This is a genomic window from Diaphorobacter nitroreducens (assembly GCF_002214645.1).
Lineage (GTDB): Bacteria > Pseudomonadota > Gammaproteobacteria > Burkholderiales > Burkholderiaceae_C > Diaphorobacter > Diaphorobacter nitroreducens.
Genome location: NZ_CP016278.1, coordinates 2824388 through 2879248 on the forward strand (window position 1 = coordinate 2824388; position 54861 = coordinate 2879248).

The 54861-nt window shown below is 66.7% G+C and carries 59 protein-coding genes and 1 tRNA gene (2 of these 60 only partly in view); 16 read left to right on the top strand and 44 right to left on the bottom strand.

Annotation, left to right across the window (positions count from 1 at the left end; genetic code table 11):
* Positions 1 to 620, bottom strand: partial view of a YggS family pyridoxal phosphate-dependent enzyme gene (locus BA022_RS13170; protein ID WP_088887771.1) — the 5' portion only. The gene continues 97 nt to the left of window position 1, outside the view; the window shows 620 of its 717 coding nt (coding positions 1-620); its start codon is at positions 618 to 620; its stop codon lies beyond the left edge, outside the window.
* A 39-nt stretch (positions 621 to 659) separates the two neighbouring features.
* Here BA022_RS13170 and BA022_RS13175 point away from each other — a divergent pair, with 39 nt between their 5' ends.
* The 4 genes from BA022_RS13175 (at position 660) to BA022_RS13190 (ending at position 4586) form a co-directional block, all read left to right on the top strand.
* Positions 660 to 1703, top strand: coding sequence for a type IV pilus twitching motility protein PilT (locus BA022_RS13175; protein ID WP_011803881.1), 1044 nt, complete (start codon positions 660 to 662; stop codon positions 1701 to 1703).
* A 76-nt stretch (positions 1704 to 1779) separates the two neighbouring features.
* Positions 1780 to 2409: a Crp/Fnr family transcriptional regulator gene (locus BA022_RS13180; protein ID WP_088887772.1), complete on the top strand. Its 630-nt coding sequence runs from the start codon at positions 1780 to 1782 to the stop codon at positions 2407 to 2409.
* A gap of 46 nt (positions 2410 to 2455) precedes the next feature.
* Positions 2456 to 3592, top strand: coding sequence for a PilT/PilU family type 4a pilus ATPase (locus tag BA022_RS13185; protein ID WP_012655455.1), 1137 nt, complete (start codon positions 2456 to 2458; stop codon positions 3590 to 3592).
* Between the two features lie 64 nt (positions 3593 to 3656).
* Complete coding sequence (locus BA022_RS13190; RefSeq protein WP_012655454.1) at positions 3657 to 4586, top strand: NAD(P)-dependent oxidoreductase; 930 nt, start codon at positions 3657 to 3659, stop codon at positions 4584 to 4586.
* A 97-nt stretch (positions 4587 to 4683) separates the two neighbouring features.
* Here the strand turns inward: BA022_RS13190 and BA022_RS13195 are convergent, their stop codons facing one another.
* Genes BA022_RS13195 through BA022_RS13205 form a run of 3 tightly spaced genes read right to left on the bottom strand, consistent with a single transcriptional unit; the run spans position 4684 to position 6405 of the window.
* Entirely contained in the window at positions 4684 to 5358 is a 675-nt protein-coding gene (locus BA022_RS13195) for a BON domain-containing protein (RefSeq protein WP_012655453.1), read from the bottom strand.
* Positions 5355 to 5948 (bottom strand): SIS domain-containing protein, encoded by a 594-nt coding sequence (locus BA022_RS13200; RefSeq protein WP_088887773.1) that lies wholly within the window; start codon positions 5946 to 5948, stop codon positions 5355 to 5357. The genes BA022_RS13195 and BA022_RS13200 overlap by 4 nt, the downstream gene beginning before the upstream one ends.
* A 58-nt stretch (positions 5949 to 6006) precedes the next feature.
* Complete coding sequence (locus BA022_RS13205; protein WP_088887774.1) at positions 6007 to 6405, bottom strand: YraN family protein; 399 nt, start codon at positions 6403 to 6405, stop codon at positions 6007 to 6009.
* Here BA022_RS13205 and rsmI point away from each other — a divergent pair.
* Entirely contained in the window at positions 6405 to 7343 is a 939-nt protein-coding gene (rsmI, locus tag BA022_RS13210) for a 16S rRNA (cytidine(1402)-2'-O)-methyltransferase (RefSeq protein WP_162844514.1), read from the top strand. The two genes, BA022_RS13205 and rsmI, sit on opposite strands and share 1 nt — an antisense overlap.
* Positions 7344 to 7548: 205 nt before the next feature.
* Here the strand turns inward: rsmI and BA022_RS13215 are convergent, their stop codons facing one another.
* Together BA022_RS13215 and BA022_RS13220 are read right to left on the bottom strand one after the other, a co-directional pair.
* Positions 7549 to 8478 carry a lysylphosphatidylglycerol synthase transmembrane domain-containing protein gene (locus BA022_RS13215; protein WP_088887776.1) on the bottom strand — a complete coding sequence of 310 codons (930 nt, stop codon included), beginning with the start codon at positions 8476 to 8478 and terminating at the stop codon, positions 7549 to 7551.
* Complete coding sequence (locus tag BA022_RS13220) at positions 8475 to 9506, bottom strand: glycosyltransferase family 2 protein (protein WP_088887777.1); 1032 nt, start codon at positions 9504 to 9506, stop codon at positions 8475 to 8477. The genes BA022_RS13215 and BA022_RS13220 overlap by 4 nt, the downstream gene beginning before the upstream one ends.
* A 103-nt stretch (positions 9507 to 9609) precedes the next feature.
* Between BA022_RS13220 and BA022_RS13225 the strand changes: the two genes are divergently transcribed.
* Genes BA022_RS13225 through BA022_RS13235 form a run of 3 tightly spaced genes read left to right on the top strand, consistent with a single transcriptional unit; the run spans position 9610 to position 13471 of the window.
* A complete protein-coding gene (locus BA022_RS13225) occupies positions 9610 to 11127 on the top strand; it encodes an ArnT family glycosyltransferase (RefSeq protein ID WP_088887778.1) in 1518 nt (505 codons plus the stop codon).
* On the top strand, positions 11124 to 12134 hold the full coding sequence (locus BA022_RS13230) for an NAD-dependent epimerase (RefSeq protein ID WP_088887779.1): 1011 nt from the start codon (positions 11124 to 11126) through the stop codon (positions 12132 to 12134). The genes BA022_RS13225 and BA022_RS13230 overlap by 4 nt, the downstream gene beginning before the upstream one ends.
* Entirely contained in the window at positions 12131 to 13471 is a 1341-nt protein-coding gene (locus tag BA022_RS13235) for a UDP-glucose dehydrogenase family protein (RefSeq protein WP_088887780.1), read from the top strand. The genes BA022_RS13230 and BA022_RS13235 overlap by 4 nt, the downstream gene beginning before the upstream one ends.
* A 149-nt stretch (positions 13472 to 13620) precedes the next feature.
* On the opposite strand, the gene BA022_RS13240 is transcribed toward BA022_RS13235, so the two are convergent.
* The 25 genes from BA022_RS13240 to BA022_RS13360 form a co-directional block, all read right to left on the bottom strand.
* Positions 13621 to 13697, bottom strand: a tRNA-Met gene (locus tag BA022_RS13240).
* A 24-nt stretch (positions 13698 to 13721) separates the two neighbouring features.
* Positions 13722 to 14111: a 50S ribosomal protein L17 gene (gene rplQ / locus BA022_RS13245; RefSeq protein ID WP_011803868.1), complete on the bottom strand. Its 390-nt coding sequence runs from the start codon at positions 14109 to 14111 to the stop codon at positions 13722 to 13724.
* Positions 14112 to 14200: 89 nt separating this feature from the next.
* Entirely contained in the window at positions 14201 to 15193 is a 993-nt protein-coding gene (locus tag BA022_RS13250) for a DNA-directed RNA polymerase subunit alpha (protein ID WP_011803867.1), read from the bottom strand.
* 111 nt (positions 15194 to 15304) lie between these two features.
* Positions 15305 to 15928 carry a 30S ribosomal protein S4 gene (gene rpsD, locus BA022_RS13255; protein ID WP_012655444.1) on the bottom strand — a complete coding sequence of 208 codons (624 nt, stop codon included), beginning with the start codon at positions 15926 to 15928 and terminating at the stop codon, positions 15305 to 15307.
* 88 nt (positions 15929 to 16016) lie between these two features.
* Positions 16017 to 16421 (bottom strand): 30S ribosomal protein S11, encoded by a 405-nt coding sequence (gene rpsK, locus BA022_RS13260; RefSeq protein ID WP_011803865.1) that lies wholly within the window; start codon positions 16419 to 16421, stop codon positions 16017 to 16019.
* 17 nt (positions 16422 to 16438) lie between these two features.
* Positions 16439 to 16804 carry a 30S ribosomal protein S13 gene (gene rpsM / locus BA022_RS13265; RefSeq protein ID WP_011803864.1) on the bottom strand — a complete coding sequence of 122 codons (366 nt, stop codon included), beginning with the start codon at positions 16802 to 16804 and terminating at the stop codon, positions 16439 to 16441.
* A gap of 23 nt (positions 16805 to 16827) precedes the next feature.
* On the bottom strand, positions 16828 to 16941 hold the full coding sequence (gene rpmJ / locus BA022_RS13270) for a 50S ribosomal protein L36 (protein WP_003050535.1): 114 nt from the start codon (positions 16939 to 16941) through the stop codon (positions 16828 to 16830).
* 144 nt (positions 16942 to 17085) lie between these two features.
* On the bottom strand, positions 17086 to 18405 hold the full coding sequence (gene secY, locus BA022_RS13275) for a preprotein translocase subunit SecY (RefSeq protein WP_011803863.1): 1320 nt from the start codon (positions 18403 to 18405) through the stop codon (positions 17086 to 17088).
* Positions 18406 to 18428: 23 nt separating this feature from the next.
* On the bottom strand, positions 18429 to 18860 hold the full coding sequence (gene rplO, locus BA022_RS13280; RefSeq protein ID WP_011803862.1) for a 50S ribosomal protein L15: 432 nt from the start codon (positions 18858 to 18860) through the stop codon (positions 18429 to 18431).
* A gap of 10 nt (positions 18861 to 18870) precedes the next feature.
* Positions 18871 to 19053: a 50S ribosomal protein L30 gene (gene rpmD, locus BA022_RS13285; RefSeq protein WP_012655443.1), complete on the bottom strand. Its 183-nt coding sequence runs from the start codon at positions 19051 to 19053 to the stop codon at positions 18871 to 18873.
* Between the two features lie 14 nt (positions 19054 to 19067).
* Positions 19068 to 19589, bottom strand: coding sequence for a 30S ribosomal protein S5 (rpsE, locus tag BA022_RS13290; RefSeq protein ID WP_011803860.1), 522 nt, complete (start codon positions 19587 to 19589; stop codon positions 19068 to 19070).
* Positions 19590 to 19606: 17 nt separating this feature from the next.
* Positions 19607 to 19972: a 50S ribosomal protein L18 gene (gene rplR / locus BA022_RS13295; RefSeq protein WP_011803859.1), complete on the bottom strand. Its 366-nt coding sequence runs from the start codon at positions 19970 to 19972 to the stop codon at positions 19607 to 19609.
* 11 nt (positions 19973 to 19983) lie between these two features.
* The gene (gene rplF, locus BA022_RS13300) at positions 19984 to 20517 is read right to left on the bottom strand and encodes a 50S ribosomal protein L6 (protein WP_011803858.1); all 534 of its coding nucleotides are present in this window, start codon (positions 20515 to 20517) and stop codon (positions 19984 to 19986) included.
* Between the two features lie 24 nt (positions 20518 to 20541).
* The gene (gene rpsH / locus BA022_RS13305) at positions 20542 to 20937 is read right to left on the bottom strand and encodes a 30S ribosomal protein S8 (protein ID WP_011803857.1); all 396 of its coding nucleotides are present in this window, start codon (positions 20935 to 20937) and stop codon (positions 20542 to 20544) included.
* A gap of 20 nt (positions 20938 to 20957) precedes the next feature.
* Entirely contained in the window at positions 20958 to 21263 is a 306-nt protein-coding gene (rpsN, locus tag BA022_RS13310) for a 30S ribosomal protein S14 (RefSeq protein ID WP_011803856.1), read from the bottom strand.
* Positions 21264 to 21272: 9 nt separating this feature from the next.
* Complete coding sequence (gene rplE / locus BA022_RS13315; protein WP_011803855.1) at positions 21273 to 21812, bottom strand: 50S ribosomal protein L5; 540 nt, start codon at positions 21810 to 21812, stop codon at positions 21273 to 21275.
* Between the two features lie 9 nt (positions 21813 to 21821).
* Complete coding sequence (gene rplX / locus BA022_RS13320) at positions 21822 to 22142, bottom strand: 50S ribosomal protein L24 (protein WP_011803854.1); 321 nt, start codon at positions 22140 to 22142, stop codon at positions 21822 to 21824.
* Between the two features lie 10 nt (positions 22143 to 22152).
* On the bottom strand, positions 22153 to 22521 hold the full coding sequence (gene rplN, locus BA022_RS13325) for a 50S ribosomal protein L14 (RefSeq protein ID WP_011803853.1): 369 nt from the start codon (positions 22519 to 22521) through the stop codon (positions 22153 to 22155).
* Positions 22522 to 22712: 191 nt separating this feature from the next.
* Entirely contained in the window at positions 22713 to 24311 is a 1599-nt protein-coding gene (locus tag BA022_RS13330; RefSeq protein WP_088887781.1) for a glycerol-3-phosphate dehydrogenase/oxidase, read from the bottom strand.
* Positions 24312 to 24412: 101 nt separating this feature from the next.
* Complete coding sequence (locus BA022_RS13335; protein ID WP_088887782.1) at positions 24413 to 26146, bottom strand: ABC transporter substrate-binding protein; 1734 nt, start codon at positions 26144 to 26146, stop codon at positions 24413 to 24415.
* A gap of 174 nt (positions 26147 to 26320) precedes the next feature.
* Positions 26321 to 26629: a DUF2160 domain-containing protein gene (locus BA022_RS13340; RefSeq protein WP_011803850.1), complete on the bottom strand. Its 309-nt coding sequence runs from the start codon at positions 26627 to 26629 to the stop codon at positions 26321 to 26323.
* Positions 26630 to 26641: 12 nt separating this feature from the next.
* Positions 26642 to 27454: a carbohydrate ABC transporter permease gene (locus tag BA022_RS13345; RefSeq protein WP_012655440.1), complete on the bottom strand. Its 813-nt coding sequence runs from the start codon at positions 27452 to 27454 to the stop codon at positions 26642 to 26644.
* On the bottom strand, positions 27447 to 28343 hold the full coding sequence (locus tag BA022_RS13350) for a carbohydrate ABC transporter permease (RefSeq protein WP_012655439.1): 897 nt from the start codon (positions 28341 to 28343) through the stop codon (positions 27447 to 27449). Before BA022_RS13350 ends, BA022_RS13345 begins: the two co-directional genes overlap by 8 nt.
* A 147-nt stretch (positions 28344 to 28490) precedes the next feature.
* The gene (locus BA022_RS13355) at positions 28491 to 29561 is read right to left on the bottom strand and encodes an ABC transporter ATP-binding protein (RefSeq protein ID WP_088888620.1); all 1071 of its coding nucleotides are present in this window, start codon (positions 29559 to 29561) and stop codon (positions 28491 to 28493) included.
* 1 nt (position 29562) lies between these two features.
* Positions 29563 to 30657 (bottom strand): ABC transporter ATP-binding protein, encoded by a 1095-nt coding sequence (locus tag BA022_RS13360; protein WP_088887783.1) that lies wholly within the window; start codon positions 30655 to 30657, stop codon positions 29563 to 29565.
* Between the two features lie 194 nt (positions 30658 to 30851).
* Between BA022_RS13360 and BA022_RS13365 the strand changes: the two genes are divergently transcribed.
* From BA022_RS13365 to proC, 3 genes are all read left to right on the top strand, one after another.
* The gene (locus BA022_RS13365; RefSeq protein WP_041838933.1) at positions 30852 to 31619 is read left to right on the top strand and encodes a DeoR/GlpR family DNA-binding transcription regulator; all 768 of its coding nucleotides are present in this window, start codon (positions 30852 to 30854) and stop codon (positions 31617 to 31619) included.
* Positions 31620 to 31668: 49 nt separating this feature from the next.
* Complete coding sequence (gene glpK / locus BA022_RS13370) at positions 31669 to 33165, top strand: glycerol kinase GlpK (protein WP_088887784.1); 1497 nt, start codon at positions 31669 to 31671, stop codon at positions 33163 to 33165.
* A 165-nt stretch (positions 33166 to 33330) separates the two neighbouring features.
* Positions 33331 to 34161: a pyrroline-5-carboxylate reductase gene (proC, locus tag BA022_RS13375; protein ID WP_041836159.1), complete on the top strand. Its 831-nt coding sequence runs from the start codon at positions 33331 to 33333 to the stop codon at positions 34159 to 34161.
* Positions 34162 to 34216: 55 nt separating this feature from the next.
* Here the strand turns inward: proC and ubiA are convergent, their stop codons facing one another.
* The 5 genes from ubiA to recG form a co-directional block, all read right to left on the bottom strand.
* The gene (gene ubiA, locus BA022_RS13380; RefSeq protein WP_047350289.1) at positions 34217 to 35089 is read right to left on the bottom strand and encodes a 4-hydroxybenzoate octaprenyltransferase; all 873 of its coding nucleotides are present in this window, start codon (positions 35087 to 35089) and stop codon (positions 34217 to 34219) included.
* A 194-nt stretch (positions 35090 to 35283) separates the two neighbouring features.
* Positions 35284 to 36822, bottom strand: a complete 1539-nt coding sequence (locus BA022_RS13385; protein WP_088887786.1) for a CYTH and CHAD domain-containing protein — start codon at positions 36820 to 36822, stop codon at positions 35284 to 35286.
* Positions 36823 to 36848: 26 nt separating this feature from the next.
* Entirely contained in the window at positions 36849 to 37367 is a 519-nt protein-coding gene (locus tag BA022_RS13390) for a Dps family protein (RefSeq protein ID WP_011803840.1), read from the bottom strand.
* A gap of 77 nt (positions 37368 to 37444) precedes the next feature.
* Positions 37445 to 38410 (bottom strand): LysR substrate-binding domain-containing protein, encoded by a 966-nt coding sequence (locus BA022_RS13395; protein ID WP_012655431.1) that lies wholly within the window; start codon positions 38408 to 38410, stop codon positions 37445 to 37447.
* A gap of 68 nt (positions 38411 to 38478) precedes the next feature.
* Positions 38479 to 40650, bottom strand: a complete 2172-nt coding sequence (recG, locus tag BA022_RS13400) for an ATP-dependent DNA helicase RecG (protein ID WP_088887787.1) — start codon at positions 40648 to 40650, stop codon at positions 38479 to 38481.
* Between the two features lie 58 nt (positions 40651 to 40708).
* On the opposite strand from recG, the gene BA022_RS13405 reads away from it, so the two are divergent.
* From BA022_RS13405 to BA022_RS13415, 3 genes are all read left to right on the top strand, one after another.
* Positions 40709 to 41968: an HD-GYP domain-containing protein gene (locus BA022_RS13405; protein ID WP_088887788.1), complete on the top strand. Its 1260-nt coding sequence runs from the start codon at positions 40709 to 40711 to the stop codon at positions 41966 to 41968.
* Between the two features lie 103 nt (positions 41969 to 42071).
* Entirely contained in the window at positions 42072 to 43172 is a 1101-nt protein-coding gene (gene queA / locus BA022_RS13410; protein WP_088887789.1) for a tRNA preQ1(34) S-adenosylmethionine ribosyltransferase-isomerase QueA, read from the top strand.
* Entirely contained in the window at positions 43169 to 44056 is an 888-nt protein-coding gene (locus tag BA022_RS13415; protein ID WP_088887790.1) for a DMT family transporter, read from the top strand. Before queA ends, BA022_RS13415 begins: the two co-directional genes overlap by 4 nt.
* Here BA022_RS13415 and BA022_RS13420 read toward each other — a convergent pair whose 3' ends face one another.
* The 8 genes from BA022_RS13420 to trpE form a co-directional block, all read right to left on the bottom strand.
* Positions 44057 to 44770: a uracil-DNA glycosylase gene (locus BA022_RS13420; RefSeq protein WP_088887791.1), complete on the bottom strand. Its 714-nt coding sequence runs from the start codon at positions 44768 to 44770 to the stop codon at positions 44057 to 44059.
* 54 nt (positions 44771 to 44824) lie between these two features.
* Complete coding sequence (locus BA022_RS13425; protein ID WP_088887792.1) at positions 44825 to 47497, bottom strand: diguanylate cyclase; 2673 nt, start codon at positions 47495 to 47497, stop codon at positions 44825 to 44827.
* Positions 47498 to 47635: 138 nt separating this feature from the next.
* The gene (gene trpC / locus BA022_RS13430; RefSeq protein WP_088887793.1) at positions 47636 to 48436 is read right to left on the bottom strand and encodes an indole-3-glycerol phosphate synthase TrpC; all 801 of its coding nucleotides are present in this window, start codon (positions 48434 to 48436) and stop codon (positions 47636 to 47638) included.
* A 70-nt stretch (positions 48437 to 48506) separates the two neighbouring features.
* Positions 48507 to 48680 carry a hypothetical protein gene (locus BA022_RS19335; RefSeq protein WP_172205614.1) on the bottom strand — a complete coding sequence of 58 codons (174 nt, stop codon included), beginning with the start codon at positions 48678 to 48680 and terminating at the stop codon, positions 48507 to 48509.
* A 10-nt stretch (positions 48681 to 48690) separates the two neighbouring features.
* Positions 48691 to 49725: an anthranilate phosphoribosyltransferase gene (trpD, locus tag BA022_RS13435; protein WP_088887794.1), complete on the bottom strand. Its 1035-nt coding sequence runs from the start codon at positions 49723 to 49725 to the stop codon at positions 48691 to 48693.
* A gap of 98 nt (positions 49726 to 49823) precedes the next feature.
* Positions 49824 to 50396: an aminodeoxychorismate/anthranilate synthase component II gene (locus tag BA022_RS13440; protein ID WP_088887795.1), complete on the bottom strand. Its 573-nt coding sequence runs from the start codon at positions 50394 to 50396 to the stop codon at positions 49824 to 49826.
* Positions 50393 to 50737: a chorismate mutase gene (locus BA022_RS13445; RefSeq protein ID WP_088887796.1), complete on the bottom strand. Its 345-nt coding sequence runs from the start codon at positions 50735 to 50737 to the stop codon at positions 50393 to 50395. The genes BA022_RS13440 and BA022_RS13445 overlap by 4 nt, the downstream gene beginning before the upstream one ends.
* Complete coding sequence (trpE, locus tag BA022_RS13450; protein WP_012655421.1) at positions 50734 to 52233, bottom strand: anthranilate synthase component I; 1500 nt, start codon at positions 52231 to 52233, stop codon at positions 50734 to 50736. Before trpE ends, BA022_RS13445 begins: the two co-directional genes overlap by 4 nt.
* Before the next feature lie 356 nt (positions 52234 to 52589).
* Between trpE and BA022_RS13455 the strand changes: the two genes are divergently transcribed.
* On the top strand, positions 52590 to 53192 hold the full coding sequence (locus BA022_RS13455; protein WP_011803828.1) for a chalcone isomerase family protein: 603 nt from the start codon (positions 52590 to 52592) through the stop codon (positions 53190 to 53192).
* Between the two features lie 121 nt (positions 53193 to 53313).
* On the top strand, positions 53314 to 54861 hold the 5' portion of the coding sequence (locus tag BA022_RS13460; protein WP_088887797.1) for a methyl-accepting chemotaxis protein. Its footprint extends 189 nt past the window's final position; only the first 1548 of its 1737 coding nucleotides appear in the window; it begins with the start codon at positions 53314 to 53316; the stop codon falls past the right edge of the window.

Genomic DNA, 54861 nt, shown 5'->3' on the forward strand with positions numbered 1-54861 from the left:
AGCGACAGGGTATCGACCGCCTCGAACCCCGGGCCGCCCTGCGCGCGCAGGGTGTCGAACACCTGGCGCACGCGCAGCAGCACGGCCAGTTGCGCGGCCTCGTCGGGCGCCGGGTCGGGGATGCTCATGACGCCGCGCAGCGTGAGCCGCGGCAGCGCTGCCACCGCCTGGGCCAGCGCCAATGCCTCCTCGGCCGGCACACCGGCCTTGGTGGCGCCACCATCCACGTTCACCTGGATACAGACCTGCAGCGCGGGCAGGTTGTCGGGACGTTGGTCGGACAGACGCTGCGCCGTCTTGGGGCGGTCCACCGTGTGCACCCAGTCGAAGTGCTGGGCCACCAGGCGGGTCTTGTTGCTCTGCACCGGGCCGATGCAGTGCCACTCCAGCGGCTGCGGCAGCCCGAGCGCCGCCACCAGAGCCATCTTTTCCACGGCTTCCTGAATGTAGTTTTCGCCAAACCGCCGCTGGCCCGCCAATGCCGCGTCACGCACGGCCTCGGGGCCGAAGGTCTTGGAAACCGCCAGCAGCGCCACGGCATCGGGTGGCCTGCCGGCAGCCGCGCAGGCGCACGCGATGCGCTCCCGCACATTCTGGAGGTTGCTGGCAATCGTCGTCATAATGTTCGCCCAAGCGTATCAAACGATAAGAGGGAATCCGTGGACATCACCCAATTGCTCGCCTTCAGCGTGAAGAACAAGGCGTCCGACCTGCACCTTTCCGCCGGCCTGCCGCCCATGATCCGGGTCCACGGGGACGTACGCCGCATCAACGTCGATGCACTGGACCACAAGACCGTCCACGCCATGGTGTACGACATCATGAGCGACGCCCAGCGCAAGACCTACGAAGAGTTCCTGGAAGTGGACTTTTCCTTCGAGATCGACGGCCTGGCGCGCTTTCGCGTCAACGCGTTCAACCAGAACCGCGGCGCGGCTGCGGTGTTCCGTACCATTCCGAGCAAGATCCTGACGCTGGAGCAGCTCAACGCGCCCAAGATCTTTGCCGACCTGGCGCTCAAGCCGCGCGGCCTGGTGCTGGTGACGGGCCCCACAGGTTCGGGCAAGTCCACCACCCTGGCGGCCATGGTCAACTACCTCAACGAAAGCGAGTACGGCCACATCCTCACGGTGGAAGACCCGATCGAGTTCGTGCACGAGTCCAAGAAGTGCCTGATCAACCAGCGTGAAGTCGGCCCGATGACGCTGTCGTTCGCGGCCGCGCTGAAGTCCGCCCTGCGCGAAGACCCGGACGCCATCCTGGTGGGCGAAATGCGCGACCTGGAAACCATCCGCCTGGCCATGACCGCCGCGGAAACGGGCCACCTGGTGTTCGGCACGCTGCACACGTCCAGCGCCGCCAAGACCATCGACCGGATCATCGACGTCTTCCCCGCCGAGGAAAAGGAAATGGTGCGCGCGATGTTGTCGGAGTCGCTGCAGGCCGTGATCTCGCAGACGCTGTGCAAGACCAAGGACGGTTCTGGCCGCGTGGCGGCGCACGAGATCATGCTGGGCACCAGCGCCATCCGCAACCTGATCCGCGAGGCCAAGGTGGCGCAGATGTACTCCACCATCCAGACCAGCAACAGCGTGGGCATGCAGACGCTGGACCAGAACCTCTCTGACCTGGTGCGCCGCAACATCATCAGCCCGGCCGAGGCGCGCAGCAAGGCCAAGATTCCCGAGAACTTCCCCGGCTGACCCCCCTCCAAGGCGGGCCCGCATACTTTTTCACTACCAGGCTCGTTGGTACACGAGCCCGCATCGGAGCCCCATCATGAAAGGCATTCTCGGCCTGCTCAAGTCCAAAAACCGCAAGTCCGGCGAGGAGAGCACCGACTCTGTGTTCTTCACCACCGCATTTGCCGGCCAGGGCGTGGAGCAATCACAACTGGTCCCCTGGGAGGCGCGCGCCATCGAAGTCGATGCCAAGCGCCTGCCCCAAAGCCGTGGTGGCAGGCTGCTGCAATCGCTGTGGAGCAAGGACAAGTACATGGCGCACCTGGACCACGACGCCGTGGAACGCATGGAGCGCTTCTTCGAGTTCGCCTCCGTTGCGCCCAACCGCGACCTGATCCGCCAGGACGAATACGGCAACTTCATGGTCGTGCTGCTCACGGGCACCATCGCCGTGGACCGTGTCCAGCCCTGGGGAGAGCAACTGCGCCTGGCCGAGACGCGGCCCGGCGATATCCTGGGCGAGATGTCGCTGCTGGACAGCGGCATCCGTTTTTCGGCGTGCACCACGCTCACGGAATGCGAGATCGCGGTGCTCAGCGCCGAGGCGCTGGATGAGATGATGGCCCACGACCCGCAACTGGCCGCCAGCCTGGTGGCCCTGCTGGCGCGCAAGCTGTCGCAGCGCCTGCGCGTGGTGAGCGCGCGTCTGAGTGAAAATCAACGCTGAACAGCCCGGCACAACAACACAAGGCTGACGACCAAGGGGGTATGGGATGGAACGGGATCAGGCGAGTAAATTCATCAACGATCTGCTCAAGCTGATGGTCAGCCGCGGGGGGAGCGACCTTTTCATCACGGCGGAGTTTCCGCCGGCGATCAAGGTCGACGGCAAGGTCACCAAGGTCTCTCCCCAGCCTCTGACGCCCAACCACACGCTCACGCTGGCGCGCGCCATCATGAGCGACAAGCAGGTGGCCGACTTCGAGCGCACCAAGGAGTGCAACTTTGCCATCTCGCCTGCGGGCGTGGGCCGGTTCCGCGTGAACGCCTTCGTACAGCAGGGCCGCGTGGGCATGGTGCTGCGGACGATTCCGCTCACGCTGCCCACCATCGACGGCCTGGGCGTTCCGCAGGTGCTCAAGGAAGTCACCATGACCAAGCGCGGACTGTGCATCCTGGTCGGCGCGACGGGCTCGGGCAAGTCCACCACGCTGGCCGCCATGCTGGACTGGCGCAACGAGAACTCCTTCGGCCACATCATCACGGTGGAAGACCCAGTGGAATTCGTGCATCCGCACAAGAACTGCGTGATCACGCAGCGCGAGGTGGGCCTGGACACCGACAGTTGGGAGGCAGCCCTCAAGAACACCCTGCGCCAGGCGCCGGACGTGATCCTGATGGGCGAAATCCGCGACCGCGAGACCATGGAGCACGCCGTGGCGTTTGCCGAAACCGGCCACCTGTGCCTGGCCACGCTGCACGCCAACAGCGCCAACCAGGCACTGGACCGGATCATCAACTTCTTCCCCGAGGAGCGGCGCGCCCAGTTGCTGATGGACCTGTCGCTGAACCTCAAGGCACTGATCTCGCAGCGCCTGATTCCCAAACAGGACGGCAAGGGGCGCGCGGCCGCCGTCGAGGTGATGCTGAACACGCCGCTGATCGCCGACCTCATCTTCAAGGGCGAGGTGGCCGAGATCAAGGAAATCATGAAGAAGAGCCGCAACCTGGGCATGCAGACCTTCGACCAGGCACTGTTCGACCTGTTCGAGGCCAACGTGATCAGCTATGAGGATGCCCTGCGCAACGCCGACTCGGTGAACGATCTGCGCCTGCAGATCAAGCTCAGCAGCCAGCGTGCCAAGACGACGGACCTAGCCTCGGGCACAGAGCATTTTGCCATCGTCTGATACCCACACACTCGCCCCACCCGGCCCGCCCCTGCGGGCCTCTCTTTTTGACGGAGCCCAACCCATGAGCAGCAGCATCAATCCCCGCACCTACGATCCGGTCCCCGCACGCCGCGTGGCCTTCCTGGGCTTGGGCGTCATGGGCTACCCGATGGCGGGGCACTTGGCATCGGCGGGCCATACCGTGACGGTGTACAACCGTACCGCTACGAAATCAGAAGCATGGTGCGCTGAATTCAAGGGCGTTGCAACCGTAAAACATGCCAAGACGCCGCGCGAGGCCGCACAAGGCGCGGACATCGTGTTTTGCTGCGTGGGCAATGACGACGACCTGCGCTCCGTGGTGCTCGGGGCCGACGGCGCGTTCGCCGGCATGCAGCAGGGTGCGGTCTTCGTGGACCACACCACGGCATCCGCGGCGGTGGCGCGCGAACTCTATGGCGCCGCCCGCACGCTGGGCCTGCAGTTCATCGACGCGCCGGTCTCCGGCGGGCAGGCCGGCGCGCAAAACGGGCAACTGACCGTGATGTGCGGCGGCGACGCTGCGGCCTTCGATGCCGTACGCCCCACGGCGATGGCCTTCTCGCGCGCGTTCACCCGCATTGGCGACAGCGGCGCCGGCCAACTGGCCAAGATGGTCAACCAGATCTGCATTGCCGGCCTGGTGCAAGGTCTGTCCGAGGCGATTGCCTTCGGCCAGCACGCGGGCCTGGACATGCCGCTGGTGCTCGACGTGATCGGCAAGGGCGCTGCCCAGAGCTGGCAGATGGACAACCGCGGCAAGACCATGGTGGAGGGCCGTTTTGACTTCGGCTTTGCCGTGGACTGGATGCGCAAGGACCTGGGCCTGGTGCTCGACGAAGCCAAGCGCAACGGTGCGCGCCTGCCGGTCACGGCGCTGGTGGACCAGTTCTATGCCGACGTGCAGCGCGCCGGCGGCAACCGCTGGGACACGTCCAGCCTGATCACCCGCCTGGCGCCCAAAAAAGACTGAGGCCCCAGGCGCACTGCCCGCGCAGGGCGGGCAGTGGTTCAATCACCTGTCACAAGGCGCGGATGGTGCCGACTTGTTCGGCGCGAGCAGCCCGTGCTCAGGGCTTGACTGGCTGCGCCGCCGCGGCGGGGTCCTGCGAGACGGGCGCGGGCTGCTGCGCCGCGCCACCGCGGATCAGCTCCTCTTCGGAGATCACCTCGAACACGCGCACGACCTTGCGTACGCCATCCACGCCGCGCGCGATCTCCGCGGAGCGCTTGGCTTCGCGCTGCGTGACACGGCCCATCAGGTACACCACGTCGCGCTCGGTGACGACCTTGAACGCATTGGCAGACAGGTCCTTGGCGTCCACGAGGCTCGCGCGCACCTTGGTCGAGATGAAGGCGTCGCGCGAGCGCTGCGTCAGCGAGGACGCGGGCATCACGCCCAGGTCGTTGACCACCGAGCGCACGTTGTCCACGCCTTGCGCGATCTGCTCCACCTTCTGGCCGTCGGCGGCCGTGGGCACTTCGCCCGTCAGCAGCACCTGGCGGTTGTAGCTGGTCACGTTCACGTGCACGCGGTCGCCCAGGGTCTCACGGATGCGGCTGGCGGTGCGCATCTCGATGCCTTCGTCCTCCACCTGGGTGCCGGTGGTGCGCCGGTCGGTCGCCATCAGGGTGCCGACCACGGCACCGCCGCCGATGACCAGCGGCGCGCAGCCGGCGAGGCTGCCGGCCAGGGCCGCGGCCGCGAGCGCCGCGCTAGAAATTCGCAGCAGGGGAAATGTCATAGAGGAATCTCCTGTTCTCCAAGTAACTGGGCGTCCACGCCGTCGCACAGGCAGTGCAGCACCAGCGCATGCACCTCGCGCACACGGGCGGCTCGGTCGTGCGGCACGCAGATCTGGACATCGGTCTCGTGCAGCAACGCGCCCAACGCCCCGCCGTCGCGGCCACACAGGGCGACCACGGTCATGTCCCGCTCATGGGCGGCCTGCACGGCCTGCAGCAGGGCTGGCTCGTTGCCGCCGATGGTGATGACCAGCAGCAGATCTCCTGCCTGCCCCAGGGCGCGCACCTGGCGCGCCAGCACGGCGCTGTCCGCTACGGTGCTGGTGCCGGTGGCCAGGGTATCGGGCAGCAGGGCCAGCGCCGCCAGTTCGGGCCGGTCGCGCTCGAAACCGGCCACGCAAAAGGCCGCGAACTGCAGGGCCTGCGCGGACGAAGGGCCGCTACCGCAGGCCAGCACCTTGGCGCCGTTGGTCACACAGGCCCAAATGGCCTGCACGGCTGCGCTGATGGGATGGCTGAGCGCCTGGGCCGACTGGTATTTCAGGTCGGCGCTGTCGATGAAATGCTGTTGGATGCGTTGCTCAAGCATGGGCCGTGAATGATACCTGCGGGTATCGCGGCGCCTGTAGCAAACGGTAGGCCGCGCGCTACGCGGCGTCGAATGCGCCGCGCAGCCACTGCAGCCGGTCGCCCTCGATGAGCACCGCATCGAAGCGGCACGGCGGCGGTGCGGGCCAGCGCAGCAGGTAGTGCTGCGCAGCAAAGACGATGCGCCGCTGCTTGGCCACGCCGATGCTGCCGCCCGCGCCGCCGTAGCCGCTGGCGCCGCGGCTGCGCACCTCCACGAACACCAGCGTGCCGTCACGCTCGCGCAGGATCAGGTCGATCTCTCCGCCGCCGCGCCCCGGCGTCCGATAATTGCGCTCCACCAGCGCCAGGCCCGCCGCCGTGAGATGGGCCAGCGCGCGGTCTTCCCCCGCCTGCCCCGCGGCGCGCGTGGTGCGCGCGGGCGCACTGCCATTCACCTTCTTGCCGAGGAATCCCATTGAGCGCCTCTTTTGCCTCTGCCTTGAGCGCCGCGCGCGATGCGGCGGCCGCGCAGCATTATCCGCAGGGCGCCCTGTACGTGGTCGCCACGCCCATCGGCAACCTGGCCGACATCACACTGCGTGCGCTGCACGTGCTGCAACTGGCCGACACGCTGGCGTGCGAGGACACGCGCCACACCCAGTCGCTGCTGCGCGCCTACGGCATCGACAAGCCCTCCGACCGCCTGCTGGCGCTGCACCAGCACAACGAGGCGCAGGCCGCGCAGATGGTGGTGCAGCAACTGCAGGCCGGCCAGCGCGTGGCATACGTGAGCGACGCCGGCACGCCCGGGGTGAGTGATCCCGGCGCGCGCCTGGTGGCGGCCGTGCAGGCCGCGGGGCTGCGCTGCATTCCCTTGCCAGGGGCCAGCAGCGTGACGAGCGCGCTGAGCGTCGCGGGCGCGGTGGCCCCCACCGCCGACAGCGGCGGCTTCCTGTTCGCGGGCTTTCTGCCGCCCAAGGGCGCCGAACGCGCGGCCGCGGTGCAGCGCCTGGCAGCCGAGCCGCGCTGCGTGGTACTGCTGGAGGCGCCGCACCGCATCGCTGCGCTGGCCGACACACTGGCGGACCTGGGCGAGCGGCCGGTGACGCTCGCACGCGAACTCACCAAGCAGTTCGAGGAAGTCTCCACGCATCCCGCGCGGGAGCTGGCCGCGTGGCTGGCCGGCGCTCCCCAGCGGGTCAAGGGCGAGTTCGTGGTGCTGCTGCACCCGTTGGCGGCCACGCAGGGCGACGGCGCGGAGGCCGAGCGCGTGCTGCGCCTGCTGCTGGACGAGCTGCCGACCAAGACCGCGGTGAAACTGGCGGCCGACATCGCGCACGCCTCGCGCAACACGCTGTACGAGCGCGCGCTGCAGATCAAGCGGGACGCAGAGACTGCGGGCGAACACGGCTGAATCGCGCCGGCGCCCCGGTGCCGGCAGCGCCAGCGCCCCATCCGACCGGCATGCACGGGCACGGCGCCGCTGCATGGTCGGCGCGGGCACGCCCTTCATTTCAAGCCCAATTGACCTCCAGCGCTTATCCATCAAGCGCAAGGTGCTATCAATTTGATAAAAGTACACCAATGATGGCCAGGCCATCGCGGGCCAGCGCCCGGGCCTACCGCCCCGCGCTGCGCGGCAGGCCGAACGCCAGCGCCCCCAGCGCGCCCTGCGCCAGGCCGTAGACGCCATAGACCACGCCCACGCCCACGGCGGCGGACGCGGCCACGCCGAAGGGGGCCAGCGCGGCCACGGCGGCCGCCTCGCGCGTGCCCCAGCCGCCCACGCTCACCGGCAGCGCCGCCATCAGGAACACGGGCGCGATCGCCCAGGCCCACACGCTGGCCGGCAGCGCCACACCCAGTGCCAGCCCGCCCCCCGCCAGCGCCGCGGCCGACAGCAGCTGCACCGCCGCCGATGCCCCGGCCTGCCAGACCAGTTGACGCGGGAAGTCGGGGCGCGTTGCGGCTTCACGCAGCGGTGCGAGCCAGCCGCCCGCAAACCGGCGGCTGCGCAGCAGCGCAGGCAGGCACCAGGGCAGCGCCAGCCACAGCAGCGTGCCTGCGAGCATCAGCGCGATGAAAAGCCCCGGCGGCAACCGCAGCCAGGGCGCCAGCACGTCGGCACAGGCGGCAGCGCCCAGGCCGCCGATGGCGCACAGCATCCACAGGCCGCTCAGCCGGTCCAGCACCACCGACCAACTGGAGGCCGCCGTGTCCTGACCGCTACCACGCAGTACCACGGCGCGGTACACGTCGCCCCCCACCACGGCCCCCGGCAGCAACGCATTCAGGCCGATGGCCTGGAAGTACCAGCGGCAGGCATCGCGCGCGCTCGCGTTGGCGCCCAGCCACCGCGCCAATGCCCGCCAGCGCAGCGCCGAGACGAGGTTGGAAGCGATGCCCGCCAGCAGCCCCGCCAGCAGCCACACTGGCTGGGCCTGGCGCAGTTGGCTCCACACGCGGGCCGGATCGGCCAGCGCCACCACTGCACCCAGCAGGGCCAGGCCCACCAGGCCGCGCAGCAGGGCCTTGAACGGACGTTTCACGCTATGTTATTGGTAGCTGCTTGCGCTTGCTGGTCGGGCGCTGCAGGCATATTTACTCTTGAATCCGGCACATATTCCTGCGCATGGAACTGCGGTGCCCCGCCGGCCTCGTGGTAGATGCGCATCAGCAGCTCGCCGATCAGGCCCGCCACTACCATCTGCACGCCCATCAGCACCAGCATGACGCCGGCAAGCAGCAGTGGCCGGCCGCCGATGTCCTCGCCCAGCACTTTTTGCAGCAGCAGCCAGGCCAGGATCAGCACGCCCGGCGCAGCCAGCCACAGCCCCAGCCCGCCGAAGGCATGCAGCGGGCGCTGGCGGTAGCGCATGAAGAAGACGATGAGGATCAGGTCCAGGATGACGCGGAAGGTGCGGTCGATGCCGTACTTGGACACGCCGCGCGTGCGCGCATGGTGGCGCACCGGCACTTCCGTGATGCGCGCGCCCGCCTCCTTGGCCAGCGACGGGATGAAGCGGTGCAGCTCGCCGTAGAGGCGGATGCGGTCGATGATGGGCCGGCGGTAGGCCTTGAGCGCGCAGCCGTAGTCGTGCAGGTGCACGCCCGTGGCGCTGGAGATCAGCCGGTTGGCGATGCGCGAGGGCAGCTTGCGCGACAGCTCCGCGTCCTGCCGGTCCTTGCGCCAGCCGCTGACCATGTCTACGCTGGAGTCTGTCTCCAGGCGCTCCAGCAGCAGCGGAATGTCGCCGGGTTCGTTCTGCAGGTCGGCATCCAGCGTCACCACATAGCGGCCGCGCACGCGATCGAAACCCGCCTGCAGGGCGCTCGACTGGCCGTAGTTGCGTGCCAGGAACACCGGGCGCAACCAGGGGCGCGTGGCCGCCAGTTCACGCAGCGTGTCGGCGCTGCCGTCGCGCGAGCCGTCGTCCACCGCCAGCAGTTCGAAGCTGAGCGGCTGCGCGGACATCGCCTGCGCGATGCGCTCCACGAGGTCGGGCAGGTTCTCGACCTCGTTGTAGATCGGCACCACGATGGAGACGTCGGGTGCTGGAGTAGGGGCGGTGTTCATCAAGGAAACAGTTGTAGCGGGATAATGGCTGCGATTGTGCCTCGCGCGCCCCGCGCGTTCGCGCCCGCCGGACGCACACGGTGCGCTACTTTCCCCTTGCCCCATGACCGCCTCCACCGCGCCCCGCGCGCTTTCGTCCCGCCTTCCCTGGGCCCACCCGCTGTTCTGGTTCGCGGCCATCTCGCTGGCGCACGTGGCCATGCGCCTGCTTGCGTCGCCCGCGCTGAAGTGGGATGAGGCCGAGCAGATTCTGTGGACCCAGGAGCTGGCACTGGGCTACGGCCCGCAGCCGCCGCTGTACACCTGGCTGCAGTGGGCGATGAACCAGGTGTTCGGCCCCAGCGTGCTGGCGCTGTCGCTGCTCAAGCATGGGCTGCTGGCACTGACGTATTCGCTCATGTACCTGGCCGGGCGGGAACTGCTGGACGAGCGGGGGGCCTTCTGGGCGTCGGCGAGCATGGTGCTGATGCCCGCGCTGGGCTGGTATTCGGTCCGCGACCAGACCCATACCATCCTCGTCACGGCGATGGCCTGTGGCGCGTGGTGGCTGCTGCTGCGCATCGTGCGGCGCCCCCGGCCGCTGGACTTTGCCTTGCTGGGGCTGGTGTGCGGCTTCGGCATGCTGGGCAAGTACAGCTTCGCGCTGGTGGCGGGCGCCATGCTGCTGGCGGCACTGTCGGTACCCGAGGCGCGCCGCGCGCTGCTGTCGCGCGGCTGGTGGTGGGCGCCCCTGGTGGGCCTGCTGGTCGTGCTGCCGCATGTGGCATGGCTGCTGTCACACCTCACCGAGGCGACGTCCGGCACCATCAGCAAGATGAACATCCAGCCTGAAAACGGGCTGGTCAAGGGCCTGCTGAGGCTGCTGGAGGGTGTGGTCCCCAGCACGCTGCTGCTGTGGGCGCTGTTCGCGTTGTGGGCTTTCCGTTCGGCTTGGTGGCAGCGGCCGCTGGCGCCGGTGTCGCCGCCGATGCACCGCGTGTTCGTGCGCTACCTGGGCCTGGTGTTGCTGGCGCTGGCCGGCATGGTGGTGTTTGCAGGCGTGAGCAACTTCAAGGGCCGCTGGATACTTCCACTGCTGTGTATGGCACCCCTGGCCGCCTTCTCTGCGCGGCCCGAATTGCAACACCACCCGCGTGCACGGCGCTACACGATCGCTGTGGTCACGATGGCCGTCATCCTGCTGGTCGCTGCCGGCATACGCCCCTGGTTCAGCGGACTGCGCGGCGAGGTGGATGAACTGAACCACCCGTCCATCGAACTGGCGGACGCCCTGCGCGCCGCGGGCTATGACGGCACCAGCCCCATCGTCGCGTCCGACCATATGCTGGCCGGCATGCTGCGGGTGCGCTTTCCCGACGCGTTGGTGGACGCCTGTGCGCCGGGCGAAGACGAGATCCCGACCTGTGTCGCCGACCACTTGCGCCGCAGCGTGCAGCGGGGGCAAGGCCTGCTCTTGATTTCACGCACCGACTACGTTCCGTCGAGCTGGTGGGATCAGGCCCAGGCCCGCATCGCGCCGCGTGCGCTGCAGTCCATCCACCTGCCCTTCCACATGGTGCGCGCGGGCACACCCCAGGCCCATTACGAATACATCTGGAGCCCACGCGGCACACAACCATGAGCGTCACCCTGGTCACCGGCTGCGCCGGCTTCATCGGCATGCATTGCGCGCAGCGGCTGCTGGAGCGCGGCGAACGCGTGGTGGGCATCGATAACCTCAATGCCTACTATGACGTCGGCCTGAAGCACGCGCGCCTGGGCCGCTTGCACGGTCAGGGCGAATTCACTTTCGAGCAAATCGATGTCGCCGACCGCGAAGCCATGCATGCGCTGTTTGCGCGGGTGCGTCCCCATCGGGTGTTGCATCTGGCGGCACAGGCCGGCGTGCGCTACTCCATCGACCAACCCGACGATTACACCGACTCCAATCTCCTGGGCTTCGGCAACATCCTGCAGGGCTGCCGCGCACAGCAGGTGGAGCACCTGGTGTTTGCCAGCAGCTCCAGCGTGTACGGAGGCAACGCGAAGTTGCCGTTCTCCGAGCGCGACGCGGTGGACCATCCCGTCAGCTACTACGCGGCGACCAAGAAGGCCAATGAGGTCATGGCGCATGCCTACGCACACCTGTACGGCATTCCGACCACGGGCCTGCGGTTTTTCACGGTGTATGGGCCATGGGGGCGGCCCGACATGGCGCTCTTCAAGTTCACCCGCGCCATGCTTGCGGGCGAGACGATCGACGTCTACGGCGAAGGTCAGTTGGTGCGTGACTTCACCTACATCGACGACATCGTCGAGGGCGTATTGCGCGTACTCGACAAGCCCGCCACACCCGACGCCGCTTTCGATCCACTGTCGCCGTCGCCCGGCACGGGCCTCGCGCCCTACCGTATCTTCAATATCGGCAACAGCGCTCCTACGCTGCTCATGGACTACATCCATGCACTGGAGGAGGCGTTGGGGATGGTCGCCCTCAAGCGCATGCTTCCACTACAGCCCGGCGACATGCACAGCACGGCGGCCGACATGTCGGCACTGGCTTCCTGGGTCGGCTTTGCCCCCCATACGCCCGTGCGGGACGGCGTGGCGCGCTTCGTCCACTGGTACAAGGACTTCTACTCATCATGAAAGTTACGGTTTTTGGCACCGGCTATGTCGGCCTGGTGCAGGGTGCAGTGCTGGCCGACGTCGGCCACGATGTGATCTGCGTGGACGTCGATGCCGCCAAGGTGGCCGCGCTGCAGGCAGGCCATATCCCCATCCACGAGCCGGGGCTGGAGCCCCTGGTGCAGGCCAACCAGGCGGCAGGCCGCCTGCGCTTCACTACTGACGCCGCTCAGGGCGTGGCCCATGGGGAGCTGATCTTTCTCGCCGTCGGCACCCCGCCCGATGAGGACGGCAGCGCTGATCTGCAGCATGTGTTGGCCGTCGCGCGCACCATCGCGACCCACATGACCGAGCCGAAGACCATCGTCAATAAATCCACCGTCCCCGTAGGCACGGCCGACAAGGTCGCCGATACCGTACGCAAGGTGCTGGAGACGCGGGGCGTGGCCTTGGCATTCGAGGTGGTGTCCAACCCCGAATTCCTCAAGGAAGGCGCTGCCGTCGCCGATTGCAAGCGGCCCGACCGTATCGTCATCGGTACACGCGCACCCCAGGCCGAGCGCCAATTGCGGGAGCTGTATGCGCCTTTCAATCGGAACCACGACCGCATCGTGATAATGGATGTACGCAGCGCCGAACTGACGAAGTACGCCGCCAACGCCATGCTGGCCACCAAGATCAGCTTCATCAATGAAATGGCCAACCTGGCCGAGCAACTGGGTGCGGACATCGAAGACGTGCGCCGCGGGCTCGGAAGTGACCCGCGCATTGGCTACCACTTCATCTATCCCGGCGTGGGTTACGGCGGGAGCTGCTTTCCCAAGGACGTCAAGGCCCTCATCCACACGGCCCAGTCCATTGGCTTCACCCCCGATCTGCTGCTGGCGGTCGAAAGCCGCAATGACGCGCAGCGGCAGTTGCTGGCGCGGCGCATCATTGCGCACTACGGCGGCAACCTGCGCGGCAAGACCATCGCGGTCTGGGGGCTGGCCTTCAAGCCAGAAACCGATGACATGCGCGAAGCGCCCAGCCGTTACCTCCTGCAGAGCCTGTGGGCGGCAGGCGCCCAGGTGCGCGCCCACGACCCGGCCGCCATGGACGAGGCCCGGCGCATTTTCGGAGAGCGTGACGACCTGGTGCTGTGCGGCAGTCCCACCGAGGCATTGGAAGGAGCGGACGCGTTGGCCATCGTGACGGAATGGAAAATCTTCCGCGTGCCCGACTTTGCGCAGATGGCCCATGCGCTCCACGACCGTATGGTCTTTGACGGACGCAACCTCTATGACCCCGAGACAATTTCGCGCTTCGGCCTGGGGTACGTATCAATAGGACGCGCGCCAGTCGTCGGCATGTCCTGAAACACAACCACGTGGGGGGACCTAAGACAACAGAGGGCCGTTTCCGTCCGCCCTCGGGTCCCGCGCGCCGCAGATTCAAGAAGCGGAGCAGCCTGAACAAAAACAAAAAGACCCACCGAAGTGGGCCTTTTTTTCTGACTGTCAGAACTTGGTTGCGCGAGAAGGATTTGAACCTCCGACCTTTGGGTTATGAGCCCAACGAGCTACCAGACTGCTCCATCGCGCGGTAGACAGAAATTATAACCTATATTTAAGCTTCCGTGGAGGAAACTTCAGGCGTCTCAGCACGATCCACCAGTTCGACATACGCCATAGGCGCGTTGTCGCCCACCCGGAAACCCATCTTCAAAATACGGGTGTAGCCGCCGGGGCGCGTCTTGAAACGCGGACCCAGGTCGTTGAACAGCTTCGTCACGCTGTCACGATCACGCAGGCGATTGAAAGCCAGGCGGCGATTCGCAACGGAATCTTCCTTGGCCAGGGTGATCATGGGCTCGATCACGCGGCGCAGTTCCTTGGCCTTGGGCAAGGTGGTCTTGATGGCCTCATGCTCGATGAGCGAGTTCATCATGTTCTGCAGCATCGCGAGGCGGTGCGAGCTGGTGCGATTGAGTTTACGGAGACCGTGTCCGTGGCGCATGGTGCTTTCCTTTGATGTAATTAAATCGGGCAGCCGTATCAGGTACTGCCCGAGGCACTGGCTCTTTTCAAAGAGCCCAAAATTATAACTTAACGCTTGTCGAGCCCTGCCGGAGGCCAGTTCTCGAGCTTCATACCCAGGGTCAGGCCGCGCGAAGCGAGCACTTCCTTGATCTCGTTGAGCGACTTGCGACCCAGGTTCGGCGTCTTCAGCAGTTCATTCTCGGTTCGCTGAATCAGATCACCGATGTAATAGATGTTCTCCGCCTTGAGGCAGTTGGCGGAGCGAACGGTGAGTTCCAGTTCGTCCACAGGACGCAGCAGGATCGGATCGAAGGTCGCAGCGCCGCGAGAGCTTGCCGGCGCATCGAAAGCTGCCAACTCACCGCCTTCCAACTGCGCGAACACTGCCAGTTGTTCCACCAGAATCTTGGCGGAAGCGCGGACCGCGTCCTCGGCAGTAATAGCGCCGTTGGTTTCGATCTCGACGACGAGCTTATCCAGGTCCGTGCGCTGTTCCACACGCGCGCTCTCGACGGTATAGCTCACGCGTTTCACCGGCGAGAAGGAAGCATCCAGCACGATACGGCCAATGGACTTCGTCGCCTCGTCCGCGTAGCGGCGCAGATTGCCGGGCACGTAACCGCGGCCCTTCTCCACCTTGATCTGCATGTCCAGCTTGCCGCCCGCAGACAGCGTGGCAATGACGTGCTCGGGGTTCACGATTTCAACGTCGTGCGGCGTCTGGATGTCGCGCGCCGTGACGACGCCTTCGCCATCCTTGCGCAGGCTCAGCGTGACTTCGTCACGGTTGTGCAGCTTGAACACCACCCCCTTGAGGTTCAGCAGGATGTTGACCACATCCTCCTGAACGCCGTCAATGGACGAGTATTCGTGCAAGACACCGGCAATCGTCACCTCCGTTGCTGCGTAACCCACCATGGAAGAGAGCAGTACACGGCGAATGGCATTGCCCAGCGTGTGCCCGTAACCGCGCTCAAAAGGCTCCAACGCCACCTTGGCACGGTTGGGGCCAAGTTGCTCGACATTGATTGCCTTGGGTTTCAGCAAATTGGTTTGCATGCAGACTTCCTCTCAATACCCCCAGCTCGTTACACCGGTAAGGCTGGTGAAGCGCCTAAACCGCGATGCCTCGCGGTTCAGGGACGATTTCGGCTAACTTAAAGCTATGGTTTAACGCGAGTACAACTCAACGATCAGGGATTCGTTGATGTCTGCACCGAACTCATCGCGATCCGGGACCTTCTTGAAGGTACCTTCTACCTTGTCGGCATTCACTTCGACCCAAACGGGCATGCCCACCTGCTGCGCCAGTTGCAAGGCTTCAACAATACGTGCTTGCTTCTTGGATTTTTCGCGTACCGCAACCACGTCGCCGGCCTTGACCAGATAGGATGCGATGTTGACGCTTTGACCATTCACCGTGATGGCCTTGTGGGACACGAGCTGACGCGCTTCGGCACGGGTAGAGCCGAAGCCCATGCGGTAAACCACGTTATCCAGGCGGCACTCGAGCAGGCCGAGCAAATTAGCGCCCGTATTGCCCTTGAGGCGTTCAGCGGCCTCGAAATAGCGGCGGAACTGCTTTTCCAGCACGCCATACATGCGCTTGACTTTCTGCTTTTCGCGCAGTTGCAGACCATAGTCTGACGTACGCGCACCGGAAGTACGGCCATGCTGGCCTGGCTTCGAATCAAACTTGGCCTTGTCCGCGATAGAGCGGCGTGCGCTCTTCAGGAACAGGTCGGTGCCTTCGCGGCGGGAGAGTTTGGCCTTAGGGCCGAGATAACGTGCCACTTTTTATATCCTTGAATCGACTGCCGCAGCGGACTGCGGGAGCCACCATCGCGCCAGGCGATCGGTGGCGGTGGGCTTATGAAACCGATTAAATACGGCGGCGTTTCTGGGGACGGCAACCGTTGTGGGGCACAGGCGTCACATCCGAGATGGAGGTGATGCGGATGCCGAGAGCGCCCAGCGCGCGCACCGAGGACTCGCGGCCAGGACCGGGACCCTTGATTTCGACATCGAGGTTCTTGATGCCTTGTTCAATGGCTGCGCGACCGGCCACTTCCGATGCCACCTGAGCAGCAAAAGGAGTCGACTTGCGCGAACCCTTGAAACCCTGGCCACCAGAAGACGCCCAGGACAGAGCATTGCCTTGGCGATCGGTGATCGTAATGATCGTGTTGTTGAAGGAGGCGTGCACGTGGGCGATGCCGTCCGAAATGTTCTTGCGAACCTTCTTGCGCACACGTTGCGCGGCATTATTGGCAGGAGATTTAGCCATAGTGATCTTTCAGAATCTTACTTCTTCAGTGCCGCTGCACCCTTGCGCGGGCCCTTGCGGGTGCGTGCGTTGGTGCGCGTGCGCTGACCACGCATCGGCAGACCGCGACGATGACGGAAACCGCGATAGCAACCAATGTCCATCAGTCGCTTGATGTTCATCGTGGTCTCACGGCGCAGGTCACCTTCGATGGTGAACTGAGCGATCTGGTCGCGAATCTTCTCCAGATCGGCATCGGTCAATTCCTTGACCTTCTTGGAATAAGCAATTCCGCATGCCTCGCAAATCTTGCGAGCACGGGTACGCCCGATCCCGTAGATGGCCGTCAGGCCAATCTCGGTGTGCTGATGGGGCGGGATATTGATACCAGCAATACGTGCCATGTTCGTCCTCTAATACTTCCCAATCAACCTTGGCGCTGCTTGTGGCGCTGATCCGTGCAGATCACGCGCACAACGCCCTTGCGGCGGATGATTTTGCAGTTACGGCAAATTTTCTTGACCGAAGCCGAAACCCTCATTGCATTCTCCTAAACTTGTCCAATCGTTCCGGCCCAGTGCGCGGAACACAAAATAAGTGCCCGCGATGGATCGAAGGGCATCAATAAGCCGTTGCTTCTTGGCGAACCCGCGACTATAGCGCATTCGCCAAAGGCACACGGACATCAGGTACCTAATGTCGTCTTGAAGTTAGCCTTCTTCAGCAGCGACTCGTACTGCTGCGACATCATGTAGTTCTGTACCTGAGCCATGAAGTCCATCGTCACGACAACGATGATCAGCAACGACGTACCACCAAAATAGAACGGCACGTTGTACTTCAGGATCAGGAACTCGGGCAGCAAACACACGAATGTGATGTAAACAGCCCCGGCCAGCGTCAGCCGCACCAGGATCTTGTCGATGTAGCGCGCGGTATGTTCACCCGGGCGGATGCCTGGAATGAATGCTCCGCTCTTCTTCAGGTTGTCTGCCGTTTCGCGGCTGTTGAAAACCAGAGCCGTGTAGAAGAAACAGAAGAAGATGATCGCCGCGGCGTAGAACATCACATAGACCGGCTGGCCGGGCGTCAGTGCCGCAGAAATATCACGCAACCACCGCATCGACTCTCCCGCGCTGAACCAATTCACAATGGTTGCAGGCAGCAGGATGATGGACGATGCAAAGATTGGAGGAATCACACCTGCCATGTTGAGCTTCAAAGGCAGATGGGAGGATTGCCCACCATAGACCTTGTTGCCCACCTGGCGCCGCGCATAGTTCACCAGTATCTTGCGCTGACCACGTTCGACGAAGACGACGAAGTACGTCACCAGTCCCACGACGATCACGATGAAGATGGCTGCCAGGATGCTCATCGCCCCCGTGCGCACCAGCTCCAACAGACCACCGATAGAACTGGGCAGACCCGCGGCGATACCGGCAAAGATCAGGATCGAAATACCGTTGCCCAGGCCACGCTCGGTGATCTGTTCACCCAGCCACATCAGGAACATCGTGCCGGCGGTCAGACTGACCACTGCCGTGAGCCGGAAGCCGAAGCCCGGACTCAACACGAGACCTGCGGAGCTCTCCAGAGCCACCGCGATACCCAGCGATTGGAAAATCGCCAAGCCCAACGTTCCATAACGAGTGTACTGCGTGATCTTGCGGCGCCCGGCCTCCCCTTCCTTCTTCAACTGCTCGAATGTGGGCACCACATAGGTCATCAGCTGCATGATGATCGATGCCGAGATGTACGGCATGATCCCCAGCGCGAAGACCGTGAAGCGCGAGAGCGCTCCACCCGAAAACATATTGAAAAGGTTGAGAATGCCGCCCTGCTGGCCACTGAACAACTGCTGCAGCTGCGCCGGGTCAATCCCAGGAACGGGAATGTGCGCGCCTATGCGGTACACAACCAACGCGAGCAGCAGAAAGACCAGACGCCGGCGTAGATCGCCAAACTTACCGGTTTTTGCCAGTTGAGCTGCGTTAGTAGCCACAGATGCCTTTCGTCAGAACCAGATCAGGCCAGGCTACCGCCGGCCGCTTCGATGGCAGCCTTGGCGCCAGCAGTTGCGGTGATTCCCGACAGCTTCACAGCCTTGGAAATCTCGCCACTCTTGATCACCTTGACCACTTTGGCCAGCTCGCCCACCAGTCCTGCGTTTTTCAACGCCAGCACATCCACCTCAGCCAACCCCAGGTTTTCCAGGGCGGTCAAGGAGATTTCCGCATTGAACTTCAGCAGGTGCGATTTGAAGCCGCGCTTGGGCAGACGGCGCTGCAAAGGCATTTGACCGCCTTCGAAGCCCACCTTGTGGTACCCCCCGGAGCGGGACTTTTGTCCCTTGTGGCCACGGCCAGCGGTCTTGCCCAGGCCGGAACCAATGCCGCGACCAACGCGGCGCGCGGCGTGCTTGGCACCATCTGCGGGCTTGATGCTATTGAGTTCCATCATCAACCTCTCAGAGGACTTTGACCAGATAGCTGATCTTGTTAATCATGCCGCGCACTTCAGGCGTGTCCTTGAGTTCGCTGATGCTGTTGAGCTTGCGAAGACCCAGGCCACGAACGGTAGCGCGGTGCGATTCTTTGGTGCCAATCGGGCTGCGCACCAGTTGAATCTTGATGGTTTGTTGCGTTGTCATTGCACGCCTCCCTATCAGGCAGCGAAGAGGTCTTCGACCGTCTTACCGCGCTTAGCGGCCACTTCGGCCGGCGTAGTGGAATTGGTCAGGGCGTCAAACGTGGCGCGAACCATGTTGTAAGGGTTGGACGAACCGTGGCTCTTGGCCACGATATCGGTAATGCCCATCACCTCGAACACGGCGCGCATCGGGCCGCCAGCGATGATGCCGGTACCCTTGGGGGCCGGGGCCATCATCACCACGGCTGCGCCGTGGTGGCCCGTCACGTTGTGGTGAATGGTGCCGTTCTTCAGCGACACCTTCACCATGTTGCGACGTGCCTCTTCCATGGCCTTTTGCACGGCGGCGGGCACTTCCTTGGACTTACCCTTGCCCATGCCCACGCGGCCGTCACCATCGCCAACCACCGTCAGCGCAGCGAAGCCCAGAATGCGGCCACCCTTCACGACTTTGGTCACGCGGTTGACCGCGATCATTTTTTCGCGCAGACCGTCGTCCTGACCTTCGCTCTGTACCTTGGGTTGAAATTTAGCCATTTTGTATTCCGCTCCGCTTAGAACTGCAGGCCGGCTTCACGGGCTGCATCGGCCAGGGCCTTCACGCGGCCGTGGTATGCAAAACCTGCACGATCAAATGCAACCTTCTCGACACCGGCCGCCTTCGCCTTCTCGGCGATGCGCTTGCCGATGATCTGGGCTGCAGCGGCGTTGCCACCCTTGCCCGAGCCACCGAGCGACTTGCGCACATCGGCTTCGGCCGTGGATGCGCTGGCCAGCACCTTGCTGCCATCGCCGGAGATCACACTGGCGTAGATATGGAGATTCGTACGATTGACCGTCAGACGCGCGACACCTTGCTGGGCAATGCGGATGCGGGTCTGGCGGGCACGACGAAGACGCTGCTCTTTTTTGGTCAACATGCTGCAGCTCCTTACTTCTTCTTGGTCTCTTTGATCGTGACTTTTTCGTCCGCGTAGCGGATACCCTTGCCCTTATAGGGCTCGGGCGGACGAACGGCACGGATCTCGGCGGCCAGCTGGCCCACCACTTGGCGGTCAGCACCCTTGATCACGATTTCGGTGGGCGTCGGCGTGGCAACGGTGATGCCGGTGGGCATCTCGAAGTTCACGGGATGCGAAAAACCGATGGCCAGGTTCAGCTTGTTGCCGGAGGCTGCTGCCTTGAAGCCCACGCCAATCAGCGTCAACTTCTTCTCAAAGCCCTTGCTCACACCGACCACCATGTTGTTCACCAACTGGCGCACGGTGCCGCTCATGGCATTGGCTTCACGCGAGTCGTTGACCGGCTCAAAGCTCAGCTTGCCTTCGTTGTTAGACACCTTCACCAGCGCGTTCTGCGCCAGCGACAGCACGCCACCAGCACCCTTGACACTGATCTGGTCGTCCTTGATGGACACATCCACGCCTGCGGGGATGCTTACCGGGGATTTACCTACACGGGACATTTCAGTCTTCTCCTCAATGCCACGTTAAGCGACGTAGCAAAGCACCTCGCCACCGACACCGGTAGCGCGCGCCTTGCGGTCGGTCATCACACCCTTGGGCGTCGTGACAATTGCCACACCCAGGCCATTCATGACTTGCGGAATGGAACCACAGCCCTTGTACACGCGCAGGCCGGGACGGCTCACGCGCTCGATGCGCTCGATCACCGGGCGACCGGCGTAGTACTTCAGGGTGATTTCGAGTTCAGTCTTGCCGCTCTCGGACTTCACTTCGAAGCCGTCGATATAACCCTCGTCCTTCAGCACCTGGGCGATGGCAACCTTCACTTTGGAAGAAGGCACCGACACGGTGGCCTTGGACACCATTTGTGCGTTGCGGATGCGGGTCAGCAAGTCAGCGATGGGATCACTCATGCTCATGTTGTATCTCTCCTGCCTGCTTACCAGCTGGCCTTGGTGACACCGGGGATGTCACCGGCAAATGCCAGTTCACGGATCTTTGCGCGACCCAGACCGAATTGACGGAAAGTGCCGCGGGGACGACCGGTGATTTCGCAGCGGTTACGCTGGCGCGTGGGGTTGGCGTTGCGAGGCAGTTTCTGCAGGCCCAGACGGGCCGCTTCGCGCTCTTCGTCGCTGCGCTTGGCATCGCCGGCAATCGCCTTCAGTTCCGCGTACTTGGCGGCGTACTTGGCGGCCAGTTTTTCGCGCTTCAGTTCGCGCTGGATCAAAGCTACTTTAGCCATACGCTGCCTTTAGTTCTTGAACGGGAAACGGAAAGCCGTGAGAAGCGCCTTGGCTTCTTCGTCGGTCTTGGCCGTCGTGGTGATGCTGATGTTGAGGCCGCGCAAGGCATCCACCTTGTCGTACTCGATCTCAGGGAAAATGATCTGCTCTTTGACGCCGATGTTGTAGTTGCCACGGCCGTCGAATGCGCGACCGGAGATACCACGGAAGTCGCGCACGCGGGGCAGCGCGATCGTCACGAAGCGATCCAGGAATTCGTACATCTGCGCACCGCGCAGCGTCACCATGCAGCCGATGGCCTGGCCTTCGCGGATCTTGAAACCGGCGATAGCCTTCTTGGCCTTGGTCACCACGGGCTTCTGACCAGCGATCTTGGTCAGGTCCGCCACGGCGTTGTCCATGATCTTCTTATCCGCCACGGCCTCGCTCACGCCCATGTTGAGCGTGATCTTGGTCAGACGGGGAACCTGCATGGGCGAGGTGTAACCGAACTGCTTGACCAGTTCGGGGGCGATCTTGTCGCGGTAGATTTCTTGCAGTCGTGCCATGTGGACTCCTTAGGCAGCCTTGATTTCGGCGCCGCTGGACTTGAACACGCGAACACGCGTGCCGTCGGCCTGCACCTTGATGCCCACGCGGTCAGCCTTGCCGGTAGCGGCATTGAAAATGGCCACGTTGGATTGGTGGATGGGCATGGCCTTTTCCACGATGCCGCCAGTCGTACCCTTCATGGGGTTCGGCTTGACATGCTTCTTGACCAGGTTAATGCCTTCGATGACCAGATGAGAGTCATCCTTGCGCAGCGACACCGTGCCGCGCTTACCCTTGTCGCGCCCGGTGAGCACGATGACTTCGTCGCCCTTGCGGATCTTGTTCATGGCGCGTCCTTTAGAGAACTTCGGGAGCCAGGGACACGATCTTCATGAAGCGCTCGGTACGCAGTTCACGCGTCACGGGGCCGAAGATGCGGGTGCCGATGGGCTCCAGCTTGGAATTGAGCAACACTGCTGCATTGCCGTCGAACTTCACGAGCGAACCGTCGCCGCGGCGGATACCCTTCGCCGTACGCACAACCACTGCGCTGTAGACCTCGCCCTTCTTGACGCGGCCACGCGGAGCAGCTTCCTTCACGCTCACCTTGATGATGTCGCCAACGCTGGCATAGCGACGCTTGGAACCGCCCAGCACCTTGATGCACAGGACGGACTTCGCGCCGGTATTGTCGGCAACGTCTAACCGAGATTCTGTTTGGATCATTTCAATATTCCCAACTTGCACCAGCGGTCGAATGCCCCGAAGCCTTTCAAGGCGGCCGACCTGCCAGTCAGTCTTGGGCCCGTCGTCCACGCCGCAAACCATTTGCGGCGCTTCCCGCTGGGCAGAAACCTCGCGCACTTAACGCGAAGCCCGGTAGTATCGCAAACTTAAAACCGGGCGTCAAGCGCTTTTTATGCCGGCACCGTGGCGTAGTGTGCGGCCAACTCCAGGAACGCGGGCAGCTGCGGGTCCTTGCCGGGGATTTCCTCGCGCAGGATGTCCGCCACGCGCGGCGCCAGCGCGGCCGCCAGGCGCGCATCGAGAAACAGCACGCGCGAGCGCCGTGCGAGCACGTCCTCCACGGTGCGTGCGTACTCATGGCGCGCGGCAAAGCGCACCATGGCCTCGCTGAGCCCTTCGGCCAGTTGCACCTGCGAACCCGGAAGGGCTTGCACCCGTGCGGCCTCGTCACCGTAGGAATGCAGACCCTGGGGCGCGTTCATTCCCTGTCGCTCCCGGGTGGCACCGGCTCCTACCAGGGGCAGCGCAACGGTGATCCCGCCCGGGCGGCGCGGCAGCAGGTGTTCGTCCATGCACTTGAGCAGTACATCCTCGGCCATGGCGCGGTAGGTGGTCCACTTGCCGCCAGTCACGGTGACCAGCCCGCTGCGGCTGGCCAGCACGGTGTGTTCCCGGCTGATGCTCTTGGTGGCGGCGGCGTCTTCGTCCGAGGGCTTGACCAAGGGACGCAGGCCCACCCAGATGCTGCGCACATCGCTCGCCTGGGGGGCGCGCCGCAGGTAGCGCGCCGATTCCCCCAGGATGAAGGCCACTTCCTCCCGCATGGCCTGGGGCTCGCGTGCCAGATCCTGGCGTGGGCTGTCGGTCGTGCCCAAAATCACCTTGCCCAGCCAGGGCACCGCAAACAGCACCCGCCCGTCGGCCGTCTTGGGCACCATCAGCGCATGGTCGGAGGGCAAGAACTCGCGGTCCACCACGATGTGCACCCCCTGGCTGGGCGCCACCATGGGCTTGGCGGGCTGGCCGCTCACATCACCGTCGCGCTGACGCAGGGCATCCACCCACACGCCGGTGGCGTTGACCACGCAGCGCGCACGCACCTCGTAGCGCTGCCCGGTTTCGGCATCCTGGCAAACCACGCCCGCCACCTTCCCCCCGTCGTACAACAGGTCGTCCACGGGGCAGTAGTTGAGAAGCAGAGCCCCCCGCTGCGCGGCGGTACGCGCCAGGGCCAGGGCCAGTCGGGCGTCGTCGAACTGCCCGTCCCAATACTTCACGCCGCCCTTGAGCCCGTCGGCCATGGCCGTGGGCAGGCAGCGCAGGGTCTCCATGCGCCCAAGGAATTCGGTAGGCCCCAGGCCCGCCTTGCCAGCCAGGGCGTCGTACATCTTCAGTCCCACACCGTAGAACGGCGTTTCCCACACCTTGTAAGAAGGCATGACGAATGCCAACGGCTGCGCCAGATGGGGGGCGTTGCGCAACAGCGTGGTGCGCTCGTGCAGCGCCTCGCGCACCAGGGCGATGTTGCCCTGCGCGAGGTAGCGCACGCCGCCGTGTACCAGCTTGGTGGCACGCGAGGAGGTGCCCTTGGCGAAGTCGTGCGATTCCAGCAGCACGACGGAAAAGCCGCGCGCCGCCGCATCGAGCGCCACCCCCAGGCCCGTCGCCCCACCTCCGACGACCGCCAGGTCGTAGGTCACGGGTTGAGCCAGGCGGGCCAGCAGGTCGGCCCGTACGGTTGCCAAAGGGGTGGAGGTGTCGCTAGTCATAAGGGGAATGGTCCGTAACCCTGGCGGAAAAATCAGGGTTTACCCTGAATTGTGACCGGATCCGCGGGATGGGCCCGGCAAAGGGCCCATCCGCTGCGGCATCAACGCACCTTGCCGTCCTTCCAGGCCTGCAGCAGGGTGTTGTAGTTGATGGTTTCGCCCTTGGGCTTCTCATTGGCGAGCTTCTTCCAGGGCGCGTGCTTATCGCTCAGCCACTTGGCCGGGTCACCCTTGGGATTCAGCTTGGGCGCGCAGCGCTCCATGCCGGCGCGCTGCAGGCGGGCCATCACCTGGTCCATCTCGTCGGCCAGTGTGTCCATGGCTGCCTGCGGGGTCTTCTCGCCCGTGACGGCCTGGGCCACGTTCTTCCACCACAGCTGCGCCAGCTTGGGGTAGTCGGGCACGTTGGTGCCGGTGGGAGACCAGGCCACGCGCGCCGGGCTGCGGTAGAACTCGACCAGGCCGCCCAGCTTGGGCGCCATGTCGGTCATGGCCTTGGAGCGGATGTCGGACTCGCGGATCGGCGTCAGGCCGACGACGGTCTTCTTCAGCGACGTGCTCTTGGCCGTCACGAACTGGGCGTAGAGCCACGCGGCGGCCAGGCGGTCGGGGTTGTGGTCCTTGAAGAAGGTCCAGCTGCCCACGTCCTGGTAGCCGTTTTGCATGCCCTGCTTCCAGTACGGGCCGTTGGGACCGGGGGCCATGCGCCACTTGGGCGTGCCGTCGGCGTTGACCACGGGCAGGCCGGGTTTGGTCATGTCGGCGGTGAAGGCGGTGTACCAGAAGATCTGCTGCGCGATCTGGCCCTGGGCGGGCACGGGGCCGGCCTCGCCGAAGGTCATGCCCATGGCTTCCTTGGGCGCGTACTTCTTCATCCAGTCCACGTACTTGGTGAGCGCATAGACGGCGGCCGGAGAGTTGGTGGCGCCGCCACGGGCCACGCTGGCGCCCACCGGGGTGCACTTGTCGTCGGCCACGCGGATGCCCCATTCGTCGATGGGCAGGCCGTTGGGCGTGCCGATGTCGGCGCTGCCGGCCATGGACAGCCAGGCGTCGGTGAAGCGCCAGCCCAGCGACGGGTCCTTCTTGCCGTAGTCCATGTGGCCGTAGATGGGCTTGCCGTCGATGTTCTTCACATCGTTGGTGAAGAACTCGGCGATGTCCTCATAGGCGCTCCAGTTCAGCGGCACGCCCAGGTCGTAGCCGTACTTGGCCTTGAACTTGTCCTTCAAGTCCTTGCGGTCGAACAGGTCGGCGCGGAACCAGTACAGGTTGGCGAACTGCTGGTCGGGCAGCTGGTACAGCTTGCCGTCCGGGGCGGTGGTGAACTTGGTGCCGATGAAGTCCTGCAGGTCCAGGCCGGGGTTGGTGTAATCCTTGCCCGGGCCGGCCATGTAGTCGGACAGGTTCAGGATCTTGCCGTAGCGGTAGTGGGTGCCGATGAGGTCGGAGTCGCTGATCCAGCCGTCATAGATGGACTTGCCCGACTGCATGGAGGTCTGCAGCTTCTCGACCACGTCGCCTTCCTGGATCAGGTCGTGCTTGACCTGGATGCCCGTGATCTCGCTGAACGCCTTGGCCAGGGTCTTGGATTCGTACTCGTGCGTGGTGATGGTCTCGGAGACCACCGCGATCTCCTTCACGCCCTTGGCCTGCAGCTTCTTGGCCGCGTCGATGAACCACTTCATCTCGGCCATCTGCTGGTCTTTGCTCAGCGTGGAGGGCTGGAACTCGCTGTCGATCCACTTCTTGGCCTCGGCCTCGCCGGCCCAGGCTGCCTGCCCCAGCGCCAGCGCCGCGGCGGCGAACGCGATCGCCTTGAACTGCATCTTCATTGCTGTCTCCTCACAAGAACGCTCCCCGGGGGTTGGATGGGCGCCGGTGCCGGGGGAGAGTCGGCTGGCCCCTTTTATAAAAATGTGAGCTACTGGCGCTTGTTGTTATTGGGTTTTAGATAGTTTTCTATCTCAAATCCCCGTAAATCAAGCGTAAGCAGCTATCTTTTTTGACTACCCTTTACGCAGCACCAGCGCCAGCACCAGCATGGACAGCACGAAGCTGATCCACACCGAGGGCTCGGCCTCCAGCGAGAACCACTGCGCCATCTTCTCGCCCAGGCCCACCCAGGCCAGGTTGATGTACGCGGCGGTGAGCAGGCCGATGAACAGCCGGTCGCCGCGCGTGGTGGTCATGGGCAGGAAGCCCTTGCGCTCCACCGTGGGGGATTGGATTTCCCACACCGTCATGCCGATCAGCATGAGCACGATGCAGGTGAAGAACACCGCCACCGGGGTGGTCCAGGCCATCCAGTCGAACATTGCCCGCCCTCCTCAAACACGGCCCATCGCGAACCCCTTCGCGATGTAGTGGCGCACGAACCAGATCACGATGGCGCCGGGCACGATGGTCAGCACCCCGGCAGCGGCCAGCGTCGCCCAGTCCATGCCGCTGGCGCTCACGGTGCGCGTCATGGTGGCCACGATGGGCTTGGCATTCACGCTGGTGAGCGTGCGTGCCAAGAGCAATTCCACCCACGAAAACATGAAGCAGAAGAACGCTGCCACGCCCACGCCCGCCTTGATCAGCGGCAGGAAGATGGTGAGGAAAAAGCGCGGAAAGCTGTAGCCATCGATGTACGCCGTCTCGTCGATCTCGCGCGGGATGCCGCTCATGAAGCCTTCCAGGATCCACACCGCCAGCGGCACGTTGAACAGCAGGTGCGCCAGCGCCACGGCGATGTGCGTGTCCATCAGCCCCACGGTGGTGTAGAGCTGGAAGAATGGCAGCAGGAACACGGCCGGCGGCGTCATGCGGTTGGTCAACAGCCAGAAGAACACGTGCTTGTCGCCCAGGAACTGGTAGCGGCTGAACGCATAGGCCGCGGGCAGCGCCACGGTGAGCGAGATCACCGTGTTGATGGCCACGTAGATCAGGCTGTTGATGTAGCCCGAGTACCAGCTCTCGTCGGTAAAGATGGTCTGGTAGTTGGCCCAGGTGAAGTGCTGGGGCCACAGCGAGAAGCTGGACAGGATCTCCTCGTTGGTCTTGAAGCTCATGTTGACCATCCAGTAAATGGGCAGCACGGCGAACACCAGGTAGGCGATCAGGAACAGCGTGCGTTTCTGGAAGCGGGGCTCATTCATGGCCGGCACCCTCCTTCGGCGTGGTGCCCACGCGCTGCATCCAGTTGTAGAGGATGAAGCACAGCAGCAGGATGATGAGGAAGTAGATCAGCGAGAACGCCGCCGCCGGCCCCAGGTCGAACTGGCCCACGGCCTTTTGCGTGAGGTACTGGCTGAGGAAGGTGGTCGCGTTGCCCGGCCCGCCGCCGGTGAGCACGAAGGGCTCGGTGTAGATCATGAAGCTGTCCATGAAGCGCAGCAGCACGGCGATCATCAGCACGCCGCGCATCTTGGGCAGCTGGATGTAGCGGAACACGGCGAACTTGCTCGCGCCGTCGATGCGCGCGGCCTGGTAGTACGCGTCGGGAATGCTGCGCAGCCCCGCGAAGCACAGGAGCGCCACCAGCGGAGTCCAGTGCCACACGTCCATGGCCAGCACGGTGAGCCAGGCGTGGGTGGCGTTGCCGGTGTAGCTGTAGTCGAAGCCGATGGCCTCGAACGCCGCGCCCAGCAGGCCGATGTCCGAGCGGCCAAAGATCTGCCAGATGGTGCCCACCACGTTCCACGGGATCAAGAGCGACAGCGCCACGATGACCAGCACCGCCGACGACTTCCAGCCCTGCGCGGGCATGCTGAGCGCCAGCAGGATGCCCAGTGGAATTTCCACCAGCAGCACCGCCAGCGAGAACGTGAGCTGGCGCACGAGCGCGCCGTGCAGTTCCTCGTCGCGCAGCACGGCGGCGAACCATTCCGTGCCCACGAACACGCGGCGCTCGGGGCTGATGATGTCTTGCACCGAGTAGTTCACCACCGTCATCAAGGGCAGGATGGCCGAGAAGGCCACGCACAGAATCACCGGCAGCACCAGGAACCAGGCCTTCTGGTTCACGGGTTTGGTCGTACTACTCATGGCAGTGCTCCAGGGAGTGGGCATTGCCTGCGACGCGCACCACTGGTGCGGCGCAGACGGCGGTGCGCCCAGCAAGGGCCGCTCCGCAGCAAAGGGCGCCGTCCCCCTTCCAGGGGGAAGCCGCGCAGCGGCTCAGGGGGTAGCCATTCATGGCAGCAGCTCCTCGTTCTTGTAGAAGCAGGTGTGCTCGCCCAGCACCTGCAGCCAGACCGCCTCATCCGGCGCGGGCAGCGCCTGCTCGGGCGCGAAGCGGGCCTTGAGGGACTGACCCTCCACGGTGGCCGTGAGCATCTGGTGCGTGCCCACGTCCTGCACGCGCGCCACGGTGCAGCGCAACGCACCGGGCGCATGCGCGTCGGCCAGGGCCAGGTATTCGGGGCGCACGCCCAGTTGCACAGTGCCCTCCGGCAGCGCACGCGGCAGGGCCCAGCGCTGCGCGGCCACGGTGATCTCGCCGCCCTGCACCTGCGCGGGCAGGAAGTTCATGCCCGGCGAGCCGATGAAGTGGCCCACGAAGGCGTGCTGCGGGCGCTCGAACAGATCGCCCGGCGTGCCCATCTGCACCACGCGCCCGCGCGTCATCACCACCACCTGGTCGGCGAAGGTGAGTGCCTCCACCTGGTCGTGCGTCACGTAGATCAGCGTGAGCTTGAGCTCATGGTGGATCTGCTTGAGCTTGCGGCGCAGCTGCCACTTGAGGTGCGGGTCGATCACCGTGAGCGGCTCGTCGAACAGCACGGCCGCGACGTCCTCGCGCACCAGGCCGCGGCCCAGCGAGATCTTCTGCTTGGCGTCGGCCGACAGGCCGGCCGCGCGCTGGTCGAGCTGGCCGCTCATCTCCAGCATCTCGGCGATTTTCCCCACGCGCTGGCGGATGTGCGCCTCGGGCACCTTGCGGTTCTTCAGCGGGAAGGCCAGGTTCTCGGCCACCGTCATGGTGTCGTAGATCACCGGGAACTGGAACACCTGGGCGATGTTGCGCTCCTGCGGGCTCGCGCGCGTGACGTCGCGGCCGTCAAACCGCACCTGCCCCTGCGAGGGCACGAGCAGGCCGGACATGATGTTCAGCATGGTGGTCTTGCCGCAGCCCGAGGGGCCCAGCAGCGCGTAGGCGCCGCCGTCGTCGAAGACCATGTCCAGCGGCAGCAGCGCGTAGTCGCTGTCCTGCTGCGGGCGGTGTTTGTAGGAATGCGCCAGGTTGAGCTCGATGCGCGCCATGTCAGTGCCCTCCCTGCGCGCGTTCCGAGGCGCGTACGGGCGCCAGGGCCAGCGCGCCATCGGCGCCGAACACATAGGCCTGCGCCGGATCGAGGTACAGCGTGACGGCGCTGCCCAGTTCCAGATAGTGCACGCCCGTGACCTGCGCCACCAGCGCGCCCCAGGGCGTGGCGGCGTGCACGAAAGTGTCGGAGCCGGAGATCTCCGCCAGCTCCACCACGCCCTGCACCGCCACGTCGCCCGCGCGCTGGGCCAGCCGCAGGGCACTGGCGCGCAGGCCCACCGTGAGCGTGCCGCCCGCAGGGGCCTGCAGCGGCTGGCGCAGGGCCAGCACGCTGCCGCCCGCCAGCTGCACGCCGCCGGGCACGGGCTGCGCGGGCAGCAGGTTCATGGGCGGATCGCTGAAGGCGCGTGCCACGCGCAGCGAGCGCGGCGCGTGGAACACCTCGGCCGTAGGGCCGTACTGCAGCAGCTCGCCCTCGTGCAGCACAGCGGTGTAGCCGCCCAGCAGCAGCGCCTCGCCCGGTTCGGTGGTGGCGTAGACCACGGTGGAGCCACCGGCGGCGAACAGCTGCGACAGTTCCTCGCGCAACTCCTCGCGCAGCTTGTAGTCCAGGTTGACCAGGGGCTCGTCCAGCAGCATCAGCGGGGCGCCCTTGGCCAGTGCGCGCGCCAGCGCCACGCGCTGCTGCTGCCCGCCCGACAGCTCGGAAGGCAGCCGATCGAGGAAAGGCGTGATGTGCAGCCGCTCGGCCAGTTCGCGCACGCGCGCGGCCACGTTCTTGTCGCCGCGCAGCTTGAGCGGCGAGGCGATGTTGTCCGCCACCGTGAGCGACGGGTAGTTGATGAACTGCTGGTACACCATGGCCACGTTGCGCTCACGCACGGGCACGCCGGTGACGTCCACGCCGTCCACACGCACGCGGCCCTGGGTGGGCCGGTCCAGCCCGGCCATGATGCGCATCAGGCTGGTCTTGCCCGCCTGCGTGGCCCCCAGCAGCACGGTCACGGCGTCGCTGTGCAGCCGCAGGCCCATGCCATGCAGCCACACCTGCGGGCCGACCCGCTTGGTGATGCCGTCCAAAATCAGCTCCATGCGCGCTCCTCGCCTCCCCTGTGGCAGCGGGGTGCCAGGCGTCCGCACGCCTGCCACTCCCGACAAAATCTTCGTATTCATTCATTTTTGTTCTTTTGTGATCGAAACGAATCAAGGTTTACCCTTGTTCGATTCCTTTTTGTTCGTTTTAAAGTGCATCCCGCCCCACTGACATGCCCGCCCCAGCGCCGCCCGTGAACACCAACCCCCGCCAACTCCAGTTGCTCGATGAAGTACGCCTGCGCAAGTCGCTGAGCGTGGAGCAGTTGGCCGACATCCTGGGCGTGACGCTGCAGACCGTGCGCCGCGACGTACAGCGCCTGGCCGAACTGGGCCTGGTCAGCCGCTTTCATGGCGGGGTACGCATGCCCAGCTCCACCGTGGAGAACCTGGCCTATACCCAGCGCGAGGCGCTGAACTCCACGGGCAAGGCGCGCATCGCGCGCGCCGTGGCCGCGCAGGTGCCCGACAACTGCTCGCTGATCCTGAACATCGGCACCACCACCGAAGCCATTGCCAAGGCGCTGCTGCACCACAAGGGCCTGCGCGTGCTGACCAACAACCTGAACGTGGCCGCCATCCTGTGCGCCAACCCCGACTGCGAGGTGATCGTGGCCGGGGGCGTGGTGCGCAAGCGCGACCGCGCCATCGTGGGCGAGGCGGCGGTGGACTTCATCCGCCAGTTCCGCGTGGACATCGCGCTCATCGGCATCTCCGGCATCGAGCCCGACGGCTCGCTGCGCGACTACGACATGCGCGAGGTCAAGGTCGCGCAGACCATCATCGAACACGCGCGCGAGGTCTGGCTGGCCGCCGACCACACCAAGTTCAACCGTCCGGCCATGGTGCAACTGGCGCAGCTCGCGCAGATCGACCGGCTGTTCACCGACGCGCCGCCGCCCGAGCCCTTCCCGGCCCTGCTGCACGAGGCCGGCGTGCAATGCACCGTAGCTGCCGCATGAGTGGCCCTCCCGGCGACTGAACAGCGCCCCAACACGTTACGCTCCGCCCATGACCTACCTGCTCGCACTCGACCAAGGCACCTCCAGCTCCCGCAGCATCGTGTTCGACGAACGTGGCCGCATCGTGGCCCAGGCGCAGCGCGAGCTGCCGCAGATCTATCCCCGCCCCGGCTGGGTGGAACATGACCCGCGCGAGATCTGGCGCACGCAGCTCGCCACCGCGCAGGACGCGCTGCGCGAGGCGCGCATCACCGCGCAGGACGTGCGCGCCCTGGGCATCACCAACCAGCGCGAGACCACCGTGCTGTGGAACCGCCGCACCGGCGAGCCCGTGCACCACGCCATCGTCTGGCAGGACCGGCGCGCCGAGCCCGCCTGCGCGCAACTGCGCGAACAGGGCCATGCCGCCGCCATCCAGGCCAAGACGGGCCTGCTGATCGACGCCTACTTCTCCGGCACCAAGCTGCAATGGCTGCTGGACCACGTGCCCGGCGCGCGCGACGCGGCCGAGGCCGGCGAGCTGGCCTTCGGCACCGTGGACAGCTGGCTCATCTGGCAGCTCACCGGCGGCAAGCGCCATGTCACCGACGTGAGCAACGCCAGCCGCACCATGCTGTTCAACGTGCACACCAACCAGTGGGACGATGAGCTGCTGCAGCTTTTGCGCATCCCGCGCGCGCTGATGCCCGAAGTGCTGCCATCGGCCAGCGACTTCGGCGCCACCGACGCGGCGCTGCTGGGCGGCCCGATCGCCATTGGCGGCGTGGCGGGCGACCAGCAAAGCGCGCTCTTCGGCCAGGCGTGCTTCACCGCCGGCATGGCCAAGAACACCTACGGCACGGGCTGTTTCATGCTCATGCACACCGGCAGCCGCTTTCAGAAAAGCGAGAACGGCCTGCTCACCACCAGCGCAGCGCAGGCAGGCCGATCGCCCGAGTACGCCATGGAAGGCAGCGTGTTCGTGGGCGGCGCCGTGGTGCAGTGGCTGCGCGACGGGCTGCGCGCCATCTCGGCCAGCTCCGAGGTGCAGGCGCTGGCCGAAAGCGTGCCCGACTCGGGCGGCGTGATGATGGTGCCCGCCTTCACCGGGCTGGGCGCGCCCTACTGGAAGCCCGATGCGCGCGGCACCATTACCGGCCTCACGCGCGGCACCACCATCGCGCACATCGCGCGCGCCGCGCTCGAATCCATTGCCTACCAGAGTGCCGCGCTGCTGGCCGCCATGAGCCGCGACGCCGTGGCCGCAGGCGGCGCCCCGGTGAGCGAGCTGCGCGTGGACGGCGGCGCCTGCGTGAACGACCTGCTGATGCAGTTCCAGGCCGACCTGCTGGGCATTCCCGTGGTGCGCCCCGCCGTGGTGGAGACCACCGCCCTGGGCGCCGCCTACCTGGCGGGCCTGGCGAGCGGCGTGTATGCCAGCACCGACGAGCTGTCTGCCCTGTGGCAAGCCGAGCGGCGCTTCACCCCCACCCTGCCGCGCAGCCAGGCCGAGGCGTTGATGGCGCGTTGGGAGCACGCCGTCGCGCAGGCCGTGCTACCCGGTTGACGTAAAAACCATAGCTGCTGGCGCTTGCTGCAACCCATTTTCAGATATAAAACACTCTGAACCTCCCGCGTAGCAAGCGCGAGCAGCTCCTGTTTTTGAATCACTCTGAATGATGCTGGACGGCGCACAATGCCGCCTGACCTCATCGCTTCCCCGCCCAATCCCATGACAGCCAGCGCATCCCCCCTTCCCCCCATTGCCTTCATCGGCGGCGGCAACATGGCCAGCGCCATCATCGGCGGCCTGCTGCAGCGCGGCCTGCCGGCCGGCCAGATCGAGGTGGTCGAACCCTTCGAGCCCGCGCGCGCTGCGCTGCGGGAGAAGTTCGGCATCACCGCGCAGCCCGCGGCTGGCGATGCGCTCGCGCGCGCCGCGCTGGTCGTCTGGGCCGTCAAGCCCCAGACCTTCAAGGAAGCCGCCGCCGCCACCCGCGCCCACACCGCTACCGCCCTGCACCTGAGCGTGGCCGCCGGCATTCCCACCGACAGCATCGCGCGCTGGCTGGACACGCAGCACATCGTGCGCGCCATGCCCAACACCCCCGCGCTGGTGGGCAAGGGCATTACCGGCCTGTTCGCCCGCCCGCAAGTGGACCCGCAGGGCAAGGCGCTGGTGGAACGCGTGATCGCCACCACCGGCCAGTTCGTCTGGGTGGAGGCCGAGGAGCAGCTCGACGCGGTCACCGCGCTGTCGGGCTCCGGCCCGGCCTATGTGTTTCTGTTCCTCGAAGCCATGACCCAGGCCGGCGTGGACATGGGCCTGCCCCCCGCGCAGGCCTACCAGCTGGCCGTGGCCACGTTCCAGGGCGCATCGGAGCTGGCCGCGCGCTCGCCCGAGAGCGCCGAGGTGCTGCGCCAGCGCGTGACCAGCAAGGGCGGCACCACGCACGCCGCCATCACGCACCTGCAGGCTGCACAGGTGCCCGCGCACTTCATCGCCGCCATGCGCGCGGCAGAGGCCCGTGCCAAGGAACTGGCGGCCGAGTTCGGCGCCTGATTCAAGCGTCAAAAATAGCTGCCAGCGCTTGACAGTCAAGCGCTGGCAGCTATCACTAGCGCAGCAAATACCCTAGCGCCACGCCGGCAAAGATCGCCGCGCCGATCCAGTGGCTCTTGCTGAAGGCGGTAAAGCACCCCTCGCGCGTGCGGTCCTTGATCAGCGTGAAGTGCCATGCCACCTGCGCCGCCGCCACGCCCAGCCCCAGCCACAGCGGCCAGCCCAGGCCGTAGGGCGCGAGCACCCACGCCGTGAGCCCCAGGCACAGCACGAAGAAGCCCATGATGGCCGCCACGTCGAAGCGCCCCAGCGTGATGGCCGAGGTCTTCATGCCGATCTTCAGATCGTCGTCGCGGTCCACCATGGCGTACTCGGTGTCGTAGGCCAGCACCAGGAACAGGTTGGCCAGCCACAGCACCCAGGCCGTGGCAGGCACCCGGCCCTGCACGGCCGCAAAGGCGATCACGATGCCGAAGTTGAACGCAATGCCCAGGAACGCCTGCGGCATGGCGAAGAACCGCTTGGTGAACGGGTACAGGATGGTGAACAGCACCGCGGGCACCGACCAGGCCACCGCCTCCCAGCGCGTGGTGAGCACCAGCACGAAAGCCACCAGCGTGAGCACCACGCCCACCAGCGCGGCCTCTTTCACGCCCAGCTGGCCGCTGGTGATGGGGCGCTGCGTGGTGCGCTTCACATGGCGGTCGAAGTCGCGGTCGGCAATGTCGTTGATGGTGCAACCCGCACTGCGCATGAGCACCGTGCCGGCCACGAAAACCGCCAGCAGGTGCCAGCCGGGAAAGCCGTCCGCCGCCACCCACAGCGCCGCCAGCGTGGGCCACACCAGCACCAGCCAGCCCGCGGGGCGGTTCCAGCGGATCAGGTCGAGGTACAGGGACAGGCGGGAGCGCGGGGCGACAGCGGACATGGAGGCAAGGGCAAAGACAGGTTGCGCAGGGCGCCACGGGGCGGACACGGACACCGAAGGCACAAGGCCCGCGGACGACGCAGCACACGGGGACGGGTGCCCGCCAGCGTGCGCCAAAGCCCGCTTTTATACGCCATGGTGGCCGGCGCGCCCGCGTGGTCGCACGGCACTGCCCGTGAGCGGAAGACTGCCGTTCAACGGCGCGCGGCGTCCCGCAGGGGATCCCAGCCGCGCCCCAGCGCGGCCCCGCGCAGGAAAGCAACCACGGCGGCATCGCCCCCGCAGACAGCCACCAGAGCGGCGGCCCGCGCCCAGTCGCGCTGCGCGCCCAGGCGCTCCTGCCACTGCTCGGCCGCGCCCCGGTGGCGGCCCATGCGACGGGGCAGCAGCGGCGCCAGCGACGTGCTGCCGTAGCGCAACCGCTTGGCGAGAATGCGGGCATGGTGCAGGCCTTCGTCATCGCCCGCCGTTTTGAGCGCCGCGCCCAGGCGCCGCACCAGCCGCTGGACGCGCTTGCGCACCCAGTGCCGCGCCGGCGCGCCGGCCAGGGCATCGCTGGCACAGGCGTCCACGCCGCACTCCCCCTGCGCGGCCAGCGCCCAGCCATGCAACCAGTCCTGCCAGGCCAGCAGCGCGGCGCCCACGGCGGGGCGCTGGAGTGCGGCGCGCGTTTGCGCGCGGGCCTGGTCTGCGGCGGCATCCAGCGCGGCCTGCGCTGCCGCCCAGGCGGCGGCCTGCCGCGCGCCGCCCTGCGCGTAGTGCGCGGCCAACGCAGGCAGCGTCTGGGTGCGCGCCACATCCAGGTCGCGTAAATGTCCCAGGGACTGCAGCAGCGGCGCCAGCGCTGCGGCGGCGGGGGCCGGCCGCGCGGCACAGGCCGGGGCGAAGAGGCGCGCCAGGCTGCGCAGCCGGCGCCAGCCCACGCGGGCCTGGTGCACCACCTCGGGCGCGTCGCTGCCCTGCTGCAGCGCAAACAGGTTGGCGCAGAACTGGTGGAAAGGCTCCTGCAGCACGCGTTCGGCGACCTGCGCAACCGTCATGCCGCGCTTCAGCGCGGGCGGCTGGGCCTCCACGGCCGGACTGGCCGGCGGGTGCAGCAGCGCGTAGCCGCGTGCGGCCTTGCTCGCGGCCAGCGGCAGCACCGGCACGTGCCGCGCGATGCGCCGCGCCAGCGCCAGCAGTGCCTCTGGGGGCCCCTGCAGCAACTCCAGCTCCAGTTCGCACAGCGGCGTGGCATGCGCCGCGCCGTCCACCGTGGCGGTCACGGCGCCCACGTCCAGCGCCACCTCCACCACGGCGCCGCCGCGCACCCGTACACGCCAGCGGGTGCGCACGAAGTCGGTAGTAAAGCACGGTTGCAGCGCGGCGGCCAGCACGCCATCGGGGTCCATGGCGGGCCAGGGCGTGCCCTCCAACCGGTGCAGCTCCAGCGCCGGGCCGGCCACGGGCATTTCCCACTCGCCGCGCTGGCTCAGCGCGGACGTGGTGTCGCCCGCGGTCTTGAGGGTCTGCAGCCAGCGGGCACCCGCGCCCTCAGGCCCCTCGCGGCGCAGGCGCAGGGCGACGCGCTGGCGCAGCAGGTCCTGCGCAGGCGTGTCGTGGTAGAGGCTGACCAGGTGCTCACGCACCGGCGTGGCGCGTGCCAGCGCCGGCACGCGCATGAGGCGCACCGCCAGCGACGCCGCATCGCGCGGGGGCAGCGCCAGCTTGAGCTCAGTCTCGGTGGCGGACATGGCCCGGCCCGCGTGCGCAGCTGCGCTCAGTCCTCCAGCAGCGAGCGCAGCATCCAGGCCGTCTGCTCGTGCACCGTGAGGCGCTGGGTCAGCAGGTCGGCCGTGGGCTCGTCGCTGGCCTTGTCGGCCAGGGGAAACAGTTCGCGCGCAGTGCGGGCCACGGCCTCATGGCCTTCCACCAGGATGCGGATCATCTCGGTCGCCTTGGGCGGCTGGGCCGGCACGTCGGGCAGGCTGGTGAGCTGGCCGAACTGCGCGTAGGAGCCCGGCGCCACATGGCCCAGCGAGCGGATGCGCTCGGCCACCGGGTCCACGGCGTTCCACAGCTCGGTGTACTGCGCCATGAACATGGTGTGCAGCGTGTTGAACATCGGGCCCGTCACGTTCCAGTGGAAGTTGTGGGTCGTGAGGTACAGCGTGTAGGTGTCGGCCAGCAGGCGCGACAGGCCCTGCGCGATGGCGGCCCGGTCCTTGTCGCTGATGCCGATGTTGATGCGCGGTGCGCCGCTCTTGGTGCTGACGGATTTGCTGCTGGGCTTGGCCATGGTGCGTCCTTTCTGGGTGGTTGGGATGACTCTGCCATGACTGTACCAACTGCCGCGCCGCGCAGCATCGCCCTACGTCAAGACAAGCGCGTGACGCCGGGCAACTCGCAGGCGTAGACAGCGTTGCGCAGCGCGGCGATGGCCTCGTAGCGCGTGAAGCTGCGCCGCCAGGCCAGCACCACGCGGCGCATGGGCGGCGGGCTGCCGTCGCTCTCCTTGATGGGCAGGTAGCGGATGTGCGTGTCGTCGCTCTTGCGCCGGCGTGCACCCGTGTGCAGCGCATCCCGCGGCACCGACAGGCGTGGCACCAGCGTCACGCCCATGCCGGCAGAGACCATGTGCTTGATGGTCTCCAGCGACGAGCCTTCGAACGTGCGGCGAATGCCTTCGGCATTGCTCGCGTAGCGCGCGAACTCGGGGCACACCTCCAGCACGTGGTCGCGAAAGCAGTGGCCCGCACCCAGCAGCAGCATGGTTTCGTTCTTGAGTTCCGACGCCGAGACCGCATCGCGCTCGGCCAGCGGGTGGCTGCTGGGCACGGCCGCCAAGAAGGGTTCGTCATACAGCGGCGCGATGGCCAGGCCGGTGTCGGGGAACGGCTCGGCCATGATGGCGCAGTCGATCTCCCCGGTGCGCAGCATCTCCAGCAGCTTCACGGTGAAGTTCTCCTGCAGCATCAGCGGCATCTGCGGCGTGCGCGCGATGGCATGGCGCACCAGCTCGGGCAGCAGGTAGGGGCCGATGGTGTAGATCACGCCCAGCGTGAGGGCGCCGGCCAGCGGGTCCTTGCCGCGCTTGGCGATCTCCTTGATGGCGGCGGCCTGCTCCAGCACGCTCTGCGCCTGGCGCACGATTTCCTCGCCCAGCGGCGTGACGGAGACATCGCCCGCGCTGCGCTCGAAGAGCTTGACCTCCAGCTCGTCCTCGAGCTTCTTCACCGCTACCGACAGCGTGGGCTGCGAGACATAGCAGGCTTCGGCGGCGCGGCCGAAGTGTTTTTCACGCGCAACGGCGACGATGTATTTGAGTTCGGTAAGAGTCATGGCGAATCCGGCCGGCAGAATCGGCCATTGTGCAACGCCCGCCGCGCTATGCGGCCGCGGGCGGCCCATCAGGCTTTGAGATAGTCCGATTTTCCGCCAAGCCAGCGCTGGATGTGGCGCTCGGCCAGCAGCGGGTGGCGGTCCAGCATCTGTGGCGCCGTCTCGCGCGCCCATTCCAGCAGCAGCGTATCGGTGGCCAGGTCGGCAAAGCGCAGCAGTGCGTCGCCCGACTGGCGAGCGCCCAGGAACTCGCCAGGCCCGCGGATCTCCAGGTCGCGCCGCGCGATCTCGAAACCGTCGGTGGTCTCGGCCATGGCCTTCAGGCGGTCGCGCGCGGTCTCGCCCAGGCGGCCCGAATCGCCCGTGGAGTACAGAAGCACGCAGGCCGAAGCCGCCGCGCCGCGCCCCACGCGCCCGCGCAACTGGTGCAGCTGCGACAGGCCGAAGCGCTCGGCATGCTCGATGACCATGAGCGAGGCGTTGGGCACGTCCACGCCCACTTCGATCACGGTGGTGGACACCAGCACGCCCATCTGCCCGCCCTTGAACAGGTCCATCACGGCCTTCTTCTCGGCGGCGGGCATGCGCGAGTGCAGCAGGCCCACCATCACCGGCGCGCGCCCGTGCGCCGCGTCGCCCTGCAACGCCTCGCTCAACTCGGCGTGCGTGGCGGTGGCGTTGGACAGGTCCAGCGCCTCGCTCTCCTCGATCAGCGGGCACACCCAGTACACCTGCCGGCCCGCCGCCACCTGCGCACCGATGCGCTCGACCACCTCATCCTTGCGGCTGTCCGCGATCAGCTTGGTGACGATGGGCGTGCGCCCGGGCGGCAGCTCGTCGATGGTGGACACGTCCAGATCGGCGTAGTAACTCATGGCCAGCGTGCGCGGGATGGGCGTGGCACTCATCATCAGCAGGTGCGGCTCCATGCCGGCGTGCTGCAGCTTTTTGCGCAGCGCCAGGCGTTGTGCCACGCCGAAGCGGTGCTGCTCGTCGATCACCGCCAGCGCCAGGTTCTTGAAACGCACCTGCTCCTGGATGACGGCGTGCGTGCCCACGACCAGCGCGGCCTCGCCGCTTTCGATGCGCGCGAGCATCTCGGCGCGCTCCTTCTTCTTCTGCCCGCCCACCAGCCACGCCACCTGGCGCCCGCGCTCGGCCAGCAGCGGCTGCAGCCAGCCGATGAGCTTGGCGAAGTGCTGCTCGGCCAGGATCTCGGTGGGCGCCATCAGCGCACACTGCCAGCCCGCGTCCATGCACACCGTGGCGGCCAGCGCGGCCACCACGGTCTTGCCCGAGCCCACATCACCCTGCAGCAAACGGTGCATGGGCACCGGCCGGGCCAGATCGCGCGCGATCTCCTCACCCACGCGGCGCTGCGCGGCCGTCAGGCTGAAAGGCAACGCGCCCAGCAATTGCTCGTGCAGCGGCGTGCCCCCTGCCTGCGTCTGCGGGCGCAGCGCCGGTGCGCGCAGGCGGGCGCGCTCGCGCTTGGCGGTGAGCTGCGACAGTTGCTGCGCCAGCAGTTCCTCGGCCTTCAGGCGCTGCCACGCCGGGTGGCTGTGGTCCTGCAGCGTGGCCAGCGCCACATCAGGCGCAGGGTGATGCAAAAACAGGAGCGCCTCGCGCAGGCTCCATGGGCGCTGGAGACCATTTTGGCCATCGCTTCGCACCCACGAGGGAACCGCGGGGGGCTCCAGCCCCGGCGGCAGCGTCTCAGGCAATTCCACGCGCGTGAGGGCGCTCGCCACGGCGCGGCGCAGGTACGCCTGAGGCAGCTGCGCCACCGTGGGATAGACGGGGGTCAGCGCCGCGGGCAAGTCCCCTTCGGCCTTGCGGAACGCCGGGTGCAGCATCTGTCGGCCCCAGAAGCCGCCCTTGATTTCACCGCGCACGCGCAGGCGCGCGCCCACGGCCATGGTCTTCTGGTGCGAAGGGTAGAAGCTGAAGAAGCGCAGCTCGCAGCTGCCGGTGCCGTCCTCCACGGTCACCACCAGTTGCCGGCGCGGGCGCATCTGCACCTCGCTGGCGGTTACCGTGGCCTCGATCTGCACCGTGTCGCCATCGCGTGCGCTGCGGATCGGCGTAATGCGCGTCTCGTCCTCGTAGCGCAGGGGCAGGTGCAGGGCCAGGTCGATGTCGCGCACCAGCCCCAGCTTGACGAGGGCCTGCTGTGCGGGGCTGGGGGCGGGCTTCGCGGAGGACGAGGCGGACGTGGAGGAACGTGTGGGTCTGGGCACGGCAAAAAGGCTACCATGCCCGCCGTTACCGCACGTTACCGTCTCGTCGTCTCCCGCCATGCTCAAGCGCATCGAAGTCAAGCATCTCACCCTGGGTATGTACCTGCATGAGTTCTGCGGCTCCTGGATGGAGCATCCCTTCTGGCGCTCGCGCTTTCTGCTGCAGGACCCGCAAGACCTGGCGCGCATCCGCGCCACGGAGATCCACGAGGTCTGGATCGACACATCCAAGGGCCTGGACATCGCGCCCGGCACGGCCAGCGTGTCCCGCGCCGAAGCCGACGCGCAGCTGGACAGCGACTTCCAGCACCTGGAGGACCTGCCTGCCCAGCCCGCGCCGGCCCCGGCCGTGACGCCCCAGCCGGCAGGCATGGACCAGGAGCTGCGCCGCGCGGCGGCCATTTGCTCGCAGGCCAAGCAGGCCGTGGTCACGATGTTCGGCCAGGCACGCCTGGGCCGCGCCATCGATACCGCCGTGGCGCAGGAAATGGTCAACGAGATCACCGACTCGGTCACGCGCAACCCGGACGCGCTCATCAGCCTGGCACGGCTCAAGACGGCCGACGAGTACACCTACATGCACTCGGTCGCCGTGTCCGCGCTGATGGTGGCGCTGGCCCGGCAGATCGGCATGGACGATGGCGCCACGCGCATGGCCGGGCTGGCCGGGCTGCTGCACGACATCGGCAAGGCGGCCGTGCCGCTGGAAGTGCTCAACAAGCCCGGCAAGCTGACCGACGACGAGTTCACCGTGGTGCGCAGCCACCCCGTGGCCGGCTACGACTTGCTGCAGGGCACCGACCTGCCCGAGCCCGTGCTGGACGCGTGCCTGCACCACCACGAGAAGATGGACGGCACGGGCTACCCCCACCGCCTCACGGGCGAGCAGATCAGCACGCTGGCGCGCATGACTGCCATCTGCGACGTGTACGACGCCATCACGTCGGACCGGCCCTACAAGCGCGGCTGGGACCCCTCAGAGTCGCTGCGCCGCATGGCGGAATGGACCCGCGACCACTTTGACAGCCGGCTGTTCCAGGCCTTCGTCAAGAGCATCGGCATCTACCCCGTGGGGTCGCTGGTGCGCCTCGCCTCGGGCCGCCTGGGTGTGGTGACCGAGCAGTCGCCGGGCAAGCTGATTGCGCCGCGCGTGAGGGTCTTCTACTCCACCCGATCCGATCTGCGCATCCCCCCCGAGGTGGTGGACCTGTCCGAGCCCGACTGCCGCGACAAGATCATCGCGCGCGAGGACCCGGCGCGCTGGCAGTTCCCCGACCTCGCGCAACTCTGGTCCGACCTGCCCGATCCTCGCTGGTAGCGCCCGAAGTGCACCAACGCGCTGCACGGCGGCGGCATCTTTGCGAGAATCGCGGGCTTGTCTTTCTGCCTTGGAACGGGCCCGTCCGGCCCTCAAGCCCCGCATGTCCTCCGCCTCCACCGCACCCCGCACCTTCACCCTGAGCGACTTCGACTTCGAGCTGCCCGAGCTGCTCATCGCCCAGCACCCGGCCCCCCAGCGCAGCGGCTCGCGCCTGCTGGACGGGCGCACCGTCCCGCCCACCGACCGCATCTTCCGCGAACTGCCCGACCTGCTGCAGCCGGGCGACCTGCTGGTGTTCAACGACACACGCGTGGTCAAGGCCCGCGTGTTCGGCGAGAAGGCCAGCGGCGGCAAGCTGGAGCTGTTGATCGAGCGCGTGCTCACCGGCAACGAGGTCGTGGCGCACATGAAGGTCAGCAAAAAGCCGCTGCCCGGCGCCACGCTCCACCTGGCCGGCGGCGCGGCCGCGGGCGGGTTCGACGCCACGCTGCTCGGCCGCTACCCGGATGCGGACGGCCCGCTGTTTCGCCTGGCCCTGCGCGGCCCCGCGGGCGAGAGCCCCTGGGAGCTCATGGAGCGCCACGGCCACCTGCCGCTGCCGCCCTACATCGAGCGCCAGCAGGCCGGCGGCAACGACCCCCATGCCGGCGAGGACAGCGAGCGCTACCAGACCGTGTTCGCGCGCGCGCCCGGCGCGGTGGCCGCGCCCACGGCCGCGCTGCACTTCGACGATGCCGTACTGGCCCGCCTGGCCGAGCGCGGCATCGAGCGCGCCAGCGTCACGCTGCACGTAGGCGCGGGCACCTTCCAGCCCGTGAAGACCGAGAACCTGGCCGAGCACCGCATGCACAGCGAGTGGTACGAGGTGCCGCTGGCCACGCTGGCGGCGCTGGAGCGCTGCCGCCAGCGCGGCGGCCGCGTGGTGGCCGTGGGCACGACCACGGTGCGCACGTTGGAATCCTGGGCCGCGAGCGGCCAGGCTGCGGGCGACACCAGCATCTTCATTACGCCCGGCTTCCAGTTCCAGGTGGTCGACCTGCTGCTCACCAACTTCCACCTGCCCAAGAGCACGCTGATGATGCTGGTGAGCGCCTTTGCGGGCTACGAGCACATCATGCAGCTGTACCGCCACGCGGTCGCGCAGCGCTACCGCTTCTTCAGCTACGGCGACTGCATGCTGCTGGAGCGGCCCCACGCATGAGCGCCGCGCCGGCCGGGCACAGCCCCCGCACCGCCCTGGCCGGCATCGCGCTTACGGTGGGCGCCTGCGCCTCGTTCGCGCTGCTGGACACCGCCACCAAGCTGGTGAGCGCCACCACGCCGCTGCTGCTGGCGCTGTGGCTGCGCTATGTGTTCCAGTCGCTGGTCACCAGCGCCTATGTGCTGCCACGCAGCAGCTGGCGCGCGCCGCGCACGGACCACCCGCGCTATCAGCTGTTGCGCGCGGTGCTGTTCGCGGCCACCAGCCTGTTCGGCATCTTCAGCATCCGCGCCATGCCGCTGGCGGAGTTCACCGCCATCGTGGCCGCCACGCCGCTGTGCGTGACGCTCGTGGCCGCGTTGTGGCTGCGCCAGCCGGTCAGCCCACTGCGCTGGCTGCTGGTGGCCACAGGGCTGGCCAGCGTGCTGCTGATCCTGCGCCCGGGTGGCCAGTCCTTCAGCGGGGTATTGGTGCTGCCGCTGGGCATGCTGGCCTGCGGCACGGGGTATCAGATCTTGAGCAGCCGCATGGCCGGGCAGGAGGCCCCCACCACCACGCAGTTCTACACCAGCTGGATTGCCGCCGGGCTGATGACGCTGGCGGCGCCCTTCGTGTGGACCGCCATCACCAGCGCCTGGGTATGGCTGGGGCTGGTGGTCATGGGACTGTCGAGCGCGCTGGGCCATCTGTTGCTGCTGCGGGCCTACGCCTGCGCAGCGCCCGCCACGATCGCGCCGTTCCTCTACACCCAGATCGCGTTTGCCATGCTGGCCGGCTGGGCGGTCTACGGCCACATGCCGGACCGCTGGTCGCTGCTGGGCATCTGCCTGATCGCCGCCAGCGGCGCCGCGAGCGCGTGGCTGACGGTGCGCGAGCGGCGCTGATCAGTCCCCGTGCTGCTGGCGGAACGCCCGCGCCTGGCCGAAGTGGCCGTTGCCTATGAACGGCACGGGCGGGCGCAGCGCCGACAACGGCGAGGGATGGTTGGAGGTAAGCACCAGGTGCCCCCGGTCCTGCGGGATGAAGGCACGCTTGGACTGCGCATGGCTGCCCCAGAGCATGAACACCACGGGGCGCGGCCCTTCGGCCACCTCGCGGATGACGGCATCGGTCAACTGCTCCCAGCCCTTGCCCGCGTGGCTCGCGGCCTGGCCCTCTTCCACCGTGAGGCAGGTGTTGAGCAGCAGCACACCGTTCTGCGCCCACTTCACCAGGCTGCCGCCCGGGTTGGGAAACGGTGGGAAGGGTACGCCCATGTCGCGCTGCATTTCCTTGAAGATGTTCTGCAGCGAGGGCGGCAGGCGCACGCCCGGCGCGACAGAAAAGGCCAGCCCCTCGGCCTGGCCACGGCCGTGGTACGGGTCCTGCCCCAGGATGACCACGCGCGTGTCCTCGGGGGCGGTGAGCTGCAGCGCCCGCAGCGGCTGCGGCGGGAAGATGGCGGCTCCGGCCTCCAGCCGCGCCTGCAGGAAGGCCAGCAACTGCCGGCCGCGCGCGCTGGCAAAGAACGTGTCGACCACCGGCTGCCAGCCCGGCGCGACAGGCCAGTCGGCAGGGTCGGCACTTTGCAGTTGCGTGGCGGCGGGAGTATTTAGCATCAAATCATGCTCCAAGGCTTATCCATTCTGCGCTACAAGCTATATTTACAATAGCTAATCCATTCCATCATGCACCCGGTTGCGGCCTGCCGCCTTGGCGCGGTACAGGTTTGCATCCGCGCGCGCCAGCAACTGTTCGGGGGTGTCTTCGGCGCCGGGCACCACACAGGCCACCCCGGCACTCACCGTGACCACGGGCGCAATCGGCGAGCCGCGGTGTTCCATCTGCCGCGCATGCACGGCCCGGCACAGCGCCTGCGCCTTGGCGCGCGCGCCGTCCAGGTCGCACTCGGGCAGCAGGCAGACGAACTCTTCGCCGCCGTAGCGGGCCACGAGGTCGTGCGACCGCCCCAGGCCGCCGCGCAGCGCGGCGGCCACGGCGCGCAGGCAATCGTCGCCCTGCTGGTGGCCATACAGGTCGTTGAACTGCTTGAAATGGTCGATGTCCACCATCACCACGGACAGGGGCTGGCCGCTGCGCCGGCAGCGCCGCCATTCGGCCTTGAGGGTGCGGTCCAACTGGCGGCGATTGGCCAGGCCCGTCAGCCCGTCCATGAAGGCCAGCTTGCGCAGCAGTTCATGTTGCGCGCGCTGCTCGGTCACGTCCACGAAGGTGGACATGCAATGGTCGCCAAACGCCAGCCCGCCGATGGTGATGGTGTGCAGCCTGCCGTCGCGGTCGGTGACGCGGTATTCCCTGTCCGCGATCTCGCCCCCCTGCGCGCCTGCCTGCGCCAGGTCTGCGTTCCACGCGGCGATGACCTGTTCGCGGTAGTGCGGATCGGGATAGGCGCGCGGCCACCACTGCCCCAGCGTGGGCACCTCGGCCTCGGTGTAGCCGAACAGGTCCAGGAAGCGCCGGTTGCGAAAGTAGATCACGCCCGCTGCATCGATCATGCACAGCCCGATGGGCATTTCCTGCATCAGATGCCTGAGCAGGCGCTCGGTCTCCTGCAGCTGCAGCGCCTGCTGCTTGGCCAGCGTCACGTCATGGATATAGCCATGCCACAGCACGGCACCCGAGGCCGTGCGCGCGGGCCGCGCCTGGCCGCTGACCCAGCGCTCGCGCTCGCCCGGCACGAGCACACGGTATTCGGTGCGCCACAGCTCCAGGGTCTGCGCGGATGCCAGCACGCTCTCGCGCAACGCCTGCAGGTCGTCGGGGTGGATGCGCGCGAAGACCTGCTCGGCGTCCACGCACAGGGCCTGCGGGGGAAGCCCGTAGATGTCCTGCACGCCGGGGCTGGCGTACGGGAAGTGGCTGCGCCCGTCGGGTTCGCGCTGGTACTGGTACAGCGCGCCGGGCACGTTCTCGGCCAGGCGGTCCAGCGTCTCTTGGTGCTGCCGCTGCGCGGTCACGTCCGTGTGGGTGCCGATGAGGCGGGCGGGTCGGCCGCTGGCGTCGCGCGAGGTCACCTGGCCGCGGTCCTGCACCCATTTGTAGCTGCCGTCCTTGCAGCGCATGCGGTGCACGTTTTCATAGACCACCGTTTCACCCGCCAGGTGGCGCGCCACGTCGGCGTGCACGCGCGCCAGATCGTCGGGATGCACGCGGCTTTCCCATTCCTGCAGGCTGTCGCCGATGTCGCCTTCTGCGTAGCCGAGCATGGTCTTCCATACCGGCGAGAAATACACCGTGCCCGCGGCCATGTCCCAGTCCCACACGCCCTGCTGGGTGGCGTGCAGCACCGCCTGCCAGCGGGCCTGCAAGGCGGCCTCCTGGGCAGCCAGCGCCTGCTCGCGGCGCCACAGCTGGCGGCGCCGGCGCTGCATGAAGCCCAGGCCCAGCCCAATGGCAACCCCCGTCAGCAGCCATGCCACACCCAGCGTCCAGGCGCGCGCGCGCCAGGCGGCGAACACCTGGCTCCAGTCCCGCGCGACGGCCGCAACCAACGGCTTGTCCATGTGCAGGTGCGCCGGAAAGATGGTGCGCAGCGCCACCAGCCGCTCGGTCGGGTCCGGCTCCATCGCGCCGACGAAGAGGCTTTCCATCCGCCCGCTGTCCAGGTGCGCCTGAAAGAGCGTTCCGGGCTGCGCCAGCGTGGCGCCCAGCAGCCCCGCCCGTTCGGGCACGCGCAGGAAGCGCACGCCATCGCCGTGCACCAGGGTGCTCTCCACGTCGGGGGCGTAGCGCACGGAATCCAGCAAGGTCTTGAACTCGTCGGGGTCCAGCGTCGCCGCGACCACGCCGCCGGGCAGCCCATCTTCCGCCACCACCGGGCGCGACAACGTGATGGCCCAGATACCCAACACCGTGCGCATGGGCGCACTGACGATCAGCGAGGGCTGCTCGCGGCTTGCCAGTCGCCGCGCCGACTGGAAGTAATCGCGGTAGGCAAAGTTCTCCCCGAGCAGTTCGGCGCGGCTGGAGGCGACCACCGTACCCTCGGCATCCAGCACGGTCAGCGTGCGCACGCCGGTCATGGCGTCGCTGAAGGCCCGCAGTCGCTCGTTGAATGGCAAGGCGCCTTCAGGGCGCGCGCGCCACTGCGCCAGGTTCGCGACAATATCCCCCAGCGCCTGGTTCACGGCATGCAGTTGGCGCTCCAGGTTCTCATGGACGATATGCACCTGGTGCGCGACCTGCTGGCGCTCGCGTTCCTCGGTGTCGCGCCGCTCCAGGCTCAGCACGACCGCGATCAGCGCCCCCAGCGCCAGCCACAGGCCCGCCAGCAACCACCACTCCCTGCGAAAACGCTCGGCCTGCGTATCCGGTCTCTCGCGCAAGGCAACTCCTCCATGCGGGCACGATAAGAATGGCCGGGTAACCGCCTCAGACAAGGCTCATCGACGCGGCCCGATGACTTTCATGGGCCCAGTATGCCGCCACCGCCCCAACCCCGGGGGACGCCCGGCCTGCGGCCGTCAGGCGAACAGCTGGGCCAGCGCCCGCCCCGGGTCGGGCGCGCGCATGAAGGCCTCGCCCACCAGGAACGCATTCACGCCGGCATCGCGCAGCGTGTGCACATCCACCGGCGCAAGGATGCCGGACTCGGCCACCAGCAGGCGGTCGGCAGGCACTTCCTTCTTCAGGTCCAGCGTGGTCTGCAGGCTGACCTCGAAGGTGCGCAGGTTGCGGTTGTTGATGCCCACGAGCGGCGTCTGCAGGCGCAGCGCGCGCTCCAGCTCGGCGCCGTCGTGCACCTCCACCAGCACGGCCATGTCCAGGCTGCGGGCGATCTGCTCCATCTCGGCCATCAGGCCATCCTCAAGGCAGGCGGCGATCAGCAGCACACAGTCGGCGCCCATGGCGCGCGACTCGTAGATCTGGTACGGATCGATCATGAAGTCCTTGCGCAGCACCGGCAGCGGGCAACTGGCGCGTGCCTGCTTCAGGTAATCGGGCTGGCCTTGAAAGAACTGGCGGTCGGTCAGCACCGACAGGCAGGCCGCGCTGACCTTGCCGTCGCCCTCGGCGTAGCTTTGCGCGATGTCGGCCGGGATGAAATCCTCGCGGATCACGCCTTTGCTGGGGCTGGCCTTCTTGATTTCGGCGATCACGCCGGCCTGGCCCTGGTCGATCTTGGCGCGCAGCGCGCCCACGAAGTCGCGCGTGAGCACGCGGCTCTCGGCGTCGCGGCGCATGTCGGCGAAGGACACGCGCTTTTGCGCGGCGGCCACTTCCTCGACCTTCACGTCGCAGATTTTCTTCAGGATGTCGGACATGCTTGCTTCCTTGCTCCCCGCAGGGAGCGTCAATGGTGACGGCGCGCACTGGCGCCAGCGCCCGTCCCGCTCATTCGCGCGGAGGTACCGGGCCCTTGTGGCCTTGCGTGGGCGGTGCCGGGCCGCGCACCACCTTCATGATGATGCGGTGCATCACGATGCCCACGACGATGAACAGCAGCGACACGCCCAGCACGATCCACGTCGCGGGGTCGTTCCAGATGGGAGCGTCCAGCAGGCTCATCGCCGTGCGCTCAGGCCGCGAGCTTCTGGGTGTAGGCGACCAGCTGCTGCAGCTTGGCCAGGGCCGCGCCGCTGGCCAGGGCCTGCTGGGCGCGGCGCAGGCCGTCTTCCAGCGAGTCGGCCACATTGGCGGCATACAAGGCGGCACCGGCATTCAGGCAGACGATGTCGCGCGCCGGGCCTTCGTCGCCCTGCAGCACGCCCATCAGCATGGCCTTGGATTCGGTCGGGTTCTCCACGCGCAGCGCCCGCGTGCCTGCCATGCGCAGGCCGAAGTCCTCGGGGTGGATCTCGTACTCGCGCACCGCGCCGTCTTTCAATTCGCCCACCAGCGTGCCGGCGCCCAGGCTGATCTCGTCCAGCCCGTCACGGCCGTAGACCACCAGCGCGTGCTCGGCGCCCAGGCGCTGCAGCGCACGCACCTGGATGCCCACCAGGTCTTCGTGGAACACGCCCATGAGGATGTTGGGCGCACCTGCCGGGTTGGTCAGCGGCCCCAGGATGTTGAAGATGGTGCGCACGCCCAGCTCCTTGCGCACCGGCGCCACGTTCTTCATGGCGGGGTGGTGGTTGGGCGCGAACATGAAGCCGATGCCCACGTCGTCAATGCACTGCGCGATCTGCGCAGGCTGCAGGTTGATGTGCACGCCCAGCGCCTCCATGGCGTCGGCGCTGCCGCTCTTGCTGCTGACGCTGCGCCCACCGTGCTTGCTGACCTTGGCGCCCGCGGCGGCGATCACGAAGGTGGCGCAGGTGGAGATGTTGAAGGTGTTGGCGCCGTCGCCGCCCGTGCCCACGATGTCCACGAGGTGCTTGGTGTCGTGCACCTGCACCTTGTGGGAAAACTCGCGCATCACCTGCGCGGCGGCGGTGATCTCGCCGATGGTTTCCTTCTTCACGCGCAGGCCGGTGGTGATGGCCGCGGTCATGACGGGCGAGAGTTCGCCGCTCATGATCATGCGCATGAGGTGCAGCATCTCGTCGTGGAAGATCTCGCGGTGCTCGATGGTGCGCTGCAGCGCTTCCTGGGGGGTGATGGGGGTCATGGAAGTACCTCTATTTTTGATAGCTGCTTGCGCTTGCTACATAAGTCATTCAAGCATTTTTCGCATTGAAATCGTTTACAGACAAGCGCTGGCAGCTCTTATTTTTGATCCAGGAAGTTCTTGAGCATCGCGTGGCCGTGCTCGGTGAGGATGCTCTCGGGGTGGAACTGCACGCCCTCGATGGCCAGCTCGCGGTGGCGGATTCCCATGATCTCGCCGTCGTCCGTCCAGGCCGTCACCTCCAGCACCTCGGGGCAGCTCGCGCGCTCGATGGACAGCGAGTGGTAGCGGTTCACCGTGAACTGCTTGGGCAGGCCGGCGAACACGCCCGTCTGCGTGGTGGTGATGACGCTGGTCTTGCCATGCATGAGTTGCTGCGCCCGGATGATCTTGCCGCCGAAGGCCGCGCCAATGCTCTGGTGGCCCAGGCACACGCCCAAGATGGGGAGCTTGCCGGCGAAGTGCTGGATCGCCGCCACCGAGATACCCGCCTCGGCCGGCGAGCAGGGCCCGGGCGAGATCACCAGCCGGTCGGGCGCACGCGAGGCAATGCCCTCCAGCGTGATCTCGTCGTTGCGGAACACCTCGACTTCGGCGCCCAGCTCGCCGAAGTACTGCACGATGTTGTAGGTGAAGCTGTCGTAGTTGTCGACCATCAGCACGCGCGTCATGGCGTCACCTCCTGGCCCTTGCGGCCCTCTGCGCACAGGCGCGCGAATTCACGGTGTTCGTAGGCGATGTAGGCCTCCATCATGCTGCGGTAGATGGCCTCGATCACCTCGGGCTCGCCGCCCTCGGCCGCCGCACGCGCACGCACGCGCTGCACGATGGCCTCGATGCGCGCTTCGTCGCGCACCTGGTCTTCCCGCGGCTTGTTGAGGGCAGCCTGGGTCATGTAGCCGCCGCGCTCCACGAGCAGCGGCACCAAAATGTCGTCCAGCGCGTCGATGCGCGCGCGCACCTCGGCCATGCTGGCGCAGGGCTGGGTCTTGTCGATTGCACGGGTGGTCATTCCAGCCCCTCCTCCACCAGTTCGGCCGCACGCAGCAGGGCGCGCGCCTTGTGTTCCGTTTCCTTCCATTCGAGCTCGGGCACCGAGTCGGCCACCACGCCGGCCGCCGCCTGCACGTAGAGCGTGCCGTCCTTGACGATGCCGGTGCGGATGGCGATGGCCACGTCCATATCGCCCGCATAGCTCAGGTAGCCGCAGGCGCCGCCGTAGAGGCCCCGCTTGCTGGGCTCCAGCTGGTCGATCAGTTCCATGGCGTGCACCTTGGGCGCGCCGGTGAGCGTGCCTGCCGGGAAGGTGGCCTTGAGCACGTCCATGCTGGTCATGCCGTCGTTGAGGATGCCCTCCACGTTGCTCACGATGTGCATCACGTGGCTGTAGCGCTCGACCGCGAAGGCCTCGGTCACCTTCACGGTGCCGGTCTTGGCGATGCGGCCGATGTCGTTGCGCGCCAGGTCGATCAGCATCACGTGCTCGGCGCGTTCCTTGGGGTCGTTCACCAGCTCCACTTCGGTGGCCTTGTCGGCCTCGGGCGTGGCGCCGCGCGGGCGCGTGCCGGCCAGCGGGCGGATGGTGACCTTCTGGCCCTCGGGCGTGCTCTCCTGCCGCACCAGGATCTCGGGGCTGGAGCCCACCACCTGGAAATCGCCGAAGTTGTAGTAGTACATGTACGGCGACGGGTTCAGCGAGCGCAGCGCGCGGTACAGCGACAGCGGCGATTCGGTGTAGCGCTTGTGGATGCGCTGGCCCACCTGCACCTGCATGAAGTCGCCCGCGGCGATGAGCTCCTTGGCGCGCTCCACGGCCGCTAAGTAGTCGGCCTTGGCAAAGCTGCGCTGTGCGGTGTGGCTCTCGGTGGGCCGCACCACGGGCGCGCTCACGGAATACTTGAGCTGGTCCTTCAGCTCCCGCAGGCGCTTCTTGCCCTTGGCATAGGCCTCGGGCTGGGCCGGGTCGGCGTAGACGATGAGATACAGCTTGCCCGAGAGGTTGTCGATGACCGCCAGTTCCTCGCACTGCAGCAGCAGGATGTCGGGGCAGCCCAGCGTGTCGGGCGGGCAGGTGGCCTCTAGCTTCTTCTCGATATAGCGCACCGCGTCGTAGCCGAAGTAGCCTGCCAGCCCGCCACAAAAGCGCGGCAGCCCCGGGCGCAGCGCCACCTTGAAGCGCTTTTGGTAGGCGGCAATGAAGTCCAGCGGGTTGCCCGGGTGCGTCTCCACCACTTGGCCGTCGGTCACCACCTCGGTGCGCGCCGCATCGCCGAAGCCGCTGGACCGCAGCAAGGTGCGCGCAGGCAGGCCGATGAAGCTGTAGCGCCCGAAGCGCTCGCCGCCGACGACCGACTCCAGCAAAAAGCTGTGCTTGCCGTCGCCCTTGCCATGGGCCAGCTTGAGGTACAGGGAGAGAGGGGTTTCCAGGTCCGCAAAGGCTTCCGCCATCAGCGGGATGCGGTTGTAGCCTTCGCTGGCCAGGCTTTTGAATTCCAGTTCAGTGATCACAAGAAGATTCCCAGCTCGTGCGGCGCGGTCGCTGGCTGCGCCAGTGCGCCGCAGGATCATTCAGAGGAGTCGGCCCCGTGCAGGACAGCACGTGTGGGGCCACGGGCGCACGCTGGGGAGGCGCCCAGGTGCAGTCAGGGGTTCAACGACGCAGGCTTGCGCCAGGGCCAGGCTCCCCGGTCGCTGCAACCTGTGATGAACGTGTGGTGAATGAACATGGACCCGCAGTGTAGCAAAGCACTTTGTCACCTGCGCGGTGAATGCTGCAGCGCATCCACGCGAAAACCCTATTGCCGACCGCCCCTCGATGGCGCAACATTTAGAAACGAACGATCGTTCTTTTTTGGAGTTGCGCAATGCCCTTCACCCGTCGTCGCACCCTGCAGTGGGGTGCTCTGGCCCTTCCCCTGTGCCTGGCGCTTCCGGCTCCCGCATCGACGGAGCCGACGACCGCAGCCGGCGTCAAGTTCGAGCCCACCCTCGACCTGGGCGGCAGCAAGCTGCAACTCAATGGCGCCGGTGTGCGCTACAAGGCCGTGTTCAAGGTGTATGCCGCAGGCCTGTACCTGGAGAAGAAGGCGTCCACGCCTGCCGAGGTCTACGCGCTGCGCGGCCCCAAGCGCATCAGCGTGACCATGCTGCGCGACATCGACTCCACGGAACTCGGCAAGCTGTTTTCGCGCGGTATGGAAGACAACATGGACAAGGCCGCCTTTTCCAAGCTGATCCCGGGCGTGCTGCGCATGAGCCAGATCTTTTCGGAGCACAAGAAGCTCATGGCGGGCGAACAGTTCGTCGTGGACTGGCTGCCCGGCACGGGCACGCAGGTGACGGTGAAGGGCGTCCCGCAGGGCGAACCGTTCAAGGAGCCTGAATTCTTCAACGCATTGCTGGGCATCTGGCTCGGCAGCCAGCCCGCCGACTGGAAGCTCAAGGACGCCCTGCTGGGCAAGGAATAAGCCCATCGACCCACGCAGTGACGATGCGCAGAGAAAGCATGCCATTGCCCCCTTGATGGCATTTTCAGCCATCTCCCCTTGGCGATACACTTTATTGCAATTGCGCAGCAAGGGGGCCTCTATGCATCTCAGCAACCTCAAGGTCGGCACGCGCCTGGCCTTGTCCTTCGGCTTGGTTCTGCTCATCACCGTGGTCATCGCGGCGGTAGGCATATGGCGTTTGCAGGAGTTGGCAAGCGTCACCCATCAGCTCACCAGCACGGACAACGAACGGCTGCGCGCCGCCAGCACATGGCGGCAGGCGATTGACCTGAACTGGGTGCGCACGCGCGCCGCCATCCTGGATGCGGACACCTCCCATCTCTCGAGCTGGCAAAGCGAGATTGCCAAGACCTCCGAAGAAGCATCCAAGGCGCAGGAGGTGGTGGAGCGGCTGGTGACCACCGACGAAGGGCGCCGCTTGCTCGCCGACATCGCAAAGACGCGCGAAGCCTATCGCGGCCCGCGGGCTGAATTGCTCAAGCGCAAGGCTGCCGGCGAGAGTGTGGGTGAGTTGCTCGACAGCCAACTCAAGCCGTTGGCCGACGCTTACCTACAGTCCATCGTCGCCATGGAACAGCGCCAGCGCGCGCTGTACGAAAGCACCCGCGACAACGCTGCCAAGCAGGCCACGCTCAGTCGCGCCATCCTGATGGTCGTGACCGCAGTGGCGCTGCTGGTGGGCGCGGGCGCCGCCATCTTGTTGAGCCGATCCGTGACCGGGCCCCTGCAGTTGGCCGTGCGCGGCGCAGGCTTGATCGCCGAAGGCGACCTCACCCAGTCCATCCAGGCCCACGGCCGCGACGAAGCCGCGGCGCTGCTGAAGGCACTGGGCCACATGCAGGGCAACCTCGCTCGCGTAGTGGCCGGCGTGCGCGCCAATGCGGAGAGCGTCGCGTCGGCCAGCGCGGAGATCTCGCAGGGCAACCACGACCTGTCCGGCCGCACCGAGAGCCAGGCCAGCGCCCTGGAAGAAACGGCTGCCTCCATGGAGCAGTTGGGCGCCACCGTGCGCCAGAACGCCGACAACGCCCGCCAGGCCAACCAGCTCGCCATGAATGCCAGCACCGTCGCCGTGCAGGGCGGCGAGGTGGTCTCCGAGGTGGTGGACACCATGCGCGGCATCAATGAGTCCAGCCGCAAGATCGCCGACATCATCGGGGTGATCGATGGCATCGCCTTCCAGACCAACATCCTGGCGCTGAATGCCGCCGTGGAGGCCGCGCGTGCCGGTGAGCAAGGCCGCGGGTTTGCCGTGGTGGCCGGCGAGGTGCGCGCGCTGGCGCAGCGCTCGGCCGAGGCCGCCAAGGAGATCAAGCAACTCATCACCGCCAGCGTGGAGCGCGTGGAGCAGGGCTCGCAGCTGGTGGACAAGGCCGGTGCCACCATGACCGAGGTGGTCACCGCCATTCGCCGCGTGACCGACATCATGGGAGAGATCAGCGCCGCCAGCAGCGAACAAAGCTCGGGCGTGGCCCAGGTGGGCGAGGCCATCACCCAGATGGACCAGGCTACGCAGCAGAACGCCGCGCTGGTCGAGGAGATGGCCGCCGCCGCCAGCAGCCTCAGCGGCCAGGCCCGCGAGCTCGTCGAGGCCGTCGCCGTGTTCAAGCTGGCGAGCCATGGCCAC

Bases quoted from the DNA above. Each gene is read 5' to 3' on its own strand.
- BA022_RS13235 (WP_088887780.1), top strand. From the start codon at position 12,131: ATGAAAGTTACGGTTTTTGGCACCGGCTATGTCGGCCTGGTGCAGGGT.
- BA022_RS13230 (WP_088887779.1), top strand. From the start codon at position 11,124: ATGAGCGTCACCCTGGTCACCGGCTGCGCCGGCTTCATCGGCATGCAT.
- BA022_RS13220 (WP_088887777.1), bottom strand. From the start codon at position 9,506: ATGAACACCGCCCCTACTCCAGCACCCGACGTCTCCATCGTGGTGCCG.
- trpD (WP_088887794.1), bottom strand. From the start codon at position 49,725: ATGACCCCCATCACCCCCCAGGAAGCGCTGCAGCGCACCATCGAGCAC.
- BA022_RS13415 (WP_088887790.1), top strand. From the start codon at position 43,169: ATGAGCGCCGCGCCGGCCGGGCACAGCCCCCGCACCGCCCTGGCCGGC.
- BA022_RS13445 (WP_088887796.1), bottom strand. From the start codon at position 50,737: ATGACCACCCGTGCAATCGACAAGACCCAGCCCTGCGCCAGCATGGCC.
- BA022_RS13345 (WP_012655440.1), bottom strand. From the start codon at position 27,454: ATGAATGAGCCCCGCTTCCAGAAACGCACGCTGTTCCTGATCGCCTAC.
- BA022_RS13190 (WP_012655454.1), top strand. From the start codon at position 3,657: ATGAGCAGCAGCATCAATCCCCGCACCTACGATCCGGTCCCCGCACGC.
- BA022_RS13420 (WP_088887791.1), bottom strand. From the start codon at position 44,770: ATGCTAAATACTCCCGCCGCCACGCAACTGCAAAGTGCCGACCCTGCC.
- BA022_RS19335 (WP_172205614.1), bottom strand. From the start codon at position 48,680: ATGAGCCTGCTGGACGCTCCCATCTGGAACGACCCCGCGACGTGGATC.
- BA022_RS13205 (WP_088887774.1), bottom strand. From the start codon at position 6,405: ATGGGATTCCTCGGCAAGAAGGTGAATGGCAGTGCGCCCGCGCGCACC.
- BA022_RS13360 (WP_088887783.1), bottom strand. From the start codon at position 30,657: ATGGAGCTGATTTTGGACGGCATCACCAAGCGGGTCGGCCCGCAGGTG.
- rpsM (WP_011803864.1), bottom strand. From the start codon at position 16,804: ATGGCACGTATTGCTGGTATCAATATCCCGCCCCATCAGCACACCGAG.
- BA022_RS13350 (WP_012655439.1), bottom strand. From the start codon at position 28,343: ATGAGTAGTACGACCAAACCCGTGAACCAGAAGGCCTGGTTCCTGGTG.
- rplO (WP_011803862.1), bottom strand. From the start codon at position 18,860: ATGGAACTCAATAGCATCAAGCCCGCAGATGGTGCCAAGCACGCCGCG.
- rpsH (WP_011803857.1), bottom strand. From the start codon at position 20,937: ATGAGCATGAGTGATCCCATCGCTGACTTGCTGACCCGCATCCGCAAC.
- rplQ (WP_011803868.1), bottom strand. From the start codon at position 14,111: ATGCGCCACGGACACGGTCTCCGTAAACTCAATCGCACCAGCTCGCAC.
- BA022_RS13195 (WP_012655453.1), bottom strand. From the start codon at position 5,358: ATGACATTTCCCCTGCTGCGAATTTCTAGCGCGGCGCTCGCGGCCGCG.
- BA022_RS13355 (WP_088888620.1), bottom strand. From the start codon at position 29,561: ATGGCGCGCATCGAGCTCAACCTGGCGCATTCCTACAAACACCGCCCG.
- BA022_RS13200 (WP_088887773.1), bottom strand. From the start codon at position 5,948: ATGCTTGAGCAACGCATCCAACAGCATTTCATCGACAGCGCCGACCTG.
- BA022_RS13395 (WP_012655431.1), bottom strand. From the start codon at position 38,410: ATGACTCTTACCGAACTCAAATACATCGTCGCCGTTGCGCGTGAAAAA.
- BA022_RS13455 (WP_011803828.1), top strand. From the start codon at position 52,590: ATGCCCTTCACCCGTCGTCGCACCCTGCAGTGGGGTGCTCTGGCCCTT.
- ubiA (WP_047350289.1), bottom strand. From the start codon at position 35,089: ATGTCCGCTGTCGCCCCGCGCTCCCGCCTGTCCCTGTACCTCGACCTG.
- glpK (WP_088887784.1), top strand. From the start codon at position 31,669: ATGACCTACCTGCTCGCACTCGACCAAGGCACCTCCAGCTCCCGCAGC.
- queA (WP_088887789.1), top strand. From the start codon at position 42,072: ATGTCCTCCGCCTCCACCGCACCCCGCACCTTCACCCTGAGCGACTTC.
- rplR (WP_011803859.1), bottom strand. From the start codon at position 19,972: ATGTTGACCAAAAAAGAGCAGCGTCTTCGTCGTGCCCGCCAGACCCGC.
- rplF (WP_011803858.1), bottom strand. From the start codon at position 20,517: ATGTCCCGTGTAGGTAAATCCCCGGTAAGCATCCCCGCAGGCGTGGAT.
- rplN (WP_011803853.1), bottom strand. From the start codon at position 22,521: ATGATCCAAACAGAATCTCGGTTAGACGTTGCCGACAATACCGGCGCG.
- BA022_RS13440 (WP_088887795.1), bottom strand. From the start codon at position 50,396: ATGACGCGCGTGCTGATGGTCGACAACTACGACAGCTTCACCTACAAC.
- rpmD (WP_012655443.1), bottom strand. From the start codon at position 19,053: ATGACAACGCAACAAACCATCAAGATTCAACTGGTGCGCAGCCCGATT.
- trpC (WP_088887793.1), bottom strand. From the start codon at position 48,436: ATGTCCGACATCCTGAAGAAAATCTGCGACGTGAAGGTCGAGGAAGTG.
- rpsE (WP_011803860.1), bottom strand. From the start codon at position 19,589: ATGGCTAAATTTCAACCCAAGGTACAGAGCGAAGGTCAGGACGACGGT.
- BA022_RS13330 (WP_088887781.1), bottom strand. From the start codon at position 24,311: ATGACTAGCGACACCTCCACCCCTTTGGCAACCGTACGGGCCGACCTG.
- proC (WP_041836159.1), top strand. From the start codon at position 33,331: ATGACAGCCAGCGCATCCCCCCTTCCCCCCATTGCCTTCATCGGCGGC.
- BA022_RS13185 (WP_012655455.1), top strand. From the start codon at position 2,456: ATGGAACGGGATCAGGCGAGTAAATTCATCAACGATCTGCTCAAGCTG.
- BA022_RS13405 (WP_088887788.1), top strand. From the start codon at position 40,709: ATGCTCAAGCGCATCGAAGTCAAGCATCTCACCCTGGGTATGTACCTG.
- rplE (WP_011803855.1), bottom strand. From the start codon at position 21,812: ATGGCACGACTGCAAGAAATCTACCGCGACAAGATCGCCCCCGAACTG.
- rpsN (WP_011803856.1), bottom strand. From the start codon at position 21,263: ATGGCTAAAGTAGCTTTGATCCAGCGCGAACTGAAGCGCGAAAAACTG.
- BA022_RS13390 (WP_011803840.1), bottom strand. From the start codon at position 37,367: ATGGCCAAGCCCAGCAGCAAATCCGTCAGCACCAAGAGCGGCGCACCG.
- BA022_RS13335 (WP_088887782.1), bottom strand. From the start codon at position 26,146: ATGAAGATGCAGTTCAAGGCGATCGCGTTCGCCGCCGCGGCGCTGGCG.
- rpsK (WP_011803865.1), bottom strand. From the start codon at position 16,421: ATGGCTAAATCTCCTGCCAATAATGCCGCGCAACGTGTGCGCAAGAAG.
- BA022_RS13250 (WP_011803867.1), bottom strand. From the start codon at position 15,193: ATGCAAACCAATTTGCTGAAACCCAAGGCAATCAATGTCGAGCAACTT.
- rplX (WP_011803854.1), bottom strand. From the start codon at position 22,142: ATGAACAAGATCCGCAAGGGCGACGAAGTCATCGTGCTCACCGGGCGC.
- BA022_RS13340 (WP_011803850.1), bottom strand. From the start codon at position 26,629: ATGTTCGACTGGATGGCCTGGACCACCCCGGTGGCGGTGTTCTTCACC.
- BA022_RS13180 (WP_088887772.1), top strand. From the start codon at position 1,780: ATGAAAGGCATTCTCGGCCTGCTCAAGTCCAAAAACCGCAAGTCCGGC.
- BA022_RS13225 (WP_088887778.1), top strand. From the start codon at position 9,610: ATGACCGCCTCCACCGCGCCCCGCGCGCTTTCGTCCCGCCTTCCCTGG.
- BA022_RS13385 (WP_088887786.1), bottom strand. From the start codon at position 36,822: ATGTCCGCCACCGAGACTGAGCTCAAGCTGGCGCTGCCCCCGCGCGAT.
- rpmJ (WP_003050535.1), bottom strand. From the start codon at position 16,941: ATGAGGGTTTCGGCTTCGGTCAAGAAAATTTGCCGTAACTGCAAAATC.